The sequence below is a fragment of the Rhizobium binxianense genome, assembly GCF_028994275.1.
Lineage (GTDB): Bacteria > Pseudomonadota > Alphaproteobacteria > Rhizobiales > Rhizobiaceae > Rhizobium > Rhizobium binxianense.
Window position 1 is genome coordinate 3596183 of the sequence record NZ_CP118713.1, and the last position, 57341, is coordinate 3653523.

A 57341-nucleotide genomic window follows, 5' to 3' on the forward strand; every position below is an offset into this window, starting at 1 on the left:
CGGTCTCCATGACCTTGGCCAACAGCAGCTTCTGCTGGTTTCCCCCCGACATGCGGCCGGCGATGATATTGCCGTCGCGAACCCTGATGTCGAAGCGGCGCTTGGCCTTTGCCATCGCGGCCGCCTCGCTGCCCGGGCTGAGATAGCCGTGGCGAGCGTGCCTTTCGAGCGATTGCAATGTCAGATTGGCCACCATGCCGGAGCGCAGCAGCAGCCCCTTCGACTTGCGGTCCTTGGTCATATAGGCGAGCCCGCAGCGATTGGCGGCATGCACGTCGCCGGAGGGAACCGTCTCACCCTTGATGACAACCTCGCCGTCAAGACGGCTTCGCAAGCCGGCGATCGCTTCCATCAGCTCGGTGCGGCCGGAGCCGATCATGCCGGAGAAGCCGATGATCTCGCCCTTGCGCACCTCGAAGCTCGCATCCTTCACATAGCCCGTCGACACCGAGGCAACGCGGAGAACGACCTCCTCGTCCACGTCAGGTTCGACCTTGGCGGGATAAAGGCTGGAGAGTTCGCGGCCGACCATCAGCTGCGCGATCGATTCCCCGTCGAGAATGGAGGTCGGGGACGTCTTGATCCACTGGCCGTCGCGCAGCACCGTGACCCGATCGGTCAATTCCATGACCTCGTCGAGCTTGTGCGACACGAAAACGAAGCTCGTGCCCTGATCGCGCAGCTTGCGGACCTGCTTGAACAGCATATTGGTCTCTTCCCGCGACAAGACGGCGGTCGGCTCATCCATGAACACGACCCGCGCATCGCGGCTGATGGCCTTGGCGATTTCGACCATCTGTTTGTCGGCGATGGAAAGCGTGCTGATCAGCGCATTCTCGTCGACATGCGAACCGAGCACATCGAGAACCTTGCGGGTTTCCGACCGCATATATTTGCGGTCGAGCACACCGAAGCGCGTCACTTCTCGCCCGAGGAACAGGCTCTCCGTGACGGTCAGATGGTCGGCCAGGTTGAATTCCTGGTGAATGATGACGATGCCAAGCGCCTCGGCAGCGCCGTTGGGCGGCAGCACCACGGGCTTGCCGTCGAGCAGGATCTCGCCGGAACTTGCCTGCTCGAAACCGGACAATACCTTGACGAGAGTGGATTTGCCGGCGCCGTTTTCACCCATCAGCGCATGGATTTCGCCGGCCCGGAGATCGAAGTTCACGCTGAAGAGGACCTGCACCCCACTGAAGGATTTGCATATGCGCCTAGCGGACAGCACCACGGGTGCGGTGTCGGCGGCTTCCACGGTCATCTGTTCCTCCCCCAAGCGGCTCTCCATCCGCTCTGGATCTTATGTAAACCTTTACATACATCGTGTAAAGGTTTACATCATTGATTTGCACAGATCCGTTGAAGCCTGCCTTTGACCTCTCGACAAGTCTGTGTAGTGTCGCGGCGAAGACAGCCCAAGGCAGAGCTCAGTGTCGAATTCCACGCCCGCAACAATCGAAGACGTCGCCCGGATCGCCGAGGTCTCCATTGCGACGGTGTCCCGGGCGATCCACATGCCCGAGAAGGTCGCCAACTCCACCCGCCTCAAAGTCAACCAGGCGATCGCCATCACCGGTTATACGACCAATGCCATGGCCCGCAGCCTGAGGCTCGGCCGCTCCAACATGATCCTGGTCGTGGCGCCCGATATCGGCGACCCCAATTTCTCCAATATTCTCGTCGGGCTGGAGAACGAGGCGCGCGCGCACGGGTACGGCATCCTCATCGGCCACACCCAGAACGACGCCCAGCGCGGGCTGGAATATCTGAAATTCTTGAATTCCAACCAGGCTGCCGGGCTGATCCTGTTCACCGGCATCCTGCCCTTTGGGCATCAGACGATGACGGCGCGGCTGCCGCCGAGCGTCGGCGTTTTCGAGCCCGTCTTCAATGGCGGCATTCCCTATGTCGGCGTCGACGACACCGAGGGCGCTCGCAAAGCGGTGGACCTGCTGCTGGCCGAAGGGCATCGCAAGATCGCCTTCATCGGCGATTCGCGCACCCGGCTTGCCTATACCAGACGCCGCACGGGTTATGATGCCGGCCTCGACGCCGCCGGTATCCCGCCCGACTTGCGGATCGTTCTCGAAGGCGACGGCACGATCGAAAGCGGGCGGCATGCGGTCGAACAGCTTTTCATGCGCGACACGCTTCCCACCGCCTTCATGTGCGTCAACGACCAGACCGCGATCGGCGTCATGATCGGGCTCGGCGCGCGTGGCTACGACATTCCGCGGGATTTCTCGGTGACCGGTTTCGACGACGTGCCGCAGGCCGTATTCATATCCCCGCCGCTGACCACGATCCGCCAGCCGAGAACGGCAATCGGCAAGCAGGCGATGGCGCTGCTGCTGGAACTCCTGTCCGATGGCCGCCCGACCGAAACGGAAATCCTGCTGAGGGCGGATCTGGTGGTTCGAAACTCCGTCTCCGCGCCGTCGCGCAACTGGTCGAAGCGTTGAACGGATTAGGCTGAAAGCTTCCCGCCGCACCCGGTCGGAAAGGGTTTGCGCCGGCGGCGGGTGACCGCCGGCGCATTTTATCAGACGTAACGGTTGACGATATTCTCGAGCAGTTCCTGCTTGCCCGATCTCGGCTGTGGGTTGACATCCTTGCTCTCGACCCAATGGGCGATCTCGCCCAGCGAATATTCGCCGCGGAAGAGCTTTTGGCTTTCAGCCGAATCCCATCCGGCGTAGCGGTCCGCGAGCGGCTGCGAGAGCGCCTTGTCCTCGATCATCTTGGCCGCAGCCTTGAGGCCGCGGGCGCAGCAATCCATACCGCCGATATGGCCGATCAGCAGATCGGCTGGATCGAGCGACTGGCGGCGCAGCTTCGAGTCGAAGTTGGTGCCGCCGGTCTTGAAGCCGCCGCCTGCCAGGACGTGATAGTAGGCAAGCGCCATTTCGGGAACATTGTTCGGGAACTGGTCGGTGTCCCAGCCGGACTGGTAGTCGTTGCGGTTCATGTCGATCGAGCCGAAGATGCCGAGCGCATTGGCGAGCGCCAGTTCATGCTCGAAGGAGTGACCGGCAAGGATGGCGTGGCCCTGCTCGATATTGAGCTTCACCTCGTTTTCAAGGCCATGCCTCTTGAGGAAGCCGTAGACGGTGGCAACGTCGTAATCATACTGGTGCTTGGTTGGCTCCTGCGGCTTCGGCTCGATCAGGATGGTGCCCTTGTAGCCGATCTTATGCTTGTATTCGACGACGAGGTTGAGGAAGCGTCCGAGCTGGTCGAGCTCGCGGCCGATATCGGTGTTGAGCAGCGTCTCGTAGCCTTCGCGGCCGCCCCAGAGCACGTAGTTCTCACCGCCGAGCTTCTGCGTGGCGTCGATGCAGGTCTTGACCGTCGCAGCAGCGAAAGCAAAGACATCCGGATCCGGATTGGTGGCTGCACCCGACATATAGCGGCGGTGTGAAAACAGGTTCGCCGTGCCCCAGAGCAGTTTGGTGCCGGTGGCGGCCTGCTTTTCGGCGAAATAATCGACGATCTCGTTGAGGTTCCTGGTGTTCTCGGCAAAGTTCTTGCCCTCGGGACGCACGTCGGCGTCATGGAAGCAATAATAGGGCGCGCCGAGCAGCGAGAAGAATTCGAAGGCAACGTCGGCCTTCAGCTTGGCGGCCTTCATCGTGTCCTCGAACCAGGGACGCAGGAAGGTCTGGCCGCCGAAGGGGTCGCCGCCCGGCCAGGTGAAGGTGTGCCAGTAGGCCACCGCAAAGCGCAGATGGTCTTCCATGCGTTTGCCCAGGACGATCTCGTCCGGCTGGTAATAGCGGAAGGCCAGCGGATTGGTGCTGTCGGGGCCTTCGTATTTTACTTTCTGGATATCGCCGAAAAATCCGGTGCTCATGTCAGGTCTCCTTGGGTTCGTATCTTTTCGAAGTTCTGAATTGTTGGTCTACGCCAGAGGCCCCCTCATCCGACCCTTCGGGCCACCTTCTCCCCGGGTCCGAAGGACGGGTCGAGACGCGTGGCTCGACCCCGGTCGGTGCCGGCAGGCGGATGAGCGGGCCGCTGGTTCCGGTTTCTAATGCGCCAGCGACTTGATCGCCGGATAGAGCGCCCGATAGCGCTTGTAGGCATCCTCGTAAGCGCCGGTCAGCGCCAACACCGGTTCGATCGTGCCTGACGTTACCGGCGGCGTGCAGACGGCGATCGGGTCTGCCCCTGTTGCGGCGATCAGGCCGAGGCGGGCGGCGCCGAAGGCCGCGCCGAAATCGCCGTCGGCGGGCAGGTCGACGGGAACGCCGAGGGCGGTCGCGATCGACGCCAGCCAGTAACGCGAGCGCGAACCGCCGCCGATTGCCGTGACCCGGGATATGTTGGTGCCGGCCGAACGCAGCGCTTCGAGATTGTCACGGATGGCGAAGGCGACACCTTCGAGCACCGCCTGGGTGAGAACGACACGGCTGCTTTCATGTTCGAGGCCGATGAAGACGCCGCGGATGACGGCGTCATTGTGCGGCGTGCGTTCGCCGGAGAGATAGGGTAGGAAGGTGACGCCTGTGGGCGCCTTCAGCGTCTCGCCGAGCTCACCGGTAAGATCGGCGGCCGATTTGCCGGTGACGCCGGAATGCCAGTTGAGCGCATCGGTGGCCGACAGGATGACGCCCATCTGATGCCAGGTGTTCGGCAGCGCATGGCAGAAGGCATGCACGGCGCTTTCCGGCTTCGGCAGGTAGGAGCCGTTGGCGGCAAACAGCACGCCCGAAGTGCCGAGCGAAACGAAGGCGGCTCCGTCGCTGACCGTGCCCATGCCGCAGGCCGAGGCCGCATTGTCGCCCGCGCCGCCGGCAACGACGACATCGCCTGATATGCCCCATTGCGCCGCGAGTTCAGACCGCAGCTTGCCGGCCTGCTCGGTGCCTTCGACGAGCGCCGGCATCTGCTCTTGGGAAAGACCGGTGGCGGCAAGCAGCTCGGACGACCACGCGCGCTTGCCGGTGTCGAGCCAGGAGGTGCCGGCCGAATCCGACATTTCGGAGATATATTCCCCGGTCAGCCAAAGACGCAGATAGTCCTTCGGCAACAGCACCTTGGCGATCTTAGCGAAGACAGCGGGCTCGTGCTTTGCGACCCAGGCGAGCTTCGGCGCCGTGAAACCGGGGAAGACGATGTTGCCGGTGAGCGCGCGGAAGCGCGGATCGGCATCGAGTGCCGCGGCCTCGATGTAGCTGCGCGTGTCGTTCCAGAGGATGCACGGGCGCAGGACCTTGTCGCTGGCATCGATGAGCGTCGCGCCGTGCATCTGGCCGGAAAGGCCGATACCCCTGACCGCGGCCAGCTCTTTCGGATGCTTCGCCTTGAGGCCGGCGACAGCCTTCTCGGTGGCACGCGCCCAGTGGGCCGGCTCCTGCTCCGACCAGCCGGAATGCGGACGCGAAACGTCGAGCGAACCATTGGCCGAGCCGACGATCTTTTGATCGCCGTCGATCAGCATCGCCTTGACGCCGGAGGTTCCGAGATCGAGACCGAGATACATGGGGTATTCTCCTTTGCCGTTACGGCAGATTGTCTTTCAGGAATATGTCGAGGCGGATGCGCTCCTGCGCTTCAATGACGGCAAGCCCGTCTGCCTTGGCTTTCAGCACCCGGATCGCGCTGCGCACCTCATGGCCGGCGTCCTGGTTGAGGATCGCATCGATCGTGTTGTCGAGGAGTGCTGCGCGGGTGTGGGCGGTCAACTCGTGGGCAATCACGGTCAGCGTCCGATCGACGGCTTTCTCCTTCAACGCCCGGATCAGCCCGCGATTGCCGGCGCCGAGGCTGTAGACGCCGACGATGCCGGCATTCCTGGCGAGCGCATCGGCAACGAGCCCATGGGCGACCTCCGGGTCGTCGCGGCCTTCGAGAACCGACAGGATCGCCAGATCCGGAAATTCCTCTGCTATAACGGCGGTGAAGCCCTCCAGCCGCTCGCGATGGTCGCGCACCAGCATGGAGCCGGCAAGCACCGCAATCTCGCCTTTTCGCGGCCCGAGAAATCGCCCGAGCAACCGGGCGGCGGTGCGGCCGGCAGCGATATTGTCGACGCCGGCATAGTGATGGCGCAGCGAGCCGGTGAGATCGGAAACCAGGGTGACGATGGGAAAACGCTCGCGCACCAGCCTGTCGACGGCGGCGCGTACTTCGGCCGCATCGGTCGCAACCAGCGCAATGCCGCAGGGCTTTTCCCGGGAAAGCCCTTCAAGCACGGAGACGAGGGCGGCGGGATCGAAGGCCGGCACCTCAATGGTGCGGATATCGGTACGCTCGGCCGACGAACGGACGATCGCCTGCCGGATCTCGGCATTGAGCCCGTGCATGAAGGAATTGTCGCTGGCCGGAAGGATGAAGACCAGCGGATAGGTGCGCCCCTTCGCGAGATTGGCGGCGGCGACATCTCTGATATAACCGAGCTCACGGATCGCGTTCTCGACCTTCGCCCGCGTGACGTGACGCACACCGGGACGCTGGTTGAGAACCCGGTCGACAGTCGCGAGACTGACACCGGCGGCGGCAGCGATATCGTGAACAGTTGGCCTCATCATTCCTCCTGACGAGACCATTAACGCCAAATTTGATGTACGTAAATCAAAAAATCGAACAGGCCGGTTTCCTTGTCGATTTTCCGCATGGATGGCCCGGTTCGAACCGATCCGCCAGCGATCATTTTCCCGATGGCACGGAAGCTGGAAACCCGCAACAAAAAGGCCCTCCGGAGAGGGCCTTTTCAAACGGCGGCAGGCCGGAGGTCAGTGGCCGCCGCCGCCTCCCCCGCCTTGCGGCGCGGGTTTCTTGATCATGGCGACACCGAAGATCATCGCGACAAAAAGCACGGTCAGGATCAGGAATATATCGCTGAAAGAGAGGATGACCGCCTGCTTGGTGGCAAGGCCGACCATCTGCTTGACCGCGACCGAGGCGCCATCCATGCCATAGGTGTTGAAATTGGCGGCCATGTTGTTCATCTGGTCGACCGCCGCCGGATTGCCCCAATCCATATTCTCCCGCAGCCGCTCGTAGTGCACGTCCTGCCGGTTGGTGAGCACAGTGTTGATGACGGCAAGGCCGACGGCGCCGCCGAGGTTTCTGGTCAAGTTGAACAGGCCGGACGCACCGCGAATGCGCGATGGCGGCATCGTGCCGAGCGCGATGTTGTTGATCGGCACCATGCACATCATCAGCCCGAAGCCACGCAGAATCTGCGGGATGAAGAGTTCGTAGAAATCCCAGTCCGCCGTCAGGTGGATCATGATGTATGTGCCGGCGGCGAAGCTGATGAAGCCGATCACCATCATCAGCCGCAGGTCCATCTTGGTCGACAGCCGGCCGGCGATCGGCGCGGTGAAGAACATCGCAAGCCCGGAGACGAACATCGTCTGGCCGATCATCAGCGAATCATAGCCGCGGATACGGCCGAGATAGACCGGATAGATATAGGTGAGACCATAGAGGCCGATGCCCATGACGAAAGAGAAGATCGAGCCGAAGGAGAAATTCCGGTTCGCAAAGGCCTTGAGATCGACGACAGGAAAATCCACCGTGAAGGCGCGATAGAAGAATACGATGGCTGCAACGCCGGAAGCGACGGCAGCAATCGCGATGGAACTGTCGTTGAACCAGTCGTTCGAATTGCCCTCTTCGAGCACATATTCCATCGCACCGAGGAAGATGCCCATCGAGAACAGCCCCCACCAGTCGAACTTCTTGAAGAGCGACAGTTCCGGCTTGTCGAAATCGATGAAGTTCCAGGTGACGATCGTGACGATGATGCCGGGGACGATATTGACGAGGAACAGCCAGTGCCACGAAAATGCATGGCTGAGATAGCCGCCGACGGTCGGGCCGATGGTCGGCGCCAGCGTCGCGATCAGGCCGATGATCGGCGAGACGATGCTGCGCTTCGACGGCGGGAAAATGGTGAAGGCGGCCGCAAACACCGACGGGATCATGCCGCCGCCGATGAAGCCCTGGATGGCCCGGTAGACGATCATCTGGTCGATATTCGTCGCCGTCGCCGCAAGCGCGCTGGCCATGGTGAAGCCGGCGGCCGAGATCGCAAAGAGATAACGCGTCGAGATAATGCGCGCCAACGTGCCCGATAGCGGGATCATGATCACTTCGGCGATCAGATAGGCCGTCTGCACCCAGCCGACCTCGTCGCTGCCGGCCGAAAGGCCGGCCTGGATTTCGGCAAGCGAGGCCGAGACGATCTGAATGTCGAGGATCGACATGAACATGCCGAGCACCATCGCGAAGAAGGCGATGAGCTTCTTCGGATCCATGCGCTCGTCGACGTGGGCAGGCGCTGCGGGAATCGTCCCGGCTGTTGCTGTCGCGCTTCCGGCCATCAGACCACCTCCGCCTTCCGCCTTTCGAAAGGCTTACTTGCCCGGCGCCGTGCGGGTATCGACGTCGACGACGACGCTGAGGCCCGCGCGCAGACGCCCGCTGTCGAGCGCATCCTGCGGCAGCGCGATGCGTACCGGCACCCGCTGGATCACCTTGGTGAAGTTGCCCGTGGCATTTTCCGGCGGCAGCAGCGAGAAGACCGAGCCGGAAGCCGGCGAGATCGACTCGACGGTGCCGACAACAGGATGGTCGCTATAAGCGTCGACATGGACATTGACCTTCGAGCCGGGAACCAGATGCTGGATCTGCGTTTCCTTGAAGTTGGCGTCGATATAGAGCTGACGCACCGGAACGAGCGCCATCAGGCGCTGGCCGGGCGAAACGAGATCGCCTTCCTGGACCGAGCGGTTGCCGACAATGCCGTCATAAGGCGCTTTGAGCACGGTGAAGGAGAGGTCGCGGGCGGCTTTGTCGCGCGAGATCTCAAGCGAGCGGACCGAGCCTTCGGCCTCTCGGCGTTGGGACTGAAGAATGGTGACGTTGGCATGCGCAACCGCGATGTTGGCGTCGCCGCCGGCCAGATTGGCCTTCGCCTGGTCAAGGGCGATATTGGCGTTGTCGAGATCGGCAGCCGTACCGACCGACTTCGCCTGAAGCTCGCTTTGGCGCTTCTGGGTGATCTCGGCGCCGCGAACGGCCGCTTCGAGTGCCACCTTCTGCGCCCGCGCCTGCACGAGGCTGGCATTGGCGCCTTCGATCTGTGCGTCGATGCGCTGCAGCGAAAGCTGTTCGGTGGCGATCTGGGCCTGGGCCAGGTCGAGGGCGTTCTGATAGTCGCCGTTATCAAGCGTGGCGAGCACGTCGCCCGCTTTGACTTCCTGGTTGGCGACCACATTCACCTTCGCGACGTAGCCCGTGACCTTCGGCGAAATCGTTGCGATATCGCCCTCGATATAGGCGTCGTCGGTCGACACCATGAAGCGGCCGTTCGTCCACCATTCGTAACCATACCAGCCGCCGCCGGCGAGAAGAGCAAGCACGACGATCGGCAGCACCGGGCTGCGGCGCTTCTTCGCAGCCGCGGGCGTGGCAACCGAAGCCGGCGCCGACTGCGCGGGGGCAGACGGCTTTTCCAGGACTTCCGCCGTCGGCGCCTCAGCAACGGTCACGACCTCGGCCTCTTCGGGTCGGGCGTTTTCGCTGACGATCCGCGCGACGTTACTTTTCTGGTTGCTCGACATGGCCACTTTACCGATTTGGAGTAAATAATCGAACTGAACGGTTCGGTTCAGTTGACTTAAACCTGTTTTCCCGTCATATCAAGGTGTATAGAACCAATCGGTTCGATTTCTTTTAATGAAAATACGAAATCGTGAACACGGTTAAGGAGACATGACGCTGAAACCCGACCACGCCGCCGTCTTGAGCCCCCCCGTTGGGGGAGGCCGATTTGCCGCGGGCGAAGATCCGGCCAAACGCCAGCAGATTCTCGCCGGCGCCAAGCGCGTCTTCATGAAAATGGGTTTCGACGCCGCCAGCATGAACGACGTGACGCGCGAGGCAGGAGTCTCCAAGGGAACGCTCTACGTCTATTTCACCAACAAGGAAGAGCTGTTTTCGGCGATGATCGAGACCGAGCGCGCCGCCTTCGTGGCGGCCGTGCGCACAGCGCTTGCCGAACATGACGATCCCGAAGCCGGCCTGTACGAATTCGGGATAAGCTTCGTCACCTATATGACCGATGAAAAGGTCATCAACGCGATGCGCACCGTTCTCGGCGTGCGCGACCGCATGCCGGTGCTCTCTCAGCGCTTTTTCAAGGGCCCGGAAAACCTGCGCACCATCATGCGCGACTTCCTGGAACGGCACGTCGCCGAAGGCAGGCTCGAGATCGACGACATCGACCTGGCCGCCGGCCAGTTTCTCGATCTCGCCAGCGGCAGTTTTTTCAAGCTCCGCCTGTTCGGAAGCATGGAAGAGCCGCCGCCCCGCGAGGAAATCGACCGTGTCATCCGCGGTGCGATCCGGGTCTTCATGGCCGCCTACGGCGCGCGCCGGCACGAGACCACCTGACCGCACCCTTGACCGCCGCTTCCCGTGGGCCAAAATCCCGCAATAGCGATCAAATCCGGCTGCCGGCTTTTCTTTAAGGAAGAAGCTGCAATCAGGAGAATGAGGATGAGCGCCGTCGCACGGGCGATCTGGTTCATAGAAAGCCATTTCGAAAACGATCTATCGCTGGAAGAGATATCGGAAGCAGCCGGATTGTCGCGCTACCATCTGTCACGTGTCTTCGGGCTCGTCACCGGCCACTCGATCAGCGGTTATATAAGAGGGCGGCGTCTCAGCCGCGCCGTACCCGCGCTCGTCGACGGCTCATCCACCATTCTCGAGGTTGCGCTTTGCGCGGGCTACGGCTCGCACGAGGCTTTCACCCGTGCCTTCCGCGACCAGTTCGGCATGACGCCGGATGCGGTGCGCAGACAGGGCCACGCCCGTAACCTTATCTTGCTGGAGCCGATCAGAATGGACCCCGCCCACCTCAACGACCTCGAACCGCCCCGCTTCGAAACCCTGCAGCCGATGCTCGTTGCCGGCCTGCAGGAGATCTACCCCTATGGCGGCAATGCCGCCATCCCTTCTCTCTGGCAGAAGTTCAATGTCCATTTCGGCCATATCTCCGGCCAGAAGGGCAACGTAGCCTATGGCGTCTGCACACATATCACAGGCGAAGCGGAGAAATTCCGCTATATGGCCGCAGTCGAAGTCTCCGATGCCGGCGATCTGCCAGCGGATTTTGCAACGCTCAAGCTTCCAGGCCAGCGCTACGTCGTCTTTGCCCATCGCGGCCATGTCTCGGGTATTTCAGCGACGATGAACCGGATTTTTGGCGCATGGTGGCCAACCTCGGGCCTGGAGCACGGCGAGACACCCGACATGTTCGAACGTTACGACGAGCGCTTCGACCCCTATACCGGCATGGGCGTCACCGAAATCTGGCTGCCCATTAAGGAATAAAAGTCACATCGATTTCGTATACCCCCTTGCGGCGCTTGCGTGGCGGGCCGCCGACACTACATTGCGCGCGTCCTCCAATCATGTGACGCAAGAGGGATATAAGCTGATGCAGGAAATCATGACGCTCATTCAGGATCCGGCCGCCTGGGTGGCGCTCATCACGTTGGTGGTGATGGAAGTCGTTCTCGGGATCGACAACCTGATCTTCATTTCCATTCTCACCAACAAACTGCCGCCTGAGCACCGGGAGAGGGCCCGCAAGATCGGCATCGGTCTCGCCCTCGTCATGCGCCTGGCGCTGCTCGGCACCATCGCCTGGATCGTGCAGCTGACCGAACCGCTGTTTACGGCCTTCGGCCACGGCTTCTCCTGGAAGGATCTGATCCTGATTGCCGGCGGCTTGTTCCTCGTCTGGAAAGCCACCAAGGAAATTCACCACACCGTCGATCCCTTGGACCACCAGGAGGATTTCATCGCAACGTCGGCAACGACAGGCTTTGCATCGGCGATCGGCCAGATCCTGCTGCTCGACCTCGTCTTCTCGGTCGACAGCATCATCACCGCCGTCGGCATGACGCCGCATCTGCCGATCATGGTGATTGCCGTTATCGCCGCCGTCACCGTCATGCTGGTCGCCGCGAACCCGCTTGCCAACTTCATCGAGAGGAACCCGACGATTGTCATGCTGGCCCTCGCCTTCCTGCTGATGATCGGCACGACGCTGATCGCCGACGGCATGGGCTTCCATGTGCCGAAGGGCTACGTCTACGCCGCCATGGCCTTCTCGGCACTGGTCGAGGTGCTGAACATGTTCGCCCGCAATGCCCGCAAGCGGAAGCGCGAAGGCACGCATTGAGGCTGAAGTGGGAGGCGCGGCGAAACCGGCGCGCCTCACCTCGCTGCCATCGGGCCTTTGCAGGTGTGGTTTTTCTTGACGCGCCCGGTTGAATATGGCCTAAGGCCAGCCGAACGGACGATCGGCGAATGGTGCGGGCGAATGCCCTTTTTCGGCCGGTTTGCCGATGAAGATATCTGCATCCTTCCGGCCGAACATCGCTTTCCCGCGAATACCGTCCGGCATTCATTGACGGGCACACACAATGACAGTTTCCGGGACAGCTACCGGCGTCCGCGTCCGCATCGCTCCCTCGCCGACCGGCGAGCCGCATGTCGGCACCGCTTACATCGCTCTCTTCAACTATCTCTTCGCCAAGAAGCACGGCGGCGAGTTCATCCTGCGCATCGAGGATACCGATGCGACGCGCTCGACCCCGGAATTCGAGACGAAGGTGCTGGACGCCCTGAAATGGTGCGGGCTGGAATGGAAGGAAGGCCCCGATATCGGCGGCCCCTACGGCCCTTATCGCCAGTCCGACCGCAAGCAGATGTACCAGCCCTACGCACAGGAACTGCTGGACAAGGGACATGCCTTCCGCTGTTTCTGCACGCCTGAGCGCCTCGAACAGATGCGCGAGGGCCAGCGCGCCGCCGGCAAGCCGCCGAAATATGACGGTCTCTGCCTCAGCCTGACGGCCGAGGAAGTCACCTCGCGCATGGCCGCTGGCGAAACGACCGTTATCCGCATGAAGATCCCGGCCGAAGGCTCGTGCGACTTCACGGACGGCGTCTATGGCGATGTCTCCATCCCGTGGGATTCCGTCGACATGCAGGTGCTGATCAAGGCCGATGGCATGCCGACCTATCACATGGCCAATGTCATCGACGACCATCTGATGAAGATCACCCATGTGGCGCGCGGCGAAGAGTGGCTGGCTTCGGTGCCGAAGCACATCCTGCTCTATCGCTATTTCGGCTGGGACCAGCCGGTCTTCATGCATCTGTCGCTGATGCGCAATGCCGACAAGTCGAAGCTGTCGAAGCGCAAGAACCCGACCTCGATCTCCTATTATTCCGCGCTCGGTTATATTCCCGAAGCGCTGATGAACTTCCTCGGCCTGTTCTTCATCCAGATCGCCGAAGGCGAAGAGCTGTTGACGATGGATGAGCTCTCCGAGAAGTTCGATCCGGAGAACCTCTCCAAAGCAGGCGCGATCTTCGACATCCAGAAGCTCGACTGGCTGAACGGCCGCTGGATCCGCGAGAAGCTCTCCGAAGAGGAATTCCAGGCGCGCGTGCTTGCCTGGGCGATGGAAAACGACCGCCTGAAGGAAGGTCTGCGGCTGTCGCAGACGCGGATCTCCAAACTCGGCGAACTGCCCGATCTCGCCGGCTTCCTGCTGAAATCAGATCTCGGCCTGCAGCCTTCCGATTTCGCCAAGATCAAGTCGCCGCCGGAAGAGATCCTCGAGATCCTCAACACCGTTCAGCCGGATCTCGAAAAGATCCTGGAATGGAATGTCGAGACGATCGAAGCGGAGTTGCGCGCCATCGCCGACCGCATGGGCAAGAAGCTGAAGGTCGTGGTCTCGCCGCTCTTCGTCGCCGTGTCCGGCTCGTCGCGCTCGCTGCCGCTCTTCGACTCCATGGCCATTCTCGGCCGCTCCGTCGTGCGTCAGCGCCTGAAGCTTGCCGCGCAGGCCGTCGCCGCCCTCGTCGGCTCGAAGTAAGAACAGTCAGAGGATTTCGACAATGGCTGACAACAAGACCGAAAACACGCTCTCCTCCGACGCAACTGAGGTGCGCGCCCAGAAGCTGAAGCTGCTGCGCGAGCAGATCGGCGACGTCTATCCGGCGCATTTCCACCGGACGATGACCAATGCCGAGCTGGCTGCGAAATACGACGGGCTGGAGCCCGACACCGAGACGCAGGATGTCGTCACCGTTGCCGGCCGTGTCTATTCCTCGCGCAACTCCGGCATGTTCATGGACATCCACGATGCGGGCGGCAAGATCCAGATCTTCAGTCACAAGGACACGACTCCGGAAGAAGCCCGCGCCCTGCTGCCGATGATCGACATCGGCGATATCATCGGCGTCACCGGCATCGTGCGCCGCACCAAGCGCGGCGAACTAACGATCAACGCCCAGAAGATCGAAATGCTGACCAAGTCGCTGCTGCCGATGCCCGAGAAGTGGCACGGGCTCTCCGACATCGAGCTGCGTTATCGCAAGCGCCATCTCGACATCATGACCAACGAGGATTCGAAGCTTCGCTTCCAGCAGCGCTCGAAGATCGTCTCCGGCATCCGCCGCTTCATGGAGAATGACGGCTTCATGGAAGTCGAAACGCCGATGCTGCAATCGATCTATGGGGGCGCCACCGCCGAGCCGTTCAAGACGCATCACAACACGCTGAAGCTCGACATGTATCTGCGCATCGCGCCGGAACTGTTCTTGAAGCGCACGCTGGTCTCGGGTCTCACCGACAAGGTCTTCGAGATCAACCGGAACTTCCGCAACGAAGGCGTCTCCACCCGGCACAATCCCGAATTCACGATGATGGAATGTTATTGGGCCTATGCCGATTACGAGGACATGATGGACCTCGTCGAGCGGCTGTTCGAAGGCCTGGCGCTCTCCATTCACGGCACGACGGAATTCGATTTCGGCGACAAGCGGTTGTCCTTCAAGGGGCCGTTCAAGCGCGTGCCGATGCCCGATGCCGTCAAGGAAGCCACCGGCATCGATTTCCTCGCCATCAAGACCGATGAAGAGGCGCGCACCGCCGCCAAGGCTGCCGGCTTCGCGGTCGAGAAGGATTGGACTTGGGGCGAATGCCTCGCCTTCATCTTCGAGGAAAAGGTCGAATCCACGCTGATCCAGCCGTCGCATGTCACGCATTTCCCGAAGGATATCTCACCCTTCGCCAAGGAAGTGCCGGGTGAGCCACGCCTGGTCGAGCGTTTCGAGACCTATTGCAACGCCTGGGAACTCGGCAACGCCTTCTCGGAGCTCAACGATCCCGAAGAGCAGCGCCGCCGCATGGTCGAGCAGCTCGAACAGGCGCATGCCCGCGGCGAAAAGGAAAAGCAGCTGGACGAGGAATTCCTCGACGCGATCGACCAGGGTATGCCGCCGGCAGGCGGCCTCGGCATCGGCGTCGACCGCCTGATCATGCTTCTGACCAACGCGCCGTCGATCCGCGACGTCATCCTCTTCCCGGCCCGCCGCAACAAGGCCGACTGACCGGAAGAAAACAGAGAAGAACGAAGCGGAGTGCCAGCCGGCGTTCCGCTATTTTCATGCCATCCGTTCAGTGGGCCTTGGCGGGCGCGGTTTCCGGCGGCTCTTCGGCCGGGGCTTCAGCCACCACATCGGCGCTCCCGCCCTCCGGCGCAGGCGCCGCTTCGCGTTCGGCCGGAGGGGCGGCACCATGACCGCCACCCGCAGCCTTCGTTTCCTTAGCTTTTTCGCCGTTCTTCGTCGAGCCAACCGCAACCGGATCGACGCAATCCTCCGGATCCTTGAAAGCGGCGCTGATCATGGCGACCTCGTCTGACGGCATGTCTATCCGCTCGCCGAAGAACAGCCCGTTTTCGCTGGCCTTGCCGTCATAGTAGCGCGCCGTATAGGGCTTGTCGTCGAGGCCGGGAACGGCCTTGTCGGGATGCGGGATATAGACGACATCGGCGCCGATCGCCCGGCCGCGAATGTCGGCGCGCAGGGTGGGGCCGTTCTCGTCGAGGACCACCACCTGCACCAGATCCGGCTTCTGCGCGGCATAAACGGCCTGGGCGACACGAAGTGCGGTCGTGACGCGCGTCATCCCGTCGGTCGGTTCTGTCTTGATGTATTTGCGCACCCAGACGCGGTTCTGCTTGCGGATCGTCACCAGGTTGACGTCGCTGCATTCGAGCCCGTAGCCACCACCGGCGGCACCGATCAGCCTGTCCTTGCCGACATAGATGGCCGCACCGCCGGAAACGCCCGCCAGAAGAGCGACTCCACCGATGATGATTGCCAATTTCCGGGAAGGCCGGAAGATGCGCAGTAAGGCCTTCACGCCAACTGCTCCGCCATCTGAAACTCCAACGCAGGACAAGTGCTGAGAACGTTAAGGAAATCACGTTTCCGAAAGTTTAAGTGGGCGTGTGAAGCCTGCGCCATTTAAAGAAAACACCAAAAAAGGTCCGCTTCTCCAAGCGGCTTGCCACGGCCTATTCCACCATGCTCTAAACGCTGATGGCCTTCACGCTTCGCCAGGTTCAATATTTTGTCGCCGTCGCCGAACAGGGTTCGGTGACTCGCGCTGCACAGAACCTTTCGATCTCGCAATCCTCGGTGACGGAAGCGCTGAAGGAGCTTGAAACCGACCTCGGCGTCGCGCTGTTCGAGCGCCATCCGCGCGGCCTGACGATCACCCATAACGGCCACCAGTTTCTGCGCCATGCGACCAAGATTCTGGCCTCCGTCTCCGATGCACGGACCAGTTTTTCCGGCCAGCAAAGCGCCCTCTCCGGCACGCTGAATATCGGCGTCACTTCGCTTGTCGCCGGCTACGTGCTCTCCGACCTTCTGGCGCGATACCGGCGCGCCTGTCCGGGCATCGAGGTCAGCGCCATCGAGGACAATGGCGGCTATCTCGAACACCTCCTGGTCGGCGGCGAACTGGATGTTGCCGTCATGGTGATCTCGAATCTGCGCGATCGCATGGCGCTGCAGGCGGAAATCCTCGAAACCTCGCCCTACCGTCTATGGCTGCCGATGGGCCATCCGCTGGTATCGGCCGACATCATCTCGGTCGCCGACATCGCCCGCGAACCGCTGATCATGCTGACGGTCGACGAAATCGAGGAGAACACCGGCAAGCTGCTCTCGGCGCTCGGCGCCCGCCCGCATGTCGCCTTCCGCACCCGCTCGGTGGAGGCCGTGCGCAGCCTGGTGGCGACAGGCGCCGGCGTGGCGCTGCTTCCCGATCTCGTCTATCGCCCTTGGTCGCTGGAAGGCGATCGTATCGAAAGCCGTGACGTCTCCGGTTCGCTGCCGGTCGTCCAGGTCGGCATGGTCTGGCGCAAGGGCTCCAGCCTGCCGCAGGCGGCACGCGATTTCGTCGGCATCGCCGAAAGCCTGCGCTCCGGCCGCATCCGCTGATATCGGAATTTCCGATAACGCCTTTCTGATAAATGAATTTGCGAAAGCGGCTTTTTCGCGTCACCTTTTCATCCGGGAACAAACCGCCACGGAAAGTGGCACCAGACCGGGAGACGGATGATGACCAATCTGTTGAAATCCTGCACGGCGGCACTCGCCTGCCTGAGCTTCGCAACGCAGGGGATCGCCGCCGAACCGCTGAAGGCGCTCGGCAAAGCCGAAGGCGCGGTCAGCATCGTCGCCTGGGCCGGTTATATCGAGCGCGGCGAAACCGACAAGAACTACGACTGGGTCACCGATTTCGAAAAGGAGACCGGCTGCAAGGTTTCCGTCAAGACCGCCGCCACCTCGGATGAAATGGTCTCGCTGATGAACGAGGGCGGCTTCGATCTCGTCACGGCATCGGGCGACGCGTCGCTGCGCCTCATCGCCGGCAAACGTGTCCAGCCGATCAACACCGATCTGATCCCGAGCTTCAAGACCGTCGACGAGCGCCTGCAGAAGGGCCCGTGGTATACGGTCGGCGGCGTGCATTACGGCGTGCCCTATCTCTGGGGGCCGAATGTGCTGATGTATAATACCGATGCCTTCAAGGACAAGGCGCCAACCAGCTGGAACGTCGTCTTCGAGGAGCAGACGCTGCCCGACGGCAAATCGAACAAGGGCCGCGTCCAGGCCTATGATGGCGCGATCTATATCGCCGACGCCGCCATGTATCTGATGGCCCACAAGCCGGATCTCGGCATCAAGGATCCCTATGAACTGACCGAGGACCAGTACAAGGCCGCCCTCGACCTCTTGCGCGGCCAGCGCAAGCTGGTCTCCCGCTACTGGCACGACGCGATGATCCAGATCGACGACTTCAAGAATGAAGGCGTCGTCGCCTCCGGCTCCTGGCCCTTCCAGGTCAACCTGCTGCAGGCCGACAAGCAGAAGATCGCCTCCACCTTCCCGGAGGAAGGCGTCACCGGCTGGGCCGACACGACCATGCTGCACGCCGACAGCGAGCATCCGAACTGCGCCTATATGTGGATGGAACATTCACTGAAGGCCAAGGTCCAGGGCGATGCAGCCGCGTGGTTCGGCGCCGTGCCCTCCGTTCCCGCCGCCTGCAAGGGCAACGAGCTGATGGGCGACACCGGCTGCGCCACCAACGGCTTCGATCACTTCGACAAGATCAAGTTCTGGAAGACCCCGGTCGCCAAATGCACGACGCAGAGCGAATGCGTGCCCTATCATCGCTGGGTGTCGGATTATATCGGCGTGATCGGCGGGCGGTGAATCGGGCCGGTCCGCGGGGGTAAAGTCCCCTCCCCAACCCCTCCCCACAAGGGGGAGGGGCTGCGAGTGGCACCGTCGAATCCTGCCGAAACGCCAAGGTATTTGCGAAAGGCTACGGCAGGTTAAGCCCCTCCCCTTGTGGGGAGGGGTTTGGGGCGGGGTCTTCAATAACCAAGACCGAGCCCTCTCTAAACATCCAAGATCTGGAGCCCTCAAATGACGTCAGCCGTCCGTTTCCAGCAGGTATCGCGCCATTTCGGCCAGGTGCGCGCCGTCGACGGCGTCGATCTCGAAATCGCGCCGGGCGAATTCTTCGCCATGCTCGGACCCTCCGGCTCCGGCAAGACGACGTGTCTCCGATTGATCGCCGGCTTCGAACAGCCGACATCAGGCCATATCCAGATCTTCGGCGAGACGGCCGACGGCGTTCCGCCCTATCGCCGCAACGTCAACACCGTGTTCCAGGACTACGCGCTCTTCCCGCATCTCAACATTCTCGACAATGTCGCCTATGGGCTGATGGTCAAGGGCGTCGGCAAGGCGGAACGGGTGAAGGCTGCCGGCGATGCCCTCGAACTCGTCAAGCTGCCGGGTTATGGCGGCCGCCGCCCCGGCCAGCTGTCCGGCGGCCAGCGGCAGCGCGTGGCGCTCGCCCGCGCGCTGGTCAACAAGCCGAAGGTGCTGCTGCTCGACGAACCGCTCGGCGCACTCGACCTGAAACTGCGCGAGCAGATGCAGGAGGAATTGAAGAGCCTGCAGCGCGCCCTCGGCATCACCTTCGTCTTCGTCACCCACGATCAGGGCGAGGCGCTGTCCATGGCCGATCGCGTCGCCGTTTTCAACGACGGCAACATCGTTCAGCAAGGCACGCCGCAGGATATCTACCGCTGCCCGAAGACCCGCTTCGTCGCCGATTTCGTCGGCTCCTCAAACGTCATCGCGCCTGATCTGATGGCCTCGCTCGGCGGCGAGAAGCGCTGGGCAAGCCTCCGTCCCGAAGCGATCCGGCTGGCAAGCGACGGCGTCGAGGCGAAAGTCGAAAACGCAAGCTTCCTGGGCGCAGCCACCCGTCTCAGCGTCGATCTCAAGGGCAGCCGGCTGCACGTCATGCTGCCTGCGGGCGCGCCCGTGCCCGATGTCGGCGCCGGCATCCGTCTCGCCTGGCAACCTGCCGATATCCACTATATGGATGATGCGGCATGACAACCCTCACCATGTCAGGCGGCAAGACATCGATCCTTCCGGGGCGCGGCGGTTTCTTCGGCCAATTGTCGGATGCTTTCTGGCGGCGCCCGAAGCTGCTGCTCTTCCTGATGCTGACGCCGCCGCTGCTCTGGCTGGGGATCATCTATATCGGCTCGCTGATCGCCCTGCTTCTGCAGAGCTTCTTTTCGATCGACGATTTCTCCGGCCTGGTGAATTACGAATTCACCCTCTCGACCTATGCCCAGCTTCTCAGCCCGACGAATTTCGACATCATCATCCGCACCGTCGTCATGGCAGCGCTGGTCACCATCGCTTCTGCCCTGATCGCCTTTCCGATCGCTTACTACGCGGCGCGTTATGCGCAAGGCAAATGGAAGGCGCTGTTTTATCTCGGCGTCATGCTGCCACTCTGGTCGAGCTATCTCGTCAAGATCTATGCCTGGAAGCTGATCCTTGCCAAGGAAGGCATCCTTACCTGGATCTTCGAAAAGCTCCATCTCTCCCGGCTGCTCGACGGCATCCTGAACCTGCCTATCATCGGCGGTAACTCGCTGTCGGTGAGCTACCTCGGCACCTTCATCGTCTTCGTCTATATCTGGCTTCCCTATATGATCCTGCCGACGCAGGCAGCCCTCGAGCGTGTGCCCGGCAACCTGATCGAGGCTTCGGCCGATCTCGGCGCCACGCCACGCCAGACGTTCCGCACCGTGCTGCTGCCCTTGGCGCTGCCCGGCATTGTCGCCGGCTCGATCTTCACCTTCTCGCTGACATTGGGCGATTACATCATCCCGCAGATCATCGGCTCGTCCAGGCTATTCATCGGCCAGGCGGTCTATGCCCAGCAGGGAACGGCCGGCAACGTGCCGCTGGCGGCCGCCTTCTCGGTCGTGCCGATCGTCATCATGGCGCTCTATCTCTCGCTCGCCAAGAAGATGGGGGCTTTTGATGCGCTCTGATCTTAAGACCTCGCCGCTGCCTTTGAAGATCGCAGCTGCCGTCGGCCTCCTCTTCCTGCACCTGCCGATCCTGCTGATCTTCGTCTATGCCTTCACCACCGAGGAAAAGAGTTATCAATGGCCGCCGCCCGGCCTGACGCTGCAGTGGTTCACTGTTGCGTGGAACCGGCCGGATGTCTGGTCGGCGCTCGGGCTTTCCGTGCAGGTCGCCGTCATCGCCACCGCGATCGCGCTGATCCTCGGCACGCTCTGTGCGGCAGCCGTCAGCCAGACGAAATTTTTCGGCCGCGAGGCGATCTCGCTGCTGGTTATCCTGCCGATCGCCCTTCCCGGCATCATCACCGGCATAGCGCTGCGCTCCGCCTTCAGCCTGTTCGACATCCCGTTTTCGGTCTGGACCATCGTGCTCGGCCACGCCACTTTCTGCGTGGTCGTCGTCTACAACAATGCCGTCGCCCGCTTCCGCCGCACATCCGGCTCGCTGATCGAGGCGTCGATGGATCTCGGCGCCGACGGCTTTCAGACTTTCCGCCATGTCATCCTGCCGAATATCGGCACCGCCCTTCTGGCCGGCGGCATGCTGGCTTTCGCGCTGTCCTTCGACGAGGTCATCGTCACCACCTTCACCGGCGGCCAGCAATCGACCTTGCCGATCTGGATGCTCGAAGAACTCATTCGCCCGCGCCAGCGCCCCGTCACCAATGTGGTCGCCATGGTCGTGGTGCTCGTCACCTTCCTGCCGATCCTGGCAGCCTACTACCTCACCCGCGACGGCGACCAGATCGCCGGCGCCGGCAAATAACAGGGAGAACATCATGGATATCCAAATGCTGATCGGGTCCCGCTTCGAAAAAGGCACGGAGACGGAAGAGCACATCCTGAACCCGAAGACCGGCGAGACGGTGATCGACCTTCCCGAGGCCTCACTTTCCCAAATCGACGCCGCCGTCGATGCCGCCGAAAAAGCCTTCGCAAGCTGGTCGCAGACGACGCCGGGCGAGCGTTCCGGTTACCTGCTGAAGATCGCCGACGCGATCGAAAAGGATGCCGCGGGCTTCGCGACGCTGGAGGCTTTGAATTGCGGCAAGCCGATCAATTCCGTGCTGAACGACGAGATCCCGGCGATCGTCGATTGTTATCGCTTCTTCGCCGGCGCCGTGCGCAACCTGCACGGCCCGGCCGCCGGCGAATACCTGCCCGGCCACACCTCGATGATCCGCCGCGATCCGATCGGCATCGTCGGCTCGATCGCGCCGTGGAACTATCCGCTGATGATGATGGCCTGGAAGCTGGCGCCGGCGATCGCCGGCGGCAACACCGTCGTCTTCAAGCCTTCGGAACAGACGCCGCTGACGGCGCTGAAAATGGCGAAACTACTCTCCGAAATCCTTCCCGAAGGCGTCGTCAACGTCATCCTCGGCCGCGGCGAAAGCGTCGGCAACGCCCTGATCAACCACGCCAAGATCGGCATGATCTCGATCACCGGCGATGTCGCGACCGGCAAGAAGGTGCTGCAGGCCGCCGCCAAGACGGTCAAGCGCACCCATCTGGAACTCGGCGGCAAGGCGCCGGTCATCGTCTTCGACGATGCCGATATCGATGCCGTCGTGTCCGGCATCCGCACCTTCGGCTATTACAATGCCGGCCAGGACTGCACCGCCGCCTGCCGCATCTATGCCGATGCCAAGGTCTACGACAACTTCGTCGCCGACCTCTCCTCGGCCGTCGCGAGCATCCGCTTCAACCAGGCCGACGATACCGAAAACGAAATCGGTCCGCTGATCTCCAGGCGCCAGCGCGACCGCGTCGAAAGCTTCGTCGCCCGCGCCTCCGAACACAAGCACATGGAGATCACCACCGGCGGCAAGGTCTCCGGCGACAAGGGCTTCTTCTTCGCCCCGACCGTCATAGCAGGCGCCCAGCAGGACGACGAGATCGTCCGCCGCGAGGTCTTCGGCCCGGTCGTCTCGGTCACCCGCTTTTCCCAGGCCGACGATGCCATTGCCTGGGCAAACGACAGCGACTACGGCCTCGCCTCCTCCGTCTGGACCAGGGATATCGGCCGCGGCATGAAGACCGCCGCCCGCCTGCAATATGGCTGCACCTGGATCAACACGCACTTCATGCTGGCCAACGAGATGCCGCATGGCGGCCTCAAACAGTCGGGCTACGGCAAGGACATGTCGGTCTACGCGCTGGAAGACTACACCGCCGTGCGCCACGTGATGATCAATCACGGCTGAGCGTCTGCATCGAAAGGCCGGGAGACGCCACGGTTCTATCGCGTTATTCCGTTCTACACGATCCGGAACAATTTCCCGGCTGCGGCGTCTTTCTCAGGCAAACGAAAAGGATGATGTCATGCTGAAATGGGCTCTGATTTTTTTCGTGATTTCGATCATCGCCGGCTTCTTCGGCTTCTCCGGCGTCTCCGCAGCCACCGCAACGATCGCCCGCGTTCTCTTCGGGATTGCACTGGTGATCTTCCTGATCTTCCTGGTCCTTGCGCTGATGGCCGGCCAAGCGATCTTGTGAGCAGAAACGCAGCCCCTCCGTCACCTTGTTTCTAATGACAGGGCGCGGTGAGCGTCTGGGGCGGCGTCCCTTTAGCACGTGGTCTTTCAAGATGATATCGCTTCGGCGCATGCTTACGACAATACCGCCCTAAGCCAGGGATGCATTCTGTTTGTTCGCTTTCTCAGCAGCCTGTCGATCGATATCGATCCCGCACCTGAAGCCGTCAGCACGAACATGCCGCCGGCAATCGCCAGGTCCTTCTCGAAATGCAGCAGCTCGTTCTGGCTTGCGAAATTCGTGTGGAAGAGCAAGGCGGTCGCCAGGCAGAAGAGCCCCAGCGCCAGTGCACCAAGCCGGGTGAGGAAGCCTGTCGCAAGGGAAAGGCCGGCACCGAGCTGAAGGGCAATGGTGGCAAATGCCACCGGCGCCGACAGCCCCAGTTTTGCGAAAGTGTCGAGCGTCGCGGTGATATCCGAGGCGAGTACCAAGCCTTCGTGCAGGAAGATCAGCGACAGCAGCAGCCTGCCCAGGAGAAGAATGAGATCGGCCGGCCGGGGCCGGCTTGAGGCGCTGTCCATCATACCCTCCGTTTTGAAGAGCAGGTGATTGGCCACCCGCTCCGGCAAGGCCGCATTATAGCAGGCTCGCCCCGACATTGATCGCCAGCGCCAGGATCGTCGTGTTGAACAGGAACGACAGCACGGCATGCAGCAGCGTCAGCTTGCGCATGCTGGTCGAACTGACCGCGACATCCGCCGTCTGCGCGGCAACGCCGATGGTGAAGGAGAAGTAGAGGAAGTCCCAGTAGCCCGGCTCTTCGATCCCGTCGGGAAACTTGAGGCCGCCCTCCTCGTCCGCCCCACCATAGAAATAATGGGCATAGTGGATGGTGAAAAGCGTATGCAGGAAGATCCAGGAGATCAGGATGGTCAAAATCGCCGCACCTGCCCGTGCCAGCGCGACGTCAGGTGCTGCCTCCTTGATCGAATGAAGCTCGATGCCGATGCCGGCGATGCTGGCAAGGGCGGTACCGATCGAAAGAGCCAGGAGGACGGTGTCGGAGAAATCGAGATCCGCGGAGCGTTTGCGGATGCTTTCGACCGTCGCCCGCAGCATCTTGCGCCAGCTGAGCGCGACAAAAACGCCGGCGCTGACATTCCAGCCGAACAGGATATTGCCGGCGCTGACCTCGCGCGAGGTCACAGCCAGGAAGACCGCCAGTCCGGCAAGAGCGGCGATGATGAAACTCGCATGTTTATAGGCAAATGCCGCGAGCGAATTTGCCCTCTCCTCATCCGCCATATCGGCCCCCGGCAGCATATGCCCTTGATAACAGCACGAAAAAGGCGCGCCTGCCAGCCGGCAGCCGCGCCTCCGATTGCATGCCGTGCCTATCAGGCGGCGGCGAGCTGCAGTTCCTTCTGCACCATGCTGCGCAACGTTCCCAGATCCTTGGCAAAGGCGCGGATGCCTTCGGCGAGTTTTTCCGTCGCCATCGCGTCTTCGTTCATCAGCCAGCGGAAGGTCTTCTCGTCGACCGAGACCTTCGGATCCGGCTTGCGACTATCAGGCGAGAGCTTGCGCTCCAGCTTGCCCTCATCCTTGGCGAGCTCGTCGAGCAGGTTCGGGCTGATCGTCAGGCGGTCGCAGCCGGCAAGGGCTTCGATTTCGCCGGCGCTGCGGAAGGAAGCGCCCATGACGATCGTCTTGATGTCGTTGGCCTTGTAGTAGTTGTAGATTTCACGGACGGAGATGACGCCCGGATCTTCCTCGGCGGTGAAGTCCTTGCCGGTCGATTTCTTGTACCAGTCGAGGATACGGCCGACGAAGGGCGAGATCAGGAATACCTTGGCGTCGGCGCAGGCAATCGCCTGGGCCTTGCTGAAGAGGAGCGTCAGGTTGCAGTCGATGCCTTCCTTCTGCAGCACTTCCGCGGCGCGGATGCCTTCCCAGGTGGAGGCGAGCTTGATGAGGATGCGGTCCTGATCGATGCCGCGATCCTTGTAGGCGGCGATGATCGCGCGCGCCTTGGCAAGCGAAGCCTCGGTATCGAAGGAAAGATCGGCGTCGACTTCGGTCGAGACGCGGCCTGGGACGAGCTTCACCAGGGCGGCGCCGACGGAGATGGCGAGGCGATCGGCGACGGCCGATGAAACGGCTTCAGGATTGCCGCCCTGCTTCTTGCCCCAGGCGACGGCTTCCTTGATGGCGTCGGCGAACATCGGCGTGCCGAGCGCCTTCAGCACGATGCTCGGGTTCGTCGTGCAATCCACCGGCTTCAGGCGGGCAACGGCCTCGATGTCGCCGGTATCGGCGACGACGGTGGTAATCTCGCGAAGTTGGTCAAGCTTGGATGTCATGGTCAATAATCCTTGTTGAACTTGGGCTGCGACCGGCGCGCGTTCCGCCCGGCAAAGGTGATCTACCGACAGGTTGTTTGCAAGCTGCAGGCGAAAATGCGCGCATCCGTCACGGATGATTCATAAACGTGAAGGACAGTCGCCATGTTCCGGCCGCCAGCGAACGGCGGCTCGAACACCAGCGATGCCGCCTGCGGCTGGAAGGCCGGTCGTGACTTTCGGGATGCCCGCACTATGTCCTCCTCGATGGACAAGAACGACTTGTGTCGTCAGGACTATCGACATTCGCCCAGGGAAAAGTCAAGGACATTTGTGCATTTCAATTGACATAAGTGTCACACCCGTCATTATCCGCCCAACAAAATGACGTCACGCCTTTCATCCCAGGGGGGATCTGGGGCGAATTCGTGCGGAGGCGATGTGGTCAAGCTCAAACGCGGCACACACACGGCTTATTCCGAGGCATCCTCGCTGCGGCTCAGGGCGGCATGGCTCTATTATAACGAGGGGCTGACCCAGAAAGACGTCGCCGAACAGCTCGGCATCAGCCGTACCACCGTCATCCGCCTGCTCGACGAGGCGATGAAGCGCAGCGAAGTCCAGATCTGGATCAACGATTCGATCGGCGACTGCGTTGAACTTTCGGTGAAGCTGGAGCGCGCCTACGGCCTCGACGAGGCGATCGTCGTGCCCGCACCGTTCAATGGCGACGTCAATGCGCTGGCGAAAAATGTCGGCCTGGCGCTTGGCCAGTTCCTCTCCGAAGCCATCCCCGACGACTACACCATCGGCGTCGGCTGGGGCCGCACCATGACCGCCTCGCTGTCGAGCTTCCGGCCGCCGCGCCGCACCAATTGCAAGGTCGTTTCGCTGCTTGGTGGCATCGTCGCCGTGCACCAGACCAACCCGATCGATTACACATGGCGGCTGGCAAATCAGCTCGGCGCCGAATGTTACATGTTCCTGGCGCCGCTTCTCGTTGATTCCATCGAGACCAAACGCAATCTGATCGAGAAATGCGGGTTAGACACGATCTACCGTCTGGCCGAGAATCTCGACCTGGCGATCGTCAGCTGCGGCGATATCGGCCCGCATTCGACCTCGCTGTCGGAGGGCTGGATCTCCAAGGCCGAGCTGCAGGAACTGATCGATGCCGGCTGCGTCTGCGACACCATGTTCAACTTCCTCGACAAGGATGGCAATTCGGTCGACCACTCGATCAATCGTCGCGTCATGTCCGTCGATCTCGACACGCTGAAGGAGGCCAAACATATCGTGCTCTCCTCCGGCGGCGCCCACCGCGCCGTGGCGATCCGCGCCACGATCAAGCGCATCGGCTGCAACACGCTGATCACCGATGAAAGTGCCGCACGGGCGCTGCTCGAACTGGCAGAGACCGCGCCGCCCGTCTCTTCGCCCCAGCGGGAAGAAGTGTCAGAGCGATAGCGAACGACGTAAGTGGAAACGACGGCCGCTCCGCCCCGGGAAACGCCATCAGGCGTGCGCCGATTCCCAGCCGAGCATTGCCCGTTTGCGGGTGAGGCCCCAATGGTAGCCCGTCAGCGCGCCGTTCTTGCCGAGCGCCCGATGGCAGGGCACCACGAAGGAGATCGGGTTTGCCCCGACCGCCGCACCCACGGCGCGCTGCGCCGTCGGCCGTCCGATATCGCTGGCGATATCTGAATAGGTGACCGCCTTGCCGAACGGGATCTTCAGCAGGCTCTGCCAGACACGCACCTGGAAGTCGGTGCCGATCAGCACGACGCGCAGCGGCTGTTCGGAAGACCACTTGCCGGGCTCGAAGATACGGGCGGCATAGGGCACCGTTGCCTGCAGGTCCTCGACATAAGAGGCGTTCGGCCAGCGGCAGGTCATATCCTCGAGGCAGGCCCTCTCATCGCCGGAATCGCTGAAGGCGAGGCCGGCAAGGCCGCGGTCGGTCACCATGATCAGCGCCATGCCAAAAGGGCAGATGTGGAAACCGTAGCGGATGGTGAGACCGCCGCCCTTGGCCTTCCATTCGCCGGGCGACATTGCCTCATGGGTGACGAAAAGGTCGTGCAGCCGGCTCGGCCCGGAGAGGCCGACCTCGATCGACGTCTCGAGCAGCGGCATGTCTTCGCTGCGCAGCAGCCGCTTGGCGTGGTCGAGCGTCACCGCCTGCAGGAAGCCTTTGGGCGACAGACCGGCCCAGCGGGTGAAGGTCTTCTGCAACTGCGTCGGCGACTGATTGAGCCGCGCGGCGATCGCCTCCAGCGAAGGCTGGTCGCGATAGTCCTCGGTGATGAGTTCGATGACCCGACGGACGATATCATAATCAGGGCCTTCAGGCGTGATGTCTGTCTGCAGGTTCGCAATCATATCCATGGTCTTTCTCCTTGTCACAAGGAGATAATCAATAGGCCCGGGGTAAACCACCCGATTCTTGCGCGCGCCTGATAGTCTCAGATCCGCTGCTTGACCGTCGCGAGCGCTCCCTTGAAGGCTTTGGCGAAGCTTTCGCGATCATCGGGATTGAGGAAGGAGCCGATATCCGTGCGCCGGCCCTCGCCGAAAATATGCATGGACAGGATGCCGATCTCCTGGTGCCGGCGCACGCGGAAGCGCGCCCAGAACGGATTGAAATGATGCTCCACCATCCGCCCCGACGGCGCAAACTTGCGCACCGAAACATCCGTGCGCGACACCGTGACCTCCTCGCGGGCCCTTCCGGAGCGGTAGCTCAGCCAGAAGGCGCCATAGAGAAGCACGAAGTCCAGACCGAAGAAGAAGCCGATCGGCCAGGCGCCGGTCGCGACGAAGAACATGCCGTAGAGAAAACAGACCGCACCCGATAAGGCAAGCAACACCTTGAAGCCCCGGCGGCCGAGCGACCGGTGGGGGAAAAGCGCAGCGGCGAAAACAGGCTGCTCGTTGGAGCTGTTGGCGTTGCTTTCCATCATAGCCGGTGAGTATAGATTCCCCATGGCGAATCCGAAACTTAAATCCGTTGGCAAATCGTCGCAAAACTCGAATGTGATCGCCCGCCGCAAACCGGCGGCGGCGGTGAAGACCGCCTATTCACTGGCCGAGCGCGAGGAGATCTTCCGCCGCTTCTCGGTGCAGCGGCCGGAACCGAGGGGCGAGCTCGAGCACAGCAATCCCTTCACCCTCGTCGTCGCCGTCGCACTGTCGGCGCAGGCCACCGATGGCGGCGTCAACAAGGCGACACGCGCCCTCTTCAAGGTTGCCGATACGCCGGAAAAGATGCTCGAACTCGGCGAGGAGCGGCTGCGCGACTATATCAGGACGATCGGCCTTTATCGCAACAAGGCGAAAAACGTCATCGCGCTCTCGCAGATGCTGGTCGATGAGTTCGGCGGTACGGTGCCGGAAACGCGTGACGAACTGGTGAAATTGCCGGGCGTCGGCCGCAAGACCGCCAACGTCGTGCTGTCCATGGCCTTCGGCCAGGCGACGATGGCCGTCGACACCCACATCTTCCGCATCGCTAACCGCATCCGGCTTGCCCCCGGCAAAACGCCCGACGAAGTCGAGGCCCGGCTGATGAAAGTGGTTCCGCAACACTACCTCTACCACGCCCATCACTGGCTGATCCTGCACGGACGCTATACCTGCAAGGCACGCCGTCCGGAATGTGAGCGCTGCGTCATCGCCGATATCTGCAAATCGCCGGAAAAGAGCTGGGATGTGGCGGCGCCGCTCGTCGAGCTACCGCCGCAGGTGATCGGCGAGACCGTCGAGTAGAACAGCGATCGCCTGCTCGTAGTGACCCCTTTCCGCGCCAGCCTCGATCGCAATCGCCGCGCGGTCGAAGGCCCCGCCGATAACATCGACGTCAGCGGGTCGAGCATAGCGCCGGCCTCCGGAAGCATGGCGGCAAGGCCTGCCTGCAGCGTCGCTTCCGCATTCTCGGCATCGATCGCCACCACTACCGCTTGCGCCTAGCATTCGACCACCGCGCGAAAAAGCGCCTTCTTGTCTTCATCTTCAAAATGATGATAGAGCGCGCCACGCGTCACACCCGCCTCCGTCACGATCTCCGGCGTCGCCGTTTCGGCATAACCTTTCTCGACGAATATCGCCCTTGCCATCCTCGATGGCAGCCACGAGGCCATCCCGGCCATCGCCCGCGGCAAGATTTCAGGCCTGCTGCTCAATTTCGAGGTCGCCGATGTCGACGCGATCTATGCGGCCTGCCGGAACGCCGGCCTGCCGATTTTGCGGGAGATCCGCGATGAGGATTTCGGCCAGCGGCATTTCATCACCGCCGATCCGAACGGCGTGCTGATCGACATCATCATACCGATGCCGCCGAGCGCCGAATTTGCAGCGATGTACGACGCTCCGCCCTGCCCGGCTGAGCCTCAGGTGTCGCGTGCAGAAATCAGCTTGTGCAGATGCACCATCATGCCGGCGGCAAAGAGCGGCGTCAGAAGATTGACGAACGGGATCGCCAGGAAAAGGGCGATCACCAGCCCGCCGAGAAAGACGGTGGAAGCATGTCTGGCGCGGAAAAGCCGCGCCTCCTGAGGCGAACGGAAGCGCATGGCGGCGAATTCGAAGAATTCCCGTCCAAGCAGATAGCCGTTCACCAGAAAGAAGGCGACCAGATTGACGCCGGGGATGAACAGCAGCAGCAAGGCGACGATATTGCCGAGGATCACCACGCCGAGGAACTTGATCGAGCTTGCCATCGCCGGGCCGAGCGGCATGGCGGTGCCCGGCGCGTCCTTGGGATAGTCGCGTTTTTCGATGACTTCGGCGACATCGTCGAGAAACAGGCCGGCGATCAGCGCCGTGACCGGCGAAAGCAGCAGCGCCAGCATCAGCGCAAGGCCGATACCGGCAAGGATTGCGAAGATGAAAGCGAGCCATCCCGCCCAATCCGGCACATCGGGAAAGAAGCTCGTCAGCCAGGGAAAGAGGAAAGCCATGAAGGCCCCACGCAGCGCGAACCACAGACCGACCAGCACGAGGACTGTCAGGCCGAGCACTTTCCAGAAGACTGCGCGTGTTTCCGGCGCGAACAAATTGGCGAGCGATAATCGAGCGGCGGCAAGAATCATTGTCTCAGGCGTCTCCGGTTGCGCGGAAGATGTAGGAAAGATGGAGACCGGCCACAAGAGAGAATAAAATTGCATGTGGTAATAGAAAACTTGTCGAAAATTAAATGCTAATATAGTATTGTTACGTATCCAAATATGCATGAGCCTGAGAAGCAGCTTCCGAAATAGTTGCAAAGACGAGGGGTCGCAACAGCGCGTCCGCGGAACGCCTCTGAGGAAAAACGGGGGAGGCTGATGTGGAAGACTTTGTGCAAAAACTCAGGCAATACGCAAAAACCGGCACGCCGGCCGAACGCCGTATCGCGAAATATTTCACCGAACACCTGAACGACCTGCCGTTCGAGACAGCGGCGTCCGTCGCCGACCGGCTGGATCTGTCGCCGATGACCGTCGGGCGCTTCCTGCGCGCGCTCGGCTATCAGGGATTGGACAGCGTCAAAGTAGAGATACGCGAGACCGTGACGACATCGCCGGCGCAATTGCAAAGCGCCATGAGCGAGCTGCATCAGGACGCCGCGGAGGGCAAACCGCTCGCCGTGCTGGTTGCCGAGCAGATCCAGGCGCTCCACCATATCTATCATCTGACGGCGCAGCCGCACTGGTCCGAAGCCGTCAGCTTGATTAGCACGGCCCGCGAAATATCGATCGCCACGCATGCCCGGCTGGCGAGCCTTGCCCATCATTTCTGCCAGCGGCTGACGCAAGCCCGTGACGGCGTGCGCACGCTCGACGGCGCCGACAACCGTTTTGCCGAACTCTTCGCCCGGCTGGCGGTCGACGACGCGCTGCTCGTCATCATCGATTGTCGCCGCTTCGCCAAGGCGCGCCTGCTTGCCCGAACCGCTCGGCGCTACGGCTATAAGGTCGTGCTCATTTCACCGCAGCAAGCGGACTGGATGGCGGATCAGTCGAATGTGATGCTGCCCTTGCCGCCCGCGCGCGCGCCCGATCTGGACAATCTTCCACCGCTGATCGCGTTGCTCGACTGCCTGTCGGAATCGGTCATCCTAGAAGTCGGGGAAGAGGCCGCCCTTCGCCGCCGCCGCATGATGGAATTCGCGACCGTCCTCGGTGAGACGGCGAACCACTAATCCGATTGAACACGGCGCTTTTGGCGGCTTGTGCGGTTCAGCTTTTAACGGAAGCGCAGAACCGCTCTATCCTTTTGTTTTTGCGCAATTCCGGACGGAAAACCGCTTCGCACTTTTCCTGGAATTGCTCTAAAGCACGTCGCATCAAACCTGATTCATGTGACGTGCTTTAGGTCTTTGTTTTTACGCATGTCGTTGGCGCAAACCGCTGCACACTTTTGCGCGACATGCTTTAATCCATCATTTCCAACTCGGCGCGGTGCCGATGCATGGCGAGAAGACGCCGGTAGTCGCGGTCATAAAGCGCCTGTTTCGCTTTGTCGGGAAGCCGTTCGTCGCCGCCCGGATACATCGCCTCGCCGGCTGCGGCCAGATCCCCATGCAAGCCGCAAGCGACGGATGCTGCGATCGCCGTGCCGAGCAGCACCGCCTCGTTCATCTTCGGCACCACGACCTTGCAGCCGGTGGCGTCGCTGTAGAGCTCCATCAACACCGGGTTCTTCACATGCCCGCCGGCAATATGCAGCGTATCGGGCACATAGCCGTATTCCTTCATCTTCTCCAGAATGTGGCGGATGCCGAGCGCAATCGCCACGGCGGTGCGCCAATAGAGCGTGCAGAGCCCGTCGAAGGAGCTATCGAGCGTCAGCCCGCTGACGACGCCGACGGCATGCGGATCGGCGAGCGGCGAGCGGTTGCCGTGAAAATCCGGCAACACGAAAATCCGCGCGCCGAAAGCATCGCCCTCCTCGGCCCGCAATTCGGCAATGCGCGCGACGATCTTCTGATGCAGCGCCGCCGTCGGCTCGCCACCGGCCGCATGCATGCGCACGATGTGGTCGAGCAGTGCCCCGGTTGCCGATTGCCCGGCCTCGACCAGCCAGGATTGCGGGAAGACCGCCTCGTAATAGGGACCCCACATGCCATGGCTCGGCTTGCGTTCCCTGGAGAAGGCAACGATGCAGCTCGACGTGCCGGCAATCAGTGCCAGCTGGCGCTCACGTTCTACAGGATCGGCAGCGTAGCCGCCGAGCGCACCGAGCGCACCGGCAAAGGCGTCGATCATGCCGGCTGAAACGCGGCAGTCCGTCGTTAGCCCGAGCGCCTCGGCCGCCTCCGCTGTCAGCCGGCCGACGCTGCCGCCGACAGGCGTGGTCTCATCCGGCAGGTGGCCGCGCGCCTGAAGGTCATCGAGGCCGATCCGCTCCAGGAAATCCTGCTGCCAGCCCTTTTCGAGATGAGCGAGATAGTTCCACTTCGCCGTCAGCGTGCAGCGCGAACGAGCAAGCGATCCGGTCGATTTCCACGTCATGAAGTCGGCGAGATCGAAGAAATAGCCGGCCTTTTCCCAGGTGGCGGGCAGCTTTTTCTTTAGCCACATCAGCTTCGGCATTTCCATCTCGGGCGACATCACATGCCCGGAATGCTCGAGCACCCGGTGTTCTGTCGCCGTGCAGAAATCGGCTTCCTTCAGCGCCCGGTGATCGAGCCAGACGATCGTGTCGAAGCGTGTCTCACCGCCTGTCGAAACGCTGATCTGGCCGCCTTGGACGTCACGCACGACAAGCGAACATGTGGCGTCGAAGCCGATCGCACCGACCGCGGCGGGATCGATGCCGGATTGCTCCAATGCCCGGCGCACTGCCATGCAGGCGGCGGACCAGATATCTTCGGAATCGTGCTCGGCATGGTTTTCGCGCGGCCGGTTCATCACGATCGGATGTTCGGCCTTGGCAAGCAGGCGACCGCGTGCATTGAAGACGCCGGCGCGCGCACTGCCCGTGCCGATATCCACCGCAACCACATGATCACGCATCAAATCTTGGTCCCGTCCAGCTTATGGTTGCGGACAAGGTGTATCAAATCCGGCATGGCGTCAAACACCACGTCAGGCGAAAGACGATCGAGTTCGGCGCGATATCCGGCGAAGTTGGCGTGCGATCCGCCGGTGAAGGCAAAGACCGTCATGCCGGCCGCCTTGGCGGCGGCAATGCCGGCCGGGCTGTCCTCAACGACGAGGCAATGCGCCGGCTGGACCTGCATTTCACGCGCCGCATGCAGGAAGAGATCGGGCGCCGGTTTGCCGCGCTTGACCATCGTCGCGCTGAAGATGTCGGGCAGCCGGTCGAGTAGCCCGGTGACGGACAGCGACAGCCGAATCCGCTCCATCTGGCTGGACGAGGCGACGCAGCAGCGAACACCAAGCCCGTCGATCGTCGCCGCGATACCGTCGATCGGCTTCAGTTCCGTGCGGAAACGGGCGTAAAGATCGGTGCGAATGCGCTCGAGAAATTCCTCGCCGGCGTGGACGTTGAATTCGGTTTCCAGCGTATCGATGAGCGTCGACAGGCTGCGGCCGAGAAAGCGCTCATAGGCCTGGTCTTCGGTGATCGAGACGCCGAGATCGTTCATCGCCGCGACCAGCACGCTGATCGAGATCGGCTCGCTATCGACGAGCACGCCATCGCAATCGAAGATGACCAGCCGTGGTTCAGCATCAGCCATGAAAGACCCAACCTGAGTTCAATTCGGACGCGTCACCGTCCCGCTTCGCTCGCAAGGCCGGACGGATGACGGCAGCGGACACCGCCATCCAATTTCCCTTACACTGCGAGCTTGCCGTCGAGATAGAGTTGCAGCGTCTCCCGCGTGCCTTTTTCCCACAGGGTTTTAAGCGCATGGGCAAAACGCTTGCGAAAAAGCTCGGATTTTGCCACTTCGCCGAAAACGTCGTCGAAGACGAGGAAGGCTGAAGGATCGTCCTTGGCTTTCAGCGCCGCTGCATGCAGGCGCTCGGCGCTGGCGTCGTTGAAGACGATATCCTTGCCGCTATCGGTCTTGCCGGCGAAATAACGGCACCAGAGTGCAGAAACCAGCGCCAGGCCGACGACATCCTTGCCCTGGCGCAGATTGTCGAGCGTCGACGGCAGGATGAATTTCGGCTGACGGTTCGAACCGTCCTGCGCCAGACGCGGAATGGTGTCGGCAATCTTCGGATTGAGCAGGCGATGCTCGATCAGGGCGAAATACTCGGTCAGCGACGTGTTCGGCACCGGCGGCACGATCGGAATGATCTCGTCGTTTTCGAGCTTGGCAAGGAAAGCGCGAATGAGCGGATCCTCCATGGAATCATGGACGAAATGAATATCCATCAGCGCCGCCGGATAGGCGATCGCGGCATGCCCGCCATTGAGGATGCGGATCTTCATATGCTCGTAGGGCGTGACATCGGGAACGAAGGTCACCCCGACCTTTTCCAGCGCCGGCCGGCCGGCGGTGAACTTATCCTCCAGCACCCATTGCTTGAATTCCTCGCAATAGACCGGCCAATTGTCCTCGATCTCAAAATTGTCCCTGAGGAAATCGATCTCCCGCTGGCCGGTTGCAGGCGTGATGCGGTCGACCATCGCGTTCGGGAAGGCGACATTTTCCCGGATCCAGTCGGCAAAACCGGGATCCGAAAGGGCAGCCGTGCCGACCACGGCATTGGCGGTGACGATGCCGTTATGGGGAATATTGTCGCAGGACATGACAGTGAAGGGACCGATACCCCTGGCGTTGCGCGTCTTCAGGCCGGCAACGATCAGGCCGAACACCGTCTTCGGCGCGTCGGGATTCTGCCCGTCGGCGGCGATCGCCGGATGGGCCGGATTGAATAGGCCCGATGCATCGATGAAATAACCACCCTCGGTGATCGTCAGCGAGACGATGCGGATTTCGGGATCGGCGAGCCTGGCGATGATCGCGGCGGGATCGCCGACCGGCAGGATATCGATCATCGGCGCGGTGACGCGCGCCGCCGTTTTGTTGTTGTCCTGCTCGACCACAGTCGTCAGGAAATCCTGTGCCGCAAGCTTTTCGCGCATAGCGGCATCCGACGGCAGCACGCCGGCGCCGACGATCGCCCAGTCGTGATCCGTGCCAGCGTTGAAGAGATCGTCGAGATAGATCGCCTGATGGGCACGGTGGAAATTGCCGACGCCGAAGTGCACGATGCCGGCTTTCAGCGACGCCCTGTCATAACAAGGGATGGCGGCAGTGCGCGCCACGTCCGAAAGCGTTGCCAGCGATAATTTGCACGTCATGTTCCAGTCCTCTTGAAGGTCTTGCCGAGACGGCCGGGCGCCATCGTCCGGCTCGCATGCTTGCCCCCAGCCCGGCAGTCCGCCCTAGATGGCAAGACCGCCCTCGTTGAATTTGTGAATACGCGAACGGTCGGGCGTCAGGTAGACGGTATCCCCGGCCTTTGCGGCGAAATCGCCGCTGCCGCGCGCCGTCACCATGCCGATGTCTTCGGCATCGATATGCAGGAAGGTGTCGGAACCGAGATGTTCGGCCACCACGACCCTGCCCTTCCAGTCGCCGCTCTCCATCGACAGCAGCATATGTTCGGGACGGATGCCGATCGTATGCGCTCCAAGCTGAGCCGCGTTCTGCCCCTTGATGAAATTCATCTTCGGCGAGCCGATGAAGCCGGCGACGAACAGGTTGCGCGGGCGGCTGTAGAGCTCGAGCGGCGAGCCGACCTGCTCGATATTGCCCCTGTTCAGGACGACGATCTTGTCGGCCATGGTCATCGCCTCGACCTGGTCGTGGGTGACGTAGACCATCGTCGTCTTCAGCTGCTGGTGCAACTCGCTGATTTCGAGGCGCATATTGACGCGCAGTGCCGCATCGAGGTTCGACAGCGGTTCGTCGAACAGGAAGGCCGAAGGCTGACGCACAATGGCCCGGCCGATCGCCACGCGCTGGCGCTGGCCGCCGGACAGCTGGCGCGGCTTGCGTTCGAGATAGTCGGTAAGGTTCAGCACCCGGGCGGCATCCGTCACCTTGCGGTCGATCTCCGCCTTGTCGACGCCCGCCATCTTCAGCGGGAAGGCGATGTTGTTGCGCACGCTCATATGCGGATAGAGCGCATAGGATTGGAACACCATGGCAAGCCCGCGCTCCGACGGCGCCTTTTCGGTGGCGTCCCGGCCGTCGATGACGATCTTGCCGCCGGAAACGTCCTCGAGCCCGGCGATCAGCCTGAGCAGCGTGGACTTGCCGCAGCCCGACGGACCGACGAAGACAACGAATTCGCCGTCCTTGATGTCGAGATCGATCGAAGGGATGACCTTGGCTTCGCCGAAGACCTTGGAAACCTTCTGAAGGGTAATGCTGCCCATGTTTCTCTCCCTTTATCTTATTTCACTGCGCCGAAGGTCAGGCCGCGGACGAGTTGTTTCTGGCTGAACCAGCCGAGGATCAGGATCGGCGCGATAGCCATCGTCGATGCCGCCGACAGCTTGGCATAGAACAGGCCTTCGGGGCTGGAATAGGAGGCAATGAAGGCGGTCAGCGGCGCCGCTTTGGAGGCGGTGAGGTTGAGCGTCCAGAACGCCTCGTTCCAGGCGAGGATGATGTTCAAAAGCAGCGTCGAGGCAATGCCGGGCACCGCCATCGGCGTCAACACGTAGACGATCTCCTTCATCAGCGATGCCCCGTCCATACGCGCCGCTTCGAGGATTTCACCGGGGATTTCCTTGAAGTAGGTGTAAAGCATCCAGACGATAATCGGCAGGTTGATCAGCGTCAGCACGATCACAAGGCCGGTGCGCGTATCGAGCAGGCCCGAATTGCGGAACATCAGGTAGATCGGGATCAACGCGCCGACCGGCGGCATCATCTTGGTCGACAGCATCCACATCAGCACGTCCTTGGTCCGCTTAGTCGGCGAAAACGCCATGGCCCAGGCGGCCGGAATCGCGATGATCAGGCCGATCAGCGTCGAGCCGAAGGAGATGATCACCGAGTTCATGAAGTGGCTGAGATAGTTCGACCGGCTCTGCACCTCGGCATAATTCTCCGTCGTCCAGTGGAAGAACAGGAACTGCGGCGGCGAGGCGATGGCGTCGGCTTCCGACTTGAAGCTGGTCAGGAAGGTCCACAGAATCGGGAAGAAGATCAGAATGCCGAGCGTCCAGGCGATCGCGGTGACGATGAGCTTGCGCTTCGTTGTGACTTTTCTGGCCATCTCAAGCCTCCAGATTCTTGCCGACGAGGCGCACGAGAAAGATCGCGACGATATTGGCGAGGATAACAGCCACGATGCCGCCGGCCGATGCGCCGCCGATATCGAATTGCAGCAATGCCTGGGCATAGACGAGATAGGTAAGGTTGGTGCTGTCGGTGCCCGGCCCGCCATTGGTGGTGACGAGGATTTCGGCGAAGACCGAAAGCAGGAAGATTGTCTGGATCAGGATCACCACGGTGATGGCACGGGCCATATGCGGCAGGATGATATAGATGAATTTCGAGATCGGCCCGGCGCCGTCCATCTCGGCTGCTTCCTTCTGCTCCTCGTCGAGCGACTGCAGCGCCGTCAGCATGATGAGGGTGGCAAAGGGCAGCCATTGCCAGGCGACGATGAGAATGACGGAAAACAGCGGCGCATTCGCCAGCCAGTCGATCGGCTGCAGGCCGAGCGCCTTGGCAAGATGGGCAAAGAGGCCGTTGACCGGGTTCATGAACATGTTCTTCCAGACCAGCGCCGCCACCGTCGGCATGACGAAGAACGGCGCGATCACCAGGATGCGCACGATGCCCTGGCCGTACATCGGCTGGTCGAGCAACAGCGCAAAGGCGATGCCGCCGATGACGGTGATCAACAGGACGCCGGCGACGAGCAGCAGCGTATTGATCAGCGCCGCGATGAAGGCCGGGTCGGACAGGAAATATTCATAGTTCAGGAAACCGACGAAGTTTTCCATGCCGGGGTTGAGCAGATTGTAGTTTAGCAGCGAGAAATAGATCGTCATCGCCAGCGGGACGATCATCCACGCAAAGAGCAGCAGCACGGAGGGCGCAATCATCAGGCGCGCAGCGGAGCGGGTATGTAAAGTTGCCATGGCAATCACCGATCTGAACTGAAGCGGGGAGCGGCCGCAGGAAAGCTTTGTCTGAAAACAGAGGCCGCCGATGCAGTTCGGGCAATCGGCGGCCCAGAGGGGCGAGGTGTCAAGGATCCGCCCCTTGCTCGGGAGGCTTTATTTGATGTAGCCGGCCTTGGTCATTTCGCGGGTTGCCAGCTGCTGTGCACTCTGCAGGGCCTGGTCGACCGAAATCTGACCGGCAAGGGCTGCCGAGAATTGCTGGCCCACCGCCGTGCCGATACCCTGGAATTCCGGGATCGCCACGAACTGGACGCCAACATAGGGGACCGGCTTGACGGTCGGCTTGCTCGGGTCGGCCGAGTTGATCGAGTCGAGCGTCGTCTTGGCGAAGGGAGCCGCCTTTTGGTACTCCGCATTCGCATAGAGCGAGCTGCGGGTACCGGGAGGTGCATTCAGCCAGCCTTCCTTCTCGGCAACGAGGTTGGTGTAATCCTTGCTCGTGGCCCAGGCGACGAACTTTTCGGCGGCTTCGGCCTTCTGCGAACCCGCCGGGATGGCGAGGCTCCAGGCCCACAGCCAGTTGCCGCGCTTGCCGAGACCCTTGTCCGGAGCGAGCGCGAAGCCGACCTTGTCGGCGACGGTCGATTCCTTCGGGTTGCTGACGAAGGACGCAGCGACGGTCGCGTCGATCCACATGCCGCACTTGCCGGTCTGGAACAGTGCCAGGTTCTCGTTGAAGCCGTTGGAGGAAGCGCCCGGAGGGCCGGCATCCTTCATCAGCTTGACGTAGAAATCGAGCGTGTCCTTCCACTCCGGCTGATCGAACTGCGGCTTCCACTTTTCATCGAACCAGCGCGCGCCGAAGGAATTGGACATGGCCGTCAGAAAGGCCATGTTCTCGCCCCAGCCGGCCTTGCCGCGCAGGCAGATACCGTAGACTTCCTTGTCCTTGTTGGTGATCTTGCGGGCAGCATCCGCAATGAAGTCCCAGGTCGGGGCGTCGGGCATCTTCAAGCCGGCGGCGTCGAACAGGTCCTTGCGGTACATGACCATCGAGCTTTCGCCGTAGAACGGCGCCGCATAGAGCTTGCCATCCAGGGTCAGGCCGCTGCGGATCGCCGGCAGCAGGTCGTCGACGTCGTAGTTGGCGCCGAGATTGTCGAGCGGCACCAGCCAGCCCTGCTTTGCCCAGATCGGAACTTCATAAGTGCCGATCGTCAGAACGTCGTATTGGCCGCCCTTGGTCGCGATGTCGGTCGTGACCTTCTGGCGCAGCACGTTTTCTTCGAGGGTTACCCATTCAAGGTCGATGCCGGGATTCTTCGCCTTGAAATCATCCGTCAGCTTCTGCATCCGGATCATGTCGCCGTTGTTCACGGTTGCGATTGTCAGCGTCTCGGCCGAAGCCATGCCGGCAAACGCCAGCGCTGAGCAGGCGCCCAGCAGAAAAGTTCTCAATGTCATATCTTCCTCCCAGAAGATGAGGTGTGAGCATTCGCTTTGCTCATGAGCAATTACTCACCATGCGGCGAAAAATGTCAATCGGCAATCGTTGCTGCAATGCCGAAGGATATATCTATACTATTGATTTTAAATAATAATTTTTTGCTCAGCTCCTGAGCAAAAACTCAGCCGTGTCTTCGTCGGTAATGAGGCCGTTGATCTGATGGCCGACAACGGCCGCCCTGATCGCCTTGAATTTCCGCTTGCCCTTGGCCAGCCCAATGACCATCGACGCGTCGCGGGACGGGATCGGCGCCGATGCGACGCGCTCGTTGATCGGGTTGTCGAGCAACCTGCCGTCGACATCGAAGATCCAGCCGCAGATCTCGCCGACGGCGCCCCCGCGCATCAATTCCATCATCTCGTCCTTCTCGAGAAAACCGTCGACGCAGAGCGGACCGTCGATGCCGAGCTCGCCGATGCCGACGAAGGTGACGTTGGCCTGGGCGCTCATGTCGAGCGTCGAGCGCACGAGTTGCTGGCCGTGCAGCAGCTCCCGCTCCTCGGCCGAGGTGACGAGCACCGGCAGCGGCATCGGAAAGTGCCGCGCCTTCACCGCATCCGCCATGCTGAAGATGACGTTGTAATAGGCCGCCGATCCGTCCGGTGCGATATTGCCGGTCAGCGAAACGATGCGGTGATTGGGACATTCGATCACCGGAAGCTGATCGACGGCCGCCTTCAGCGTGCGGCCGGTACCGACCGCAAGCACGATCGGCTCCGGCCGCTTCAGCCAGCGCTCGATCTCGGCTGCCGCCGCCTCGGCGATTCCGACGGTGGTCGACGACGAGCCGGGATCGCTCGGCACCACCTCCACCTGTTTCAGTCCGAATTTTCGCCGCAACTGTTCGGCGAGTTCAAGACAGGCAGCGATCGGATGATCGAGCCGCACCTTGATCAGACGCTCGGCGACGGCAAGCGACACCAGCCGCTGCGCCGACTGTCGCGAGATACCCATCGAGGCGGCAATTTCGTCCTGGGTGCGCCCGGCGACGTAATAGAGCCAGCCGGCCCGCGCCGCATCGTCGAGCCGTGCGGGAGTCTCGGATCTTTTTGCCATCTAATGCCTACCGCGCAAAGTGAGCCGGCTTGTCGCCGCCGAACATGATTTCGAGTCTCTATCGCGCCAGATCAAAACAAAAATCCGGCAAATGTCGAGCCTGTTGAAAAGAGCGCCGCCAAATAACCGCGGTCGCTGATGCAAATCAGGCAAACCATTGCACGATGAGATAGATCGCCGCCTTCACCAGACCGTAGATCACGCCGCCGGCGATGACGAGCGACACCGCGGTCATCACGAAACCGACGAGCGCAAAGAGCCCGTCACGGCCCAATATGCCGAAAGCAAAGACCGAAATGGTGATCGCAGGCAGGATGTTGCCGAGCGGGACCGGCAGCAGCAGCACGATCGACAGCAGCAGGCATGCGGCCCCGGCGAGATATTCCGCCGGCGGCTCGGCAAAGATCGCCAGCCTCGGCTTCAACATGCGCTCCGCCCAGGCGAGCCAGCGGTGAATGCGGCCGACGATAGTCTCGAAATCCTCCCGCCGCATCGAACGGTTGGCAATCACCTTAGGCAGCCAGGGTTTCATCCCGAAGGTCAGTTGCGCTGCCAGGAACACCAAGGGCGCGCCGAGGACGGCGGACGTGCCCGGCGGCGTGGGAAAGGCGTTCGGCAGAGCAAAGATCAGCATCAACGCGCCGATCGCCCTGTCACCCATCGTGTCGAACAGGTCGCCGATCGAGATCCGCTGACGGCTCTGATCGGCGGCCATCTGCCGTAAAATGGATGAGAGGCGGCGGCCTTTGGGACGTGGTCTTCGGATGGTACTGTTTTCTCTCGTATCGATGGTCGTGGGTCCGGCAGTTTGTGAAAGTGTAGGGTCGGATTCTGGCGATGCAATATGCCAATTGAATGACTTGCGGGGTTAGAAATTGTGGATGCGATCGGAGTCGATCCGACCATCCGATCTCCCCACCTGTTGGCGATGTTTGGCAGAACGGAAGGGCGCCACACGGCGCGTCCCTGAAGCAGGCGACATCGCTGCCGAATGAGCGCTTGAAATTCCCCGCCAACAATGCAAGCAGACGCGGGAGACCAGAGAAACGGCGGAGTGGCAATGATCATTTCATTCGATATCGGTGGCTCCGCCATCAAGGGCGGCATCGCCCGCTCCGAGACGGATATCGTTCCCCTCGGCCGCCGCCCGACGCCCAAGGATGATTTCGCCGCTTTCGTCGAGACCCTGCGCGCCATCATCGCCGAGACCGGCGAAGAGCCGAGCCGCATCGCGCTGTCCATCGCCGGCGTCGTCGATCCCGATACGCAGCGGCTGATCTGCGCCAACATTCCCTGTATCCACGAACGTAGGCTCGCAGCCGATCTCGAAGCCGAACTCGGCTTGGCCGTACTGGTCGCCAACGACGCCGACTGTTTTGCCATGGCCGAAGCCGGCCTCGGCGCCGGCCGCGGCCACCGCATCGTCTTCGGCGCCATCCTCGGCACCGGCGTCGGCGGCGGCCTGGTTGCCGACGGGCGCCTCGTCAACGAGGCCGGCGGTTTTGCCGGCGAATGGGGTCACGGGCCGATCATCGCATCTGCAGCCGGCAATCCGCCTGTGGCCATCCCGGCCTATGCCTGCGGCTGCGGCCAGAAGGGCTGCGTCGACACCGTCGGCGGCGCCCGCGGCCTGGAGCGGCTGCACCAGACGCTGCACGATCTCGACCTTTCCAGCGAGGAGATCATCGACCAGTGGCAACGTGGCGAGGAAAAGGCGACACGCACCATCGACGTCTACGTCGATCTCGTCGCCTCGCCCCTGGCGCTGACCGTCAACATAACAGGCGCGACCATCGTGCCGGTCGGCGGCGGGCTTTCCAATGTCGAGCTGCTGCTTACCGAGCTCGACCACGCCGTGCGCGCCCGCATCCTGCGCAAATTCGACCGCCCGCTGGTGGTATCAAGCGAATGCCGCATCGAACCCGGCCTGATCGGCGCCGCACTGCTGGGACTGAAGGCCGAGGCGGCCTAGAAATCATCCGGACCTAAAGCACCGGCCACATCCGCACGATCGCAGCGAAGCGATCCCAGTCCTTGCGCGCCGAAGGCGTCCAGGCAGCCTCGGCAACGGCCGAAAGGCGCGGAAAAACCAGCCGGTTGAAATAGGCGCGGGACAGGAAGTTCTCCGTCCAGATGCAGGCCTGGATGCCGCGCATCTTCTGCCGCAGCACCTCCGGCAACTCACCCTCGGCCTCGTAAGCATAGGTGTATTCCGGGGGGCTGAAGCCCGCCCAGCTCGCGCCGGGCTCAGACCAGGCTTCGGCCTGCGCCATGTCGAGATAATAGGCCTGGCCCGGCGTCATCACCACCTCATAGCCTTCCTCAGCCAGCTCGATGCCGACGGCAGGCTTTTCCCAAGCCATCAGCAGCGTGCCGCCGGGCTCGACGCCGCCGCCATGCGAAACCTCGTTCCAGCCGGCGAGCTTCCTGCCGCGCTCCGACAGCAAGGCTTTGACGCGTTTCAGGAAATAGGATTGCAGCTCGGCGGTGCCGGCCAGTTTCTCCCGTTCCATCAGCGCCTTGCAGAGCGGCGAGGAAAGCCAGGCACCTCGCGCCACTTCGTCACCGCCGATATGAACATATTCGCCGGGAAACAGCGTCACCATCTCATCGAACACCTTGCCGAGGAATTCATAGGTGAAGTCCACCGCCGGGTTGAGGGCGTTGTTGGGATAACCCTGCACTGCGCGGTAGCTGTCCGGCGCCTCCTGCCCGTCGACGAGCGCGGGCAGCGAGAGCAGCGTCGCGGTGCTGTGGCCGGGAATATCGATTTCCGGCACCACCTCGATATGCAGCGAGGCGGCATGCGCAACGATCCGCCTGACATCGTCCTGCGTGTAATGGCCGGAGCGCGGTTCCGCCCCGTCGCCGAGCTGCGGCACCAGCACGTCATCGGGCCCGCGCCGGGCACCGATCTCCGTCAGGGCGGGATAGGCCTTGATCTCCAGCCGCCAGGCTTCGTCGTCGGTCAGATGCCAATGGAAGATGTTGAGCTTGTTCCAGGCGAGGATGTCGATCAGCCGCACGACGTCGGCCACCGGATAGAACTGCCTGGACACGTCAAGGTGGCAGCCGCGCCAGTCGTAACGGGGCTGGTCGGCGATCGCGCCGAAATTCGGAAATTTGAAGCTTTCGCGATCGGTGCGAGCACCATGCAGCAGTTGCGCCAGGCTGATCAGCCCATAGTGCCGCCCGGCGGCATCTGCACTCGACAGCACGATTTCATGCGAGGAGAAACGCAGTTCGTAAGCGAAGGCGGCGATCGACGATTCGGTAACGAAACGAATGGCTCGCCCGCCCTTGAGTGCACCGAGCGAAAACGGCGCGTTCTCGGCAGGATAGAGCCGCTGGTAAAGCGCCAGAACCAGGGAGAGCGCCTTGATCGCATCGGGCCGGCTCCTTTCGACGGGATAAAGAACATCAGGCAAATCTCCCGCCTTCAGCCCGAGCGCCAGCGGCCAGGGCAGGAGCGCATATGGCTCCTCGGCCCGGCCCGGCGGCAGAAGCGGCGGCGCCACGCCGCCATCCCGGCCTTCGAGCATGAGATCGCCGAAACCGACAGGAACATGGCCCCCGTCGCCAAGTGTCAGATAGGCCGATTTGATGCCTGAAGTCGCATGTTTCGGCTCTCTGGTCAGCCCCTCGATGGTGAACCGCCAGCGGCCGCCCGGCGACACGCTCAGGCCGTCGGGCGGCAGGAATTGGTGGAAATGCGCGATCTGTCGCTTCAGGCTGCCGCCATCGCAGACATGTTTGTCCGCAACGCGCGTCTCCGACGTATAGGCGAGCGAGAAGCCGGACAGCGGCTCGGTCGAAAGATTGAACAGCGTGAAGGTCAAGCGCCCAAAGCTGCCCTCGATCGGGCTCCAGCTTGCTTCCAGATGGTAATCGGCCATGGTCGTGCCCTGCCCGTTCGATGTGTGACCGGGATCGCGACTGGCCTCCCGGCTGCTTTCCCAGCTTAGCTTTTTTGAGGCGGCAATGGAATCGGCGCGCAGGTTCGGGCGGCGGCGGTGACAGCCCGTTGAGGAGCAATTCCAGCAAAAGTGCGTCGCGGTTTTGCGTCCGGAATTGCGTTAAAACAAAGAGATAGAGCATCTCCGTGATTCGGAGAAAAACGGAAATGCTCTAGAGGCGAACTGTCAGGCCCCGCGGGTTCAGCAGCGGCGCGTTTTGATGGGGGCCCGCGACCGCGCAAAGGAAAACGGCGCGGCTTTCGCCGCGCCGCCCTCACTCTGCTGCCAACGCCGGCGGATGTCTGTCATCCGCCTGTTCCTGGATGGCGTCGGCATCCCTGCCTGGCTCATCCTTCGCCTTCGGCTCCCGGCCGAAGAAAAGAGCGTAACCGGCGGGCAGAACCAGAATGGTCAGCACGGTCGCAACCAGGATGCCGCCCATCATCGCGTAGGCGAGCGGACCCCAGAAGACGCCGCGCGAGATCGGGATCAGCGCCAGCACCGCGGTCAGCGCCGTCAGCATGATCGGCCGGAAACGCCGCACGGCCGCGCCGACGATCGCCTCCTGCCGGTGCATGCCGGCCTTGATATCCTGGTCGATCTGATCGACCAGGATGATCGAGTTGCGCATGATGATGCCGAGCAGCGCGATGACGCCGAGGATCGCCACGAAGCCGAAGGGGGCGCCGCTGATCAGCAAGGCCGCAGCCGCACCGATGATCCCGAGCGGTCCGGTGGCGAGCACCAGCATCGCCTTGCCGAAGTGCTGCAGCTGTATCATCAGCAGCACGATGATGACGGCGAGCATGATCGGCGCCTTGGCGGCGATCGACATCTGGCTTTCCGCCGCATCCTCGGCGCCGCCCTGGATCTCGACCTTGTAGCCGGCCGGCAGGCTGTCGCGCAGGTCCTTCATGTCGGCATACATCTTCATGACAACGTCGTTCGGCTGCACACCATCAGGCAGCGTCGCACGCACGGTGATCGTCGGCAGGCGGTTGCGCCGCCATTCGATGCCCTGCTCCATCACAGGCACGACCTTGGCGACCTGCGAGACCGGCACGAAGCCGCCGAAATCCGTCGGCACATAGACGGAATTGACCGCCGACAGCAGCGAACGGCTGGCATCCGGCTCGCGGGCGACGATCGAGACCGTCTCCTCGCCGTCGCGGAAATCGTCGAGTGCCGCACCCGACATGGCGGTCTGCAGCATCTGGCGCACGCGCTGCGAGGTGACGCCGAGCGCCCGGGCGCGGTCCTGGTCGATCACCAGCTTCATCGCCGGCACCTCTTCCAGCCAGTCGTCATGGATGGCGCCGAGCATCGGATTGGCCTGGAAGCTCGCCTTCACCTGATCGGCAATCGCCCTGACTTCCCCGCGGTCCGGTCCCATGACACGCATCTGCACCGGCCAGCCTGTGGGCGGGCCGAGGAAGAGGCGGTCGACCTTGCCGCGAATGTCGGGGAAGTCTTCGGAAAGGATCGTCCGCAGCTTGACGATCAGCCGTTCGCGCGCCGGTTCGTCATTGGCCATGACGAGCAGCTGGGCGAAGTTCGGATTGCGCAGCTGCTGGTCGAGCGGCAGGAAGAAACGCGGTGCGCCTTCACCGATATAGGTGGCGATGAACTTCTTGTCGGGGTCGTCCATCATCTTCGCTTCGAGCGCCTTTGCCTGGACCTCGACCTCCTTGATGCTGGTGCCCTCGGGCAGCCAGAGATCGACGAGGATTTCCGGCCGCGAGGATTGCGGGAAGAAATTCTGCGGAATGAACTGGAAGGCCCAGAGGCTGGTGACGAAGGTGCCGAGTGTCAGAAGCAGCACGATGACCCGGTGGCGCACCGCCCAGCCGACCGTGCCGCGCAGCCGGCGATAAAAACCGGTGTCGAAGGCATCGTGATGCTCGCCGGCGTGATGGCGCTGCTTGAGGATCATATAACCGAGCCACGGCGTGAAGTAGACCGCGACGAACCACGAGGTGACAAGCGCGATGCCGACGACATAGAACAGCGAGCGCACATATTCGCCGGCTGTCGATGCGGCAAAGCCGACCGGAATGAAGCCGGCGGTGGTGATCAACGTGCCCGTCAGCATCGGGAAGGCGGTCGAGGAATAGGCGAAGCTTGCCGCCTCGATCTTGACCAGCCCCTCCTCCAGCTTCCGCTCCATCATCTCGACGACGATCATCGCATCGTCGACAAGCAGGCCGAGCGCGATGATCAATGCCCCGAGCGAGATGCGCTGCAGGTCGATGCCGAGTTCGTACATCAGTGCGAAGGTGGCGGCGAGCACCAGCGGAATGGCGATGGCGATGACCAGACCCGAGCGCCAGCCGATCGACAGGAACGAAACGACCAGCACGATGACCAAGGCTTCGCCGAGCGCATGCATGAATTCGCTGACCGCATCCGTCACCACGTCGGGCTGGTTGGCGATCTGATCGACGGCAACGCCGTAAGGCAGCGCCTCCTCGAAGCGCTGATAGGTCGCCTCCACACCCTTGCCGACATCGGTGACGTTGAAGCCCTTGGCCATGACAACGCCGACCTGGACGCTGTCGTGGCCGTTGAAGCGGTATTTGCGCTGATAGGGATCTTCGAGCCCGGAACTGACGGTGGCGATATCGCCGAGCCGCGTCACCTGGCCGCCGGCGCGCAGGCGCAGCTCGCGGATATCGACCGCCTTCTTCACGTCGCCTTCGACGGAGATGCGCACCGAACGCAGGCCGGTATCGACGGAGCCCGCCGCATCGACATTGTTCTGGCCCTTGATGGCGTTCTGCAGATCGAGGATCGTCAGGCCGCGTTCGGCGAGCGCCTTGGACGAGACGTCGATATAGATCTTCTCAGGCTGGTCGCCGATGATGACGGCCTTCTCGACGCCGGGCGTCGTCAGCAGCATGTCGCGCGCCTGGATCGCGAATTTCTTCAGCTCCGGATAGGAATAGCCGTCGCCGCTGATCGAATGCAGCGTGATGAACGTGTCGCCGAACTCGTCGTTGAAATAGGGGCCGAGCAGGCCCTGCGGCAGCTCGCTGGAGATGTCGCCGACCTTCTTGCGCACCTGGTAGAAAGCATCAGCCACATCCTTCGAATTCGTGTCGCCCTTGACCTGCAGGGTGATGATCGCGCTGCCCGCCCGCGTATAGGACTTGACCCAGTCGATATGCGGCGTTTCCTGCAGCTTGCGCTCGATCTTGTTGACGACCTGATCTTCCATTTCCTGGATGGAAGCACCTGGCCAGATCGCCTGAACGACCATGACACGGAAGGTGAATTCCGGGTCCTCGCGCTGGCCCATCCGCATCAGGCCGAGCACGCCGGTGATGATGATCAGCCCGAAGAGGAAGCGGGCGATGCTCGGATGCCCGATCGCCCAGCGCGACAGATTGAAGGGGCGCTTCTCGGTGGTGGTGGCGTCCATGGTCTTGTTCCCTATCCTATGGCGCGATCAACGGACCGTTTGGTCCGTGGCGGCCAGGGCCGACTGCTGGTCCGGCACCTTCACCTTCAGATTTTCGCTCATGAACTGCGTGCCGGCGGAAACGACGAGATCGCCGGTATCGAGGCCCTCGGTTACATGCACGCCGTCGCCGGTGAAATCGGCGACCTTGATATCGCGGCCATGCACGGTCGCCGTGTCGCGGTCGACGGTCCAGACCATTTGCTTGCCGTCTTTCTCGGCGAGTGCGCTGAGCGGAATCGAGACATAGCTGTTGCCGTTTCTGACATCGGCCTCGATCGTCGCCGTCATGCCGAGCAGCACCTGCGGATCGTTTGGCAGGCTCACCCGAACCGCAAAGGTGCGCGACTGCTGGTCGGCGCTGCCGGAAACCTCACGCACCTTGCCGTCGAGCACCAGCCTGTCGTCGGCCCAGAAGCTGGCCTTGACTGTCTTGCCCGGCTTGAATTCGGCAATGTCGTTTTCCGGAACCGCGATCTGCACTTCCTTCTCACCGTCGACGGCAACGGCGACGACTGCGGTGCCCGACGCAACGACCTGGCCGACATCGGCATTGATCGTCGTGACAATCCCGTTGTAATCGGCCTTCAGCTCCGCATAACTCACCTGGTTCTTCGCCTGATCCAGCGCCGAGGCGGCGGCATCGCGGCTTGAAACGGCCTGATCGTAACTGAGCGACGCCTGCTCGAGCTGGGATTTTGGCGAAACGTTCTTGTCGAAGAGCTGCTGATTGCGCTTGTTGACGAGATCGGCGGTTTCGACGCCTTTTTCAGCGGCTGCGAGATTGGCTTCCGCCGTCTTGACCGCCAGCTGGTAATCGGTGGCATCCATCCGAGCGAGCACGTCGCCCGGCTTCACCTTGTCGCCGATATCGACGAGGCGTTCGGTGATCTTGCCCGCGACGCGAAAGCCAAGGTTCATCTCCGTGCGCGCCTTGACCGAGCCGGAATAGTCGAGCTTGCGCGTATCGCCGGCCTTGGCGATCTCGACGACCTTCACCGGCCGGATGACTTGTTTGACCTCAGCCTTCTCTTCCGAGCAGGCGGAAAGACCGATGACGCCGACGAGCACGAGGCTGGCGACGGACGGCATGCGGTGGCTGAGGGTCTTGAGCGAAAACATCTTCCGCACTCCTGGATCGTTTCGGGGGGTCCGACGGCGGCTGCCGTCCATTATTTCTTCAGCGCCCTGATGACGTAGTCGATCAGTTCGTCGACGCTTGCGCGGTTGGTTTTGGCAAGGCATTGCGCCACCATTTGCGGATGGCAGAGATTGATCGTCGCCGCGCCGAAGCAGCGCGAGGCAATGACCGGGTCCTGCTCGGCGAACTCGCCGGCGGCAATGCCTTCGGCGATGATTTCGGCAATGAGATCATGGACGCGGTCGATATGTTTTTCGATGACGTGCCAGTCGCGCTCGATCGCAACGATGATCATCTCATGCACCTTCATCTCATCGAGCATCAGATCCAGCGTCAATTGATGCTGGGTCTCGACATAGCGGCGCAGCCGTTCGCTGGCGCTGAGCGGCTGATGGCGGATGTCGTAGGCAATTTGATAAGCGGTGGCGAGCATGCGTCCGCAGAGCGCCTGGTGGATTTCCACCTTGGAGGCGAAGAAACGATAAATATTGGCGGGCGACATGCCGAGATCGCGGGCGATATCGGCCACCGTCGTCTTGCTGTAACCATAGTGCCGAAACAGCCGCTCGGCCGCATCGAGAATGCGTGTGACATTCTCCTGTCGGGTGATGTCGAGCGTGTTTTCCGCAATCTCGTCCATGACTTTCGATGCCTCGAATTACGACTGACGAATTTTGAATTTCGTCAGTCGTAAAATATCAGCCGTCATTTGTCAATCCCGCCGCGCAACGCTACGCTCGAACGTAAGGAGTTCGGTCGCTTGCTGTGGAAGACCTTGTGGAGCAAGTGGAGGATGAGGATCGAGCGCAATTGAAAAGTGCCGCGACGCGAGACGCGCGCGGCACCTCGTCGGCGGCAGCCGGAAATCAGCCGAGCTTGACGTCGAGCGTGATCGGAACGGAGGCGAGCGCCTTGGAAACCGGGCAGCCGGCCTTCGCCTTGTTGGCGAGTTCGGTGAAGGTCGCCTCATCGGCCCCGGGAATACGGCCGGAGAGCGAAAGATGGATGGCGGTGATGGCAAAGCCGCCCTCGACGCTTTCAAGCGTCACCTTGGCGGAGGTTTCCATGTACTCCGCCGTAAAGCCGGCTTCGCCGAGGATCAACGACAGCGCCATGGTGAAGCAGCCGGCATGAGCGGCACCGATCAGCTCTTCCGGGTTGGTGCCGGGAATGCCCTCGAAGCGGCTGGCAAAGCCGTAGGGATAGTCTTTCAGGGCGCCGCTCTGCGTCGAGATCAGGCCTTTGCCGTCCTTGAGGCCACCGGTCCAATGGGCCGAAGCCGTACGATTGATCTGCATGCCATCCTCCTGTTTTCGATTGTGTCTTCAGGAAGCGGCAGGGCGCCGCTCCAAGCCTGCGGGAGATCAGATTGCCCCCGATGAGCAATATAATGCTCTATCTTCAGAAGACGACAGGCTTGTAAAAAAGCGCCTCAGACTGGATGCTGCAATACGCTAAGACCACCGTCGATCGTCAGGCAGGTGGCATTCATGAACGGGCACTCGTCCGAAATCATGAAGACGGCCGCCATGGCGATCTCTTCCGGCGTCGCGATGCGCCCGCCTGGATGCAGCCGCATCGTTTCGGCCTTTGCCGCTTCCGGATCGGGGAAGCCGTTCCAATAATCGATCACCTTCTGCGTCGAGACATAGCCCGGCGCCAGCGCGTTCACCCGGATATTGCGGGCCGCATATTCGAGACCCAGGGATTTCGTCATCCCGAGCAGCGCGTGTTTTGCCAGCGGATAGGGAAACGTGTGCGGGATGATGGTGAAGGCATGCGTCGAGGCGATGTTGAGGATGACGCCGCCACCCTGTCGGATCAGACCCGGCAGCACCGCCTTGCAGCAGTTCCATGCACCCTTGAGATTGATCTCGAAGCAGCGGTTCCATTCCTCGTCCGTCGTCTCGAGCGGCTCGGCGAAAACATTCACCCCCGCATTGTTGACCAGCGCGTTCAGCTGTCCGATCTCTTCATTCGCCTGGGCCACCAACGTCGTGATCGTTCCGGCATCGGTAATATCGGCCGGCAGATAACCAAGCCGGCCGCCGCTGCTCTCAAGCTCTTTCGCCGTTTTCGCCAGCAGCGCGGCGTCGCGATCCACGAGAAAGACGGCGGCATCCTCCCGCATGAAAGCCTTTGCGATCGCAAGACCGATACCCTGCGCGGCACCTGTGATCAGGATGTTCTTGCCCTGCAGGCGGCTGCCCATCTATCTCACCTCCGATTGAACCGGCAGCGCCGACATCAGCATCGTCACCGTGCCGGCAAGGGCCTCCCCCGGCGCAAGCGGCCTGAGCCCACCGAAATCGGGCAGGTGGTGGCCGTTCGGCAGATGGCTCATCGGCTCGAGACAGAAGAAGTCGCTCCGGTTGGTCGGCATATAGAGCATGAAGCGGTCGAGTGCCCCATCGGCTTTCAGCGCCGCCCGAATTCCAAGCTCCGGCCAGGCGATAACAGCCCGCCCATTCCAGCCCTCGAAGGCATTGTTCATCCATTTCTGCGGTAACAGCTTGCCGGACTTGAAATCGACATCATCAGGCACGGGGCCGGGCATATCGGGAAGATGATCGGGCCGCTCGTTCCAGTAGCGATCGGCCGCTATCGTCAGTCGCGTCTTTGGCGTCCGCGCAAAGAAGGGATGCTGACCGAGCCCGAAGGGAAGAGCGGTTTCGCCGCGGTTTTCCACCGACAGGGTCAGCACCAGCGCATCGCCGGCGAGACGGATCTCCTGCCGGGTCCGATAGGCATAGGGTGAAACCTTGTCGGCGCTCCGGGAAAAGGAGAACTGCGCATGCTCCACGCTGGAGTCTTCAAGCTGCCAGAGGTTGAGCCAGCCGTCGCCGTGCCGATAGAGCGGATCGGACGTGTTCGGCTGGAAGGCATAGTCGCGTCCGGCATAGGACATGGCGTTGCCTTCCACGCGGTTGCCGAACGGCACCATCGCAAAATTCGCCATCGCACCATCCGGCCCGCCGGCGGCGACGAGAAAGGGTATCGTTCGATACGTCGCGGCGGTAACCGCTGCACCCCGACGGCTGACCCGGACGGAAAGATCACCGTGCCTGAGTTCGATGTCGCTCCCGCTTTGTCCTTCACTCATCCACGCCGTCCCGCAGCCGAAGACCTCAAATTGTCGAGCAGCACCGCGATCAGCAGGATCAGCCCGCGCACGACATACTGGTAGAATGCCTGGATATTCGCCGGATTCATAACGTTTTCGGCAATACCCATGATCAGCACCCCGACGATGACGCCGCTCATGACAGCTCGGCCGCCGGCCAGCGAGACACCGCCGAGGACGCAGGCCGAGATCACCGAGAATTCAAGGTCCTGCAGCCCAAAGATCCAGATCCGCAGTTGACGACGTTGATAGGATTATTGCCGAGGCGCCGGGAGGAAGCGTCGCAAAACGGATCGAATTCGGATAATGAGGTTCGATTGCTTCGCGCCGGAGTTAAAGCGGAGAGGTGAGTTGAAAAACGATCGAGCGACAGGACGAGGCCTAAAAGGCAATCGGCAGAACGAAATGACGGATCACCATAATACTGCGGACATGCCGCCGATCGCAAACTCGGGAAGAGACTGAAAGACAGCGATGAAGATCACCAAACTCACCACCTATATCGTTCCGCCGCGCTGGCTGTTCTTGAAGGTCGAGACCGACGAGGGCATCGTCGGCTGGGGCGAACCGGTCGTTGAAGGCCGCGCGCTCACTGTTCAGGCCGCCGTCCATGAGCTGGAAGACTATCTGATCGGCAAGGATCCCTTCCTGATCGAGGACCACTGGACCGTGATGTATCGCGGCGGCTTCTATCGCGGCGGCGCCGTCCATATGAGCGCGATCTCGGGCATTGACCAGGCGCTATGGGACATCAAGGGCAAGGCGCTCGGCCAGCCGATCCATTCGCTGCTCGGCGGCCAGCTCCGTGATCGCATCAAGGTCTATTCCTGGATCGGCGGCGACCGCCCCTCGGATGTCGCCAACAATGCCAGGGAGGTGGTTGCCCGCGGTTTCAAGGCGATCAAGCTCAATGGCTGCGAGGAGATGCAGATCGTCGACACCAACGAGAAGGTGGAGAAGGCGGTCGAGACTATCGCCGCCATCCGCGAGGCGATCGGCCCGCATATCGGCATCGGCGTCGATTTCCACGGCCGTGTGCACAAGCCGATGGCCAAGGTTCTCGCCAAGGAGCTCGACCCCTACAAGCTGATGTTCATCGAGGAGCCGGTGCTTTCGGAAAACAAGGAAGCGCTGCGCGATATCGTCAACCATACCTCGACACCGATCGCGCTCGGCGAAAGGCTGTTTTCGCGCTGGGACTTCAAGCAGGTTCTGTCCGACGGCTATGTCGACATCATCCAGCCCGACCTATCCCATGCCGGCGGCATCACCGAATGCCGCAAGATCGCGGCGATGGCCGAAGCTTACGACGTGGCACTGGCGCCGCATTGCCCGCTCGGCCCGATTGCGCTCGCCGCCTGCCTGCAGGTCGACGCCGTCAGCTACAACGCCTTCATCCAGGAACAGAGCCTCGGCATCCATTATAACAAGGGCAACGACATTCTCGACTACATCGCCAACAAGGAGGTGTTCCATTATGCCGATGGTTTCGTCTCGATCCCTCAAGGGCCCGGCCTCGGCATCGAGGTCGACGAAGCCTATGTCATCGAACGCGCCAAGGAGGGCCATCGCTGGCGCAACCCGATCTGGCGGCACGCCGACGGCAGCTTCGCCGAATGGTAGGAGTGGAGGGCCGCGCAAGCGGCCCTTTTTCATTGGCCCTGTAGGATATCGCGTATCTCTTGCGTCATAATGGAAGCTCAAAGAGGAGATTTCATGATGGCCAGAGCTATCGCAATCATCGTCGCCCGCATCATCTTCAGTTTCATCTTCTTCATGGCCGCCGGCTTCAAATTCGCCGATATCGGCGCAACAGTGGGCTACATTACCGCCGCCGGCTTTCCGATGGCGACATTCCTGGCCTGGGTTGCCGCCTTCTTCGAGATCGCACTGGCGCTCGCCTTCATATCGGGGGCCTTCTTCACGGAGGCCAGCCTGCTTGCAGGCACCTATGTGATCTTCCTGGCTTTTGCCTTCCACGGCCCATCCCATTGGCAACAGAACCAAGCCGAGTTCGGCTTCTTCGTCGATCACTTCACCTTCCTCGCCGGCCTGCTCTTTGCCGCGGTTCACGGGCCGGAGAAATGGGCGTTGAGGCACAGCCTCCTCAGATAGATCAAACGACCCGCTCCCGTTGCGGAACCAACAGCCATGCCGAACATTGGCCTACCGGCAAACGGCAAGGAGAGCCCGCTCATGGAGCTGAAGGGAAAGATCGCATTGGTCACAGGCGCTGGTTTCGGCATCGGCAAAGCGGCTGCATTGCGGCTCGCCGCCGAGGGAGCAAGGGTAGCGGTATTGAGCCGCACCGCCGAAGAGGTCGAGAAAACCTGCACCGAGATCAAGGCCGCCGGCGGCCAGTCCCTCGCGCTGGTCGCCGATACCAGCGATGAAGCGCAAATGCGTAGCGCGGTGACGCAGCTGATCAACAGTTTCGACGGCCTCGACATCGTTGTCGCCAATGCCGGGATCAACGGCGTCTGGGCGCCGATCGACGATTTGAAACCGGATGAATGGGACAAGACCATCGCCGTCAATCTGCGCGGCACCTATCTGACCCTGCATCTGACGGTTCCGCATCTGAAGCGCCGCGGCGGTTCGATCGTCGTCGTCTCGTCCATCAACGGCACCCGTACCTTCACCACGCCGGGCGCCACCGCCTACACGGCAACCAAAGCCGGCCAGGTCGCCATGGTCCAGCAACTCGCCCTCGAACTCGGGCGCCATGGCATCCGCGTCAATGCCGTCTGCCCCGGCGAGATCGACACCAATATCGGCGAGAATACCAACAGCCGCCACCGCGAGGAGACGGAGGTTCCGGTCATCTGGCCTGAAGGAGATATCCCGATCGCCGGCGGCAGGGCAGGCAAGAGCGAGGATGTCGCCGAAACCATCCTGTTCCTCGCCTCCGAGCGCGCCCGACACATCACCGGTACGCCGATCTGGATCGACGGCGGCCAGGGTCTGCTGCGATAGCCCTTCCCTGATTCTGCTACGTTCAGCCGTTCAGCCGGGCGCTTTCCAGCGTGTAAAGCTGCTGGGCGCGCTGCACGCCGCGCAATGCGTAGCGCCCGATGCAGGCGAGTGTCGCGCGCTCCTCCTCCGGGATCGCCGAGGCGAAATCGGAGGACATCAAAACGTTGAGATCGACCGAGCGGCAGATCGAGGCGATGCGGCTGACCTCGTTGACGGCAGGGCCAATGACGGTGAAGTCCAGCCGGTCTTGGCTGCCGATATTGCCGTAGAAGACGTCGCCGATATGCAGGCCGATATAGACGTCGGTCACGGCCCGGCCGGCGGCCCGGCGTTCACCGTTCAACGTGCGGAGCTTTTCCCGCAGAAGGGATTCGGCGCGTAGCGCCGCGGAACACGCCTCCGCCGGAACCTCGCCCTTGAAGATCGCCAGCACGCCGTCGCCGATCAGCTTCAGCACGTTGCCGCCGGATGCGTGGATCGCCGTGATCACAGCCTCGCTGTAGTCGTTGAGCAGCGGGATGATCTCCTCCGGCGGCACGCTGTCGGAGATCTTGGTGTAATTCAGCAGATCGGAAAACCAGAGTGCCGCGGAAATCCGCTCCGACTTGCCGCGGCTGATCTTGCCTTCCATCACCTGCCGCGCGGCGTCCTCGCCGAGATAGACCTCGGCGATGGTGCGGGCAATACGCCCAAGCGCGGTGCATTTGATCGCCAGCCCCAGCACTGGCACCAGCTTGCGCAGGATGGCAAGGTCGTGATCGGAAAAGCCCTCGGGATGTTTCGTCGCGAAATGCGAGAAGAAGCAATCCATTTCACCGATCGTGCCAGCCTCGCTGAAACGATGCATCATCGCCACGAAATCGGTATGACCGGCTTCAGCGATCGTATCGAGCAGGCTGAAATCGATCGGATCGCCAAAGCCGAGGCGTCGGCGTATCTCCCGTTCATCCTTAGACCAAAGATAATAGAAGGCCGAACGCTGCCAGTTCGACGCCGCCTCCCCAGAGCTCGTCGAACCATATTCGAACTCCGTCTGGATCTCCTCTACGCTGTCCCAGCGGAAGGCACGACCCTCGTGCACCGGATGCAGCGTATCCATCAGCGCCAGACCGCGGTCGAGCGGCAGGCCGGCATTGCGGCAGGCCGCGCAGAAACCGGTCATGAGCTCGGCTTCGGAAACACCTTTCAGTCCCTGCTCGGTCACCCAGGCTGCAATCGTGCTGACGTCGCTGTAATCCATGGCGCTCACCTTCACTCGTGCTTAGTCTGAGCAGTAGCCCGAATTCGGCCCGGAAGGAAAGTCAATTGGCTCAATCGCTCGCGGGCATATTGTAGGGCGTGATGACTTCGACTGAGGAAAGCGAGGCCGGCACCGCCCGCCCCGATGCTTGTGCCCGGCTCATGATCGCCCGGAAGGCCG

Annotated in this window: 51 protein-coding genes and 3 pseudogenes (2 of these 54 running past the window's edge); 21 read left to right on the forward strand and 33 right to left on the reverse strand. The window is 61.9% G+C overall.

Translation table 11 applies throughout. The features are described 5' to 3' along the window. On the reverse strand, positions 1–1261 hold the 5' portion of the coding sequence (locus PO860_RS17655) for a sugar ABC transporter ATP-binding protein (protein WP_275037916.1). It extends 266 nt beyond the left edge of the window; 1261 of the gene's 1527 nt are visible here — the first part of the coding sequence; the start codon lies at positions 1259–1261; its stop codon lies beyond the left edge, outside the window. 169 nt (positions 1262–1430) lie between these two features. On the opposite strand from PO860_RS17655, the gene PO860_RS17660 reads away from it, so the two are divergent. Continuing rightward, the gene (locus tag PO860_RS17660; protein ID WP_275037917.1) at positions 1431–2462 is read left to right on the forward strand and encodes a LacI family DNA-binding transcriptional regulator; all 1032 of its coding nucleotides are present in this window, start codon (positions 1431–1433) and stop codon (positions 2460–2462) included. Positions 2463–2542: 80 nt separating this feature from the next. Here PO860_RS17660 and xylA read toward each other — a convergent pair whose 3' ends face one another. The 5 genes from xylA to PO860_RS17685 all read right to left on the reverse strand — a co-directional run bounded on the left by xylA (position 2543) and on the right by PO860_RS17685 (position 9578). Further along, positions 2543–3853, reverse strand: coding sequence for a xylose isomerase (gene xylA, locus PO860_RS17665; protein WP_272784886.1), 1311 nt, complete (start codon positions 3851–3853; stop codon positions 2543–2545). 177 nt (positions 3854–4030) lie between these two features. Continuing rightward, positions 4031–5485, reverse strand: a complete 1455-nt coding sequence (gene xylB / locus PO860_RS17670) for a xylulokinase (protein ID WP_275037918.1) — start codon at positions 5483–5485, stop codon at positions 4031–4033. Between the two features lie 19 nt (positions 5486–5504). Then, positions 5505–6530 carry a LacI family DNA-binding transcriptional regulator gene (locus PO860_RS17675; RefSeq protein ID WP_183609442.1) on the reverse strand — a complete coding sequence of 342 codons (1026 nt, stop codon included), beginning with the start codon at positions 6528–6530 and terminating at the stop codon, positions 5505–5507. A gap of 207 nt (positions 6531–6737) precedes the next feature. Continuing rightward, complete coding sequence (locus tag PO860_RS17680; protein WP_183609441.1) at positions 6738–8336, reverse strand: DHA2 family efflux MFS transporter permease subunit; 1599 nt, start codon at positions 8334–8336, stop codon at positions 6738–6740. 33 nt (positions 8337–8369) lie between these two features. After that, a complete protein-coding gene (locus PO860_RS17685) occupies positions 8370–9578 on the reverse strand; it encodes an HlyD family secretion protein (protein ID WP_275037919.1) in 1209 nt (402 codons plus the stop codon). A 151-nt stretch (positions 9579–9729) separates the two neighbouring features. On the opposite strand from PO860_RS17685, the gene PO860_RS17690 reads away from it, so the two are divergent. The 5 genes from PO860_RS17690 to lysS all read left to right on the forward strand — a co-directional run bounded on the left by PO860_RS17690 (position 9730) and on the right by lysS (position 15441). Next, positions 9730–10410: a TetR/AcrR family transcriptional regulator gene (locus PO860_RS17690; RefSeq protein ID WP_273881709.1), complete on the forward strand. Its 681-nt coding sequence runs from the start codon at positions 9730–9732 to the stop codon at positions 10408–10410. 105 nt (positions 10411–10515) lie between these two features. Continuing rightward, entirely contained in the window at positions 10516–11355 is an 840-nt protein-coding gene (locus tag PO860_RS17695) for an AraC family transcriptional regulator (protein ID WP_275037920.1), read from the forward strand. Positions 11356–11461: 106 nt separating this feature from the next. Beyond that, a complete protein-coding gene (locus PO860_RS17700; protein WP_183609438.1) occupies positions 11462–12211 on the forward strand; it encodes a TerC family protein in 750 nt (249 codons plus the stop codon). Between the two features lie 244 nt (positions 12212–12455). Beyond that, positions 12456–13922 (forward strand): glutamate--tRNA ligase, encoded by a 1467-nt coding sequence (gene gltX / locus PO860_RS17705; RefSeq protein WP_273881707.1) that lies wholly within the window; start codon positions 12456–12458, stop codon positions 13920–13922. Positions 13923–13944: 22 nt separating this feature from the next. Next, a complete protein-coding gene (lysS, locus tag PO860_RS17710) occupies positions 13945–15441 on the forward strand; it encodes a lysine--tRNA ligase (protein WP_272784880.1) in 1497 nt (498 codons plus the stop codon). A gap of 67 nt (positions 15442–15508) precedes the next feature. Here lysS and PO860_RS17715 read toward each other — a convergent pair whose 3' ends face one another. Beyond that, positions 15509–16258 carry a hypothetical protein gene (locus PO860_RS17715; protein WP_272784879.1) on the reverse strand — a complete coding sequence of 250 codons (750 nt, stop codon included), beginning with the start codon at positions 16256–16258 and terminating at the stop codon, positions 15509–15511. Positions 16259–16437: 179 nt separating this feature from the next. Here PO860_RS17715 and PO860_RS17720 point away from each other — a divergent pair, with 179 nt between their 5' ends. From PO860_RS17720 to PO860_RS17750, 7 genes are all read left to right on the forward strand, one after another. Beyond that, positions 16438–17346 (forward strand): LysR family transcriptional regulator, encoded by a 909-nt coding sequence (locus PO860_RS17720; protein WP_017995223.1) that lies wholly within the window; start codon positions 16438–16440, stop codon positions 17344–17346. Between the two features lie 120 nt (positions 17347–17466). Beyond that, complete coding sequence (locus PO860_RS17725) at positions 17467–18627, forward strand: ABC transporter substrate-binding protein (RefSeq protein WP_272784878.1); 1161 nt, start codon at positions 17467–17469, stop codon at positions 18625–18627. Positions 18628–18843: 216 nt separating this feature from the next. Then, positions 18844–19830, forward strand: a complete 987-nt coding sequence (locus PO860_RS17730; RefSeq protein WP_275037921.1) for an ABC transporter ATP-binding protein — start codon at positions 18844–18846, stop codon at positions 19828–19830. After that, positions 19827–20789, forward strand: coding sequence for an ABC transporter permease (locus PO860_RS17735; protein WP_272784877.1), 963 nt, complete (start codon positions 19827–19829; stop codon positions 20787–20789). The genes PO860_RS17730 and PO860_RS17735 overlap by 4 nt, the downstream gene beginning before the upstream one ends. Then, positions 20779–21591, forward strand: a complete 813-nt coding sequence (locus PO860_RS17740; RefSeq protein ID WP_183609430.1) for an ABC transporter permease — start codon at positions 20779–20781, stop codon at positions 21589–21591. Before PO860_RS17735 ends, PO860_RS17740 begins: the two co-directional genes overlap by 11 nt. 13 nt (positions 21592–21604) lie before the next feature. Beyond that, positions 21605–23032, forward strand: a complete 1428-nt coding sequence (locus PO860_RS17745) for a gamma-aminobutyraldehyde dehydrogenase (protein ID WP_273885715.1) — start codon at positions 21605–21607, stop codon at positions 23030–23032. 118 nt (positions 23033–23150) lie between these two features. Then, positions 23151–23324 carry a DUF1328 domain-containing protein gene (locus PO860_RS17750; protein WP_003552965.1) on the forward strand — a complete coding sequence of 58 codons (174 nt, stop codon included), beginning with the start codon at positions 23151–23153 and terminating at the stop codon, positions 23322–23324. 113 nt (positions 23325–23437) lie between these two features. On the opposite strand, the gene PO860_RS17755 is transcribed toward PO860_RS17750, so the two are convergent. The 3 genes from PO860_RS17755 to tal all read right to left on the reverse strand — a co-directional run bounded on the left by PO860_RS17755 (position 23438) and on the right by tal (position 25666). Beyond that, a complete protein-coding gene (locus tag PO860_RS17755) occupies positions 23438–23887 on the reverse strand; it encodes a DoxX family protein (RefSeq protein ID WP_183609428.1) in 450 nt (149 codons plus the stop codon). 52 nt (positions 23888–23939) lie between these two features. Beyond that, positions 23940–24608, reverse strand: coding sequence for a DUF1345 domain-containing protein (locus tag PO860_RS17760; RefSeq protein WP_273885714.1), 669 nt, complete (start codon positions 24606–24608; stop codon positions 23940–23942). Positions 24609–24700: 92 nt separating this feature from the next. After that, positions 24701–25666 carry a transaldolase gene (gene tal / locus PO860_RS17765; RefSeq protein WP_097618150.1) on the reverse strand — a complete coding sequence of 322 codons (966 nt, stop codon included), beginning with the start codon at positions 25664–25666 and terminating at the stop codon, positions 24701–24703. 420 nt (positions 25667–26086) lie between these two features. Between tal and PO860_RS17770 the strand changes: the two genes are divergently transcribed. Next, positions 26087–27112 (forward strand): sugar-binding transcriptional regulator, encoded by a 1026-nt coding sequence (locus PO860_RS17770; RefSeq protein WP_272784874.1) that lies wholly within the window; start codon positions 26087–26089, stop codon positions 27110–27112. Positions 27113–27160: 48 nt separating this feature from the next. Here PO860_RS17770 and PO860_RS17775 read toward each other — a convergent pair whose 3' ends face one another. Further along, on the reverse strand, positions 27161–28033 hold the full coding sequence (locus PO860_RS17775; protein ID WP_273885713.1) for a bifunctional helix-turn-helix domain-containing protein/methylated-DNA--[protein]-cysteine S-methyltransferase: 873 nt from the start codon (positions 28031–28033) through the stop codon (positions 27161–27163). 77 nt (positions 28034–28110) lie between these two features. After that, positions 28111–28608, reverse strand: coding sequence for a DUF2244 domain-containing protein (locus PO860_RS17780; RefSeq protein ID WP_183609657.1), 498 nt, complete (start codon positions 28606–28608; stop codon positions 28111–28113). Positions 28609–28630: 22 nt separating this feature from the next. Between PO860_RS17780 and nth the strand changes: the two genes are divergently transcribed. After that, entirely contained in the window at positions 28631–29413 is a 783-nt protein-coding gene (nth, locus tag PO860_RS17785; RefSeq protein WP_275037922.1) for an endonuclease III, read from the forward strand. Here nth and PO860_RS17790 read toward each other — a convergent pair. Next, a pseudogene (locus PO860_RS17790) lies at positions 29378–29793 on the reverse strand (helix-turn-helix domain-containing protein). The gene nth and the pseudogene PO860_RS17790 overlap by 36 nt on opposite strands. Here PO860_RS17790 and PO860_RS17795 point away from each other — a divergent pair. Then, positions 29744–30025: pseudogene (locus PO860_RS17795) on the forward strand (VOC family protein); the annotation flags it as partial. The pseudogenes PO860_RS17790 and PO860_RS17795 overlap by 50 nt on opposite strands. A gap of 8 nt (positions 30026–30033) precedes the next feature. Here the strand turns inward: PO860_RS17795 and PO860_RS17800 are convergent. Beyond that, positions 30034–30735, reverse strand: coding sequence for a sulfate transporter family protein (locus PO860_RS17800; RefSeq protein WP_183609423.1), 702 nt, complete (start codon positions 30733–30735; stop codon positions 30034–30036). A 236-nt stretch (positions 30736–30971) separates the two neighbouring features. Between PO860_RS17800 and PO860_RS17805 the strand changes: the two genes are divergently transcribed. Then, positions 30972–31826: a MurR/RpiR family transcriptional regulator gene (locus PO860_RS17805; protein ID WP_183609422.1), complete on the forward strand. Its 855-nt coding sequence runs from the start codon at positions 30972–30974 to the stop codon at positions 31824–31826. A gap of 232 nt (positions 31827–32058) precedes the next feature. Here the strand turns inward: PO860_RS17805 and PO860_RS17810 are convergent, their stop codons facing one another. The 9 genes from PO860_RS17810 to PO860_RS17850 all read right to left on the reverse strand — a co-directional run bounded on the left by PO860_RS17810 (position 32059) and on the right by PO860_RS17850 (position 41979). Beyond that, on the reverse strand, positions 32059–33642 hold the full coding sequence (locus PO860_RS17810) for an FGGY-family carbohydrate kinase (protein WP_273881699.1): 1584 nt from the start codon (positions 33640–33642) through the stop codon (positions 32059–32061). After that, positions 33642–34331 (reverse strand): HAD family hydrolase, encoded by a 690-nt coding sequence (locus PO860_RS17815; protein WP_183609420.1) that lies wholly within the window; start codon positions 34329–34331, stop codon positions 33642–33644. Before PO860_RS17815 ends, PO860_RS17810 begins: the two co-directional genes overlap by 1 nt. A gap of 98 nt (positions 34332–34429) precedes the next feature. Continuing rightward, on the reverse strand, positions 34430–35911 hold the full coding sequence (locus tag PO860_RS17820) for a mannitol dehydrogenase family protein (protein WP_273885711.1): 1482 nt from the start codon (positions 35909–35911) through the stop codon (positions 34430–34432). Between the two features lie 84 nt (positions 35912–35995). Further along, the gene (locus PO860_RS17825; protein ID WP_183609418.1) at positions 35996–36994 is read right to left on the reverse strand and encodes an ABC transporter ATP-binding protein; all 999 of its coding nucleotides are present in this window, start codon (positions 36992–36994) and stop codon (positions 35996–35998) included. Positions 36995–37011: 17 nt separating this feature from the next. Then, positions 37012–37842 carry a carbohydrate ABC transporter permease gene (locus PO860_RS17830; protein WP_018483649.1) on the reverse strand — a complete coding sequence of 277 codons (831 nt, stop codon included), beginning with the start codon at positions 37840–37842 and terminating at the stop codon, positions 37012–37014. 1 nt (position 37843) lies between these two features. Then, a complete protein-coding gene (locus PO860_RS17835) occupies positions 37844–38716 on the reverse strand; it encodes a carbohydrate ABC transporter permease (RefSeq protein ID WP_183609656.1) in 873 nt (290 codons plus the stop codon). Between the two features lie 138 nt (positions 38717–38854). Beyond that, positions 38855–40165: an ABC transporter substrate-binding protein gene (locus tag PO860_RS17840; RefSeq protein ID WP_183609417.1), complete on the reverse strand. Its 1311-nt coding sequence runs from the start codon at positions 40163–40165 to the stop codon at positions 38855–38857. Positions 40166–40310: 145 nt separating this feature from the next. Next, on the reverse strand, positions 40311–41264 hold the full coding sequence (locus PO860_RS17845; protein ID WP_183609416.1) for a sugar-binding transcriptional regulator: 954 nt from the start codon (positions 41262–41264) through the stop codon (positions 40311–40313). Positions 41265–41409: 145 nt separating this feature from the next. After that, entirely contained in the window at positions 41410–41979 is a 570-nt protein-coding gene (locus tag PO860_RS17850; RefSeq protein ID WP_272784868.1) for an exopolysaccharide biosynthesis protein, read from the reverse strand. Between the two features lie 345 nt (positions 41980–42324). On the opposite strand from PO860_RS17850, the gene PO860_RS17855 reads away from it, so the two are divergent. Continuing rightward, positions 42325–43236: an ROK family protein gene (locus PO860_RS17855; protein WP_183609415.1), complete on the forward strand. Its 912-nt coding sequence runs from the start codon at positions 42325–42327 to the stop codon at positions 43234–43236. Positions 43237–43249: 13 nt separating this feature from the next. Here the strand turns inward: PO860_RS17855 and PO860_RS17860 are convergent, their stop codons facing one another. The 8 genes and pseudogenes from PO860_RS17860 to araH form a co-directional block, all read right to left on the reverse strand. After that, entirely contained in the window at positions 43250–45160 is a 1911-nt protein-coding gene (locus tag PO860_RS17860; protein WP_273885710.1) for a beta-N-acetylhexosaminidase, read from the reverse strand. A 334-nt stretch (positions 45161–45494) separates the two neighbouring features. Next, positions 45495–48641, reverse strand: coding sequence for an efflux RND transporter permease subunit (locus tag PO860_RS17865; RefSeq protein ID WP_273885709.1), 3147 nt, complete (start codon positions 48639–48641; stop codon positions 45495–45497). Between the two features lie 27 nt (positions 48642–48668). After that, positions 48669–49802, reverse strand: a complete 1134-nt coding sequence (locus tag PO860_RS17870; RefSeq protein WP_183609412.1) for an efflux RND transporter periplasmic adaptor subunit — start codon at positions 49800–49802, stop codon at positions 48669–48671. Positions 49803–49852: 50 nt separating this feature from the next. Continuing rightward, positions 49853–50461: a TetR/AcrR family transcriptional regulator gene (locus PO860_RS17875; protein ID WP_183609411.1), complete on the reverse strand. Its 609-nt coding sequence runs from the start codon at positions 50459–50461 to the stop codon at positions 49853–49855. Between the two features lie 226 nt (positions 50462–50687). Next, positions 50688–51119: an OsmC family protein gene (locus PO860_RS17880; protein WP_183609410.1), complete on the reverse strand. Its 432-nt coding sequence runs from the start codon at positions 51117–51119 to the stop codon at positions 50688–50690. A gap of 134 nt (positions 51120–51253) precedes the next feature. Further along, entirely contained in the window at positions 51254–52033 is a 780-nt protein-coding gene (locus PO860_RS17885; protein ID WP_183609409.1) for an SDR family oxidoreductase, read from the reverse strand. Continuing rightward, a complete protein-coding gene (locus tag PO860_RS17890) occupies positions 52034–52924 on the reverse strand; it encodes an aldose 1-epimerase (protein ID WP_272784863.1) in 891 nt (296 codons plus the stop codon). Then, positions 52921–53210, reverse strand: a pseudogene (gene araH, locus PO860_RS17895) (L-arabinose ABC transporter permease AraH); the annotation flags it as partial. The pseudogene araH and the gene PO860_RS17890, both read right to left, overlap by 4 nt. Before the next feature lie 209 nt (positions 53211–53419). Here araH and dgoD point away from each other — a divergent pair. From dgoD to PO860_RS17910, 3 genes are all read left to right on the forward strand, one after another. Continuing rightward, on the forward strand, positions 53420–54568 hold the full coding sequence (dgoD, locus tag PO860_RS17900) for a galactonate dehydratase (RefSeq protein ID WP_183609407.1): 1149 nt from the start codon (positions 53420–53422) through the stop codon (positions 54566–54568). A gap of 96 nt (positions 54569–54664) precedes the next feature. Further along, complete coding sequence (locus PO860_RS17905) at positions 54665–55060, forward strand: DoxX family protein (RefSeq protein WP_273885708.1); 396 nt, start codon at positions 54665–54667, stop codon at positions 55058–55060. 81 nt (positions 55061–55141) lie between these two features. Further along, entirely contained in the window at positions 55142–55921 is a 780-nt protein-coding gene (locus PO860_RS17910) for an SDR family oxidoreductase (RefSeq protein WP_273885725.1), read from the forward strand. A 22-nt stretch (positions 55922–55943) separates the two neighbouring features. Here PO860_RS17910 and PO860_RS17915 read toward each other — a convergent pair whose 3' ends face one another. Together PO860_RS17915 and PO860_RS17920 are read right to left on the reverse strand one after the other, a co-directional pair. Further along, positions 55944–57161: an adenylate/guanylate cyclase domain-containing protein gene (locus tag PO860_RS17915; protein ID WP_273885707.1), complete on the reverse strand. Its 1218-nt coding sequence runs from the start codon at positions 57159–57161 to the stop codon at positions 55944–55946. Positions 57162–57231: 70 nt separating this feature from the next. Further along, on the reverse strand, positions 57232–57341 hold the 3' portion of the coding sequence (locus PO860_RS17920; RefSeq protein WP_183609405.1) for a LacI family DNA-binding transcriptional regulator. 916 nt of this gene lie beyond the right edge of the window; only the last 110 of its 1026 coding nucleotides appear in the window; its start codon lies beyond the right edge, outside the window — the gene reads right to left on this strand; the stop codon is at positions 57232–57234.

Excerpts from the sequence above, each read along its gene's own strand:
- xylA (WP_272784886.1), bottom strand. The coding sequence starts at position 3,853 with ATGAGCACCGGATTTTTCGGCGATATCCAGAAAGTAAAATACGAAGGC.
- xylB (WP_275037918.1), bottom strand. The coding sequence starts at position 5,485 with ATGTATCTCGGTCTCGATCTCGGAACCTCCGGCGTCAAGGCGATGCTG.
- PO860_RS17675 (WP_183609442.1), bottom strand. The coding sequence starts at position 6,530 with ATGAGGCCAACTGTTCACGATATCGCTGCCGCCGCCGGTGTCAGTCTC.
- PO860_RS17680 (WP_183609441.1), bottom strand. The coding sequence starts at position 8,336 with ATGGCCGGAAGCGCGACAGCAACAGCCGGGACGATTCCCGCAGCGCCT.
- PO860_RS17685 (WP_275037919.1), bottom strand. The coding sequence starts at position 9,578 with ATGTCGAGCAACCAGAAAAGTAACGTCGCGCGGATCGTCAGCGAAAAC.
- PO860_RS17690 (WP_273881709.1), top strand. The coding sequence starts at position 9,730 with ATGACGCTGAAACCCGACCACGCCGCCGTCTTGAGCCCCCCCGTTGGG.
- PO860_RS17695 (WP_275037920.1), top strand. The coding sequence starts at position 10,516 with ATGAGCGCCGTCGCACGGGCGATCTGGTTCATAGAAAGCCATTTCGAA.
- PO860_RS17700 (WP_183609438.1), top strand. The coding sequence starts at position 11,462 with ATGCAGGAAATCATGACGCTCATTCAGGATCCGGCCGCCTGGGTGGCG.
- gltX (WP_273881707.1), top strand. The coding sequence starts at position 12,456 with ATGACAGTTTCCGGGACAGCTACCGGCGTCCGCGTCCGCATCGCTCCC.
- lysS (WP_272784880.1), top strand. The coding sequence starts at position 13,945 with ATGGCTGACAACAAGACCGAAAACACGCTCTCCTCCGACGCAACTGAG.
- PO860_RS17720 (WP_017995223.1), top strand. The coding sequence starts at position 16,438 with ATGGCCTTCACGCTTCGCCAGGTTCAATATTTTGTCGCCGTCGCCGAA.
- PO860_RS17725 (WP_272784878.1), top strand. The coding sequence starts at position 17,467 with ATGACCAATCTGTTGAAATCCTGCACGGCGGCACTCGCCTGCCTGAGC.
- PO860_RS17730 (WP_275037921.1), top strand. The coding sequence starts at position 18,844 with ATGACGTCAGCCGTCCGTTTCCAGCAGGTATCGCGCCATTTCGGCCAG.
- PO860_RS17735 (WP_272784877.1), top strand. The coding sequence starts at position 19,827 with ATGACAACCCTCACCATGTCAGGCGGCAAGACATCGATCCTTCCGGGG.
- PO860_RS17740 (WP_183609430.1), top strand. The coding sequence starts at position 20,779 with ATGCGCTCTGATCTTAAGACCTCGCCGCTGCCTTTGAAGATCGCAGCT.
- PO860_RS17745 (WP_273885715.1), top strand. The coding sequence starts at position 21,605 with ATGGATATCCAAATGCTGATCGGGTCCCGCTTCGAAAAAGGCACGGAG.
- PO860_RS17750 (WP_003552965.1), top strand. The coding sequence starts at position 23,151 with ATGCTGAAATGGGCTCTGATTTTTTTCGTGATTTCGATCATCGCCGGC.
- PO860_RS17755 (WP_183609428.1), bottom strand. The coding sequence starts at position 23,887 with ATGATGGACAGCGCCTCAAGCCGGCCCCGGCCGGCCGATCTCATTCTT.
- PO860_RS17760 (WP_273885714.1), bottom strand. The coding sequence starts at position 24,608 with ATGGCGGATGAGGAGAGGGCAAATTCGCTCGCGGCATTTGCCTATAAA.
- tal (WP_097618150.1), bottom strand. The coding sequence starts at position 25,666 with ATGACATCCAAGCTTGACCAACTTCGCGAGATTACCACCGTCGTCGCC.
- PO860_RS17775 (WP_273885713.1), bottom strand. The coding sequence starts at position 28,033 with ATGGATATGATTGCGAACCTGCAGACAGACATCACGCCTGAAGGCCCT.
- PO860_RS17780 (WP_183609657.1), bottom strand. The coding sequence starts at position 28,608 with ATGATGGAAAGCAACGCCAACAGCTCCAACGAGCAGCCTGTTTTCGCC.
- nth (WP_275037922.1), top strand. The coding sequence starts at position 28,631 with ATGGCGAATCCGAAACTTAAATCCGTTGGCAAATCGTCGCAAAACTCG.
- PO860_RS17800 (WP_183609423.1), bottom strand. The coding sequence starts at position 30,735 with ATGATTCTTGCCGCCGCTCGATTATCGCTCGCCAATTTGTTCGCGCCG.
- PO860_RS17810 (WP_273881699.1), bottom strand. The coding sequence starts at position 33,642 with ATGCGTGATCATGTGGTTGCGGTGGATATCGGCACGGGCAGTGCGCGC.
- PO860_RS17815 (WP_183609420.1), bottom strand. The coding sequence starts at position 34,331 with ATGGCTGATGCTGAACCACGGCTGGTCATCTTCGATTGCGATGGCGTG.
- PO860_RS17820 (WP_273885711.1), bottom strand. The coding sequence starts at position 35,911 with ATGACGTGCAAATTATCGCTGGCAACGCTTTCGGACGTGGCGCGCACT.
- PO860_RS17825 (WP_183609418.1), bottom strand. The coding sequence starts at position 36,994 with ATGGGCAGCATTACCCTTCAGAAGGTTTCCAAGGTCTTCGGCGAAGCC.
- PO860_RS17830 (WP_018483649.1), bottom strand. The coding sequence starts at position 37,842 with ATGGCCAGAAAAGTCACAACGAAGCGCAAGCTCATCGTCACCGCGATC.
- PO860_RS17835 (WP_183609656.1), bottom strand. The coding sequence starts at position 38,716 with ATGGCAACTTTACATACCCGCTCCGCTGCGCGCCTGATGATTGCGCCC.
- PO860_RS17840 (WP_183609417.1), bottom strand. The coding sequence starts at position 40,165 with ATGACATTGAGAACTTTTCTGCTGGGCGCCTGCTCAGCGCTGGCGTTT.
- PO860_RS17845 (WP_183609416.1), bottom strand. The coding sequence starts at position 41,264 with ATGGCAAAAAGATCCGAGACTCCCGCACGGCTCGACGATGCGGCGCGG.
- PO860_RS17850 (WP_272784868.1), bottom strand. The coding sequence starts at position 41,979 with ATGGCCGCCGATCAGAGCCGTCAGCGGATCTCGATCGGCGACCTGTTC.
- PO860_RS17855 (WP_183609415.1), top strand. The coding sequence starts at position 42,325 with ATGATCATTTCATTCGATATCGGTGGCTCCGCCATCAAGGGCGGCATC.
- PO860_RS17860 (WP_273885710.1), bottom strand. The coding sequence starts at position 45,160 with ATGGCCGATTACCATCTGGAAGCAAGCTGGAGCCCGATCGAGGGCAGC.
- PO860_RS17865 (WP_273885709.1), bottom strand. The coding sequence starts at position 48,641 with ATGGACGCCACCACCACCGAGAAGCGCCCCTTCAATCTGTCGCGCTGG.
- PO860_RS17870 (WP_183609412.1), bottom strand. The coding sequence starts at position 49,802 with ATGTTTTCGCTCAAGACCCTCAGCCACCGCATGCCGTCCGTCGCCAGC.
- PO860_RS17875 (WP_183609411.1), bottom strand. The coding sequence starts at position 50,461 with ATGGACGAGATTGCGGAAAACACGCTCGACATCACCCGACAGGAGAAT.
- PO860_RS17880 (WP_183609410.1), bottom strand. The coding sequence starts at position 51,119 with ATGCAGATCAATCGTACGGCTTCGGCCCATTGGACCGGTGGCCTCAAG.
- PO860_RS17885 (WP_183609409.1), bottom strand. The coding sequence starts at position 52,033 with ATGGGCAGCCGCCTGCAGGGCAAGAACATCCTGATCACAGGTGCCGCG.
- PO860_RS17890 (WP_272784863.1), bottom strand. The coding sequence starts at position 52,924 with ATGAGTGAAGGACAAAGCGGGAGCGACATCGAACTCAGGCACGGTGAT.
- dgoD (WP_183609407.1), top strand. The coding sequence starts at position 53,420 with ATGAAGATCACCAAACTCACCACCTATATCGTTCCGCCGCGCTGGCTG.
- PO860_RS17905 (WP_273885708.1), top strand. The coding sequence starts at position 54,665 with ATGGCCAGAGCTATCGCAATCATCGTCGCCCGCATCATCTTCAGTTTC.
- PO860_RS17910 (WP_273885725.1), top strand. The coding sequence starts at position 55,142 with ATGGAGCTGAAGGGAAAGATCGCATTGGTCACAGGCGCTGGTTTCGGC.
- PO860_RS17915 (WP_273885707.1), bottom strand. The coding sequence starts at position 57,161 with ATGGATTACAGCGACGTCAGCACGATTGCAGCCTGGGTGACCGAGCAG.